This window comes from Streptomyces sp. NEAU-174 (genome assembly GCF_052665095.1).
In genome coordinates, this window is sequence record NZ_JBQTCE010000011.1 from 226,796 (window position 1) to 282,562 (window position 55,767).

Sequence of the window (55,767 nt, forward strand, 5' to 3'; positions counted from 1 at the left end):
GACGCCCCACAGCCCGAACCCGGGCTCGGAGTCGGCCGGCGGGGCGAAGCCCCACAGCGCGTCCGGGTACCAGTGGCCGGGCCCGGAGATCTCGCAGACCAGATCGCCGTCGTGGACCCAGGTGCCCAGCCGCGCGGGGGCACCGCCGTGCCGGATCGCGGTGGTGGACACCTCGCTCACGGCCGCGACCATGTTGCGCAGCGCGTCATGGCCCATGCCGTGCCGGCTCGCCCGCTCGGCCACGAAGGTGCGCACGGCGTCCAGGTCGGTCGAGACGATCGACACGGACTCGGCCGTGCGCGGGGCGGACGGCAGGGGGCGCCGGTCGCAGGTGGCGCTGAACGGACCGGGGTCGGTGTAGGCGTCGCTCTTCTCCGGCCCGTGGCCGTCGATGATCTCGGGGTGGGTCTGGCGCGCGTAGGCGAGGATCTCGGGGTGCAGCAGACGCCGGTCGTAGCAGCAGATGGCGCGGGCGCCGGAGTGGGCGAAGGCCGCGTTGACGATCGACTCGTAGCGCGCCCACTCCACCACCTCGAGCGGGGTGCGGCCCTGCCACACCGGTTCGGCGATCACCCGGACCCGGCGCGGCTTCTCGGCCTTCACGAAGGAGTCATAGGCGGCGATGGTCTTGACCGGGTGCTGGTACCAGCTGAGCGCCTCCTCGAACTGGACCGCCTTGGCGTCCTGCCCGAGCGCGTCCCGCAGCGCGTCGATGTTGGAGGCGGCCGCGACGACGGCCACGGCGTCGTCCGCCGCCAGGCCCTCGCGGAGGAACGGGACGCAGATATCGACCACTTCATCCTCGTCGCGGTAGAGGAATCCGCGATGCATCATCGCATCGCGGTGGTCCGCGACGGGGCTGCTCGGGCTGGTCATCGGGCCTCCCTGGGGCTCGGCCGGCGAAAACACGCGGTGCGTCATCGAATTTCCGGACGGTATAGCGCAGTCTGCCACTTCCCCGGCCCGGTGCGCAGCCCGTTCCGGCCATACATGGACGACATCCTGACGGTGCATTAGCATCCTCGGGCGTGACTGAGCTGAAGAACATCAACGCAAATGGACTTGATTTCGGGTATTTCGAAGCGGGCCCGGCCGACGCCCCATTGGCGCTCTGCTTGCACGGCTTCCCCGACTCCGCGCACTCCTGGCGTCATCTGCTTCCCGCGCTCGCGGACGCGGGCTACCACGCGGTGGCGCCCTTCATGAGGGGCTACGCGCCCAGCGGGATACCCGCCGACGGCGCCTACCAGGCGGGTGCGATCGCCGCGGACGCCAACGCGCTCCACGAGGCGTTCGGCGGCGACGGCGACGCCGTGCTCATCGGCCACGACTGGGGCGCCATCGCCGCGTACGGCGCCACCGGCACCGCCCCCGAGCGCTGGCGGCGCGCGGTCACGATGTCCGTGCCCCCGCTGGGCGGGGTGCTGGCCGACTTCTTCAACTATGACTACGGCCAGTTCAAGCGCTCCTTCTACATCTTCCTGTTCCAGACGCCGCTGGCCGAGGCCGGGGCGGCGGCGCACGACATGGCCCTGATCGACGGCCTGTGGCGCGACTGGTCGCCCGGGTACAAGGACGCCGCCGAGGACATCGCGCACGTCAAGGAGAGCCTGCGGGACCCGGCCCACCTCGCCGCCGCGATCGGCTACTACCGGGCGCTGTTCGACCCGTCGCGGCATGTGGCGGCGTACGCGGCCGAGCAGGAGGCCGTCACCGGGACCGGGGAGGTCCCCATCCTCTATCTGCACGGCACCGACGACGGCTGCATCGGCGCCGATGTCGTCCAGGGGGCCCCGGACCACCTGCCCGTGGGCTCGCGGATGGAACTGGTCGACGGCGCCGGGCACTTCCTCCACCTGGAGCGGCCCGAGCGGATCAACCGGGAGGTCCTGTCCTGGCTCGCCGGGTGACCGGCATGCCCTGGGTGCGTGCCATGCCGCCATACGGCGTGTGACCAGGGACTTTTCCAACGCGGAACGCGATGCGGCCGCGGCGGTACCCCGACCGGGGCGGACCCGGTCGAGCCGCCGCGGCCGTCGCTTTACCGCCGGTATACCGCCGCTGACCCGCCCTCTTCCATGCTGGACGCATCGCTACAGCCGCCCGGTAGGGACGCGTCTGGAGAGGGCCTGTGAACGTCGACCAGCAGCATCAGCCTCATGTCGAGGACGAACCCCTCTACGCCTGGAGCACCTTTCAGCTCTGCGGCGGGGTGGAGGGGTCCGGCCCGAGCGGCACCTGCCGGGCCGAACGCACCGCCCGTGCCTGTCTCGAGGCGGCGCTCCAGGCCACCGCGGCCCACTCCGGGGCGTACTCCTGGGGCCAGCTCAGCCGGGTGTCCGCGGATGTCGACCTGCCCTTCCACCTGTGGGCACGAGATCCGGTCGCCTGGGCCGAACCGGGGCCGAGGAAGACGGTCACGTGGCGTCCGGGCGCGGCTCCGCACCCGCAGTGATCCGGAACCGTCGGGGGTGAGGCGAGGCAGTGCTAGTGGTAAGGGAATCACGATGAAGAGCAGCGGACCCGGCGTCGGGCTCAGGACGAGGGAGTGGCGGCCGGCCGACCACGGACGTCTTGCGGTCAGCGAGGCGAACCCGGCCAGGGTCTACAACTATCTCGTCGGCGGCAAGGACAATTACCTCGCCGATTACGAGCAGGCCCAGCGATTTCTCGGTGTCGCACCGGAAGTCCGTGACACCGCGCTCTCCAATCGGAGATTTCTGCACCGGGCCGTCCGTCATCTCGCCGCCAATGGAATCAGCCAATTCCTGGATATCGGCGCGGGATTGCCGGCCACCCCGAATGTGCATGAAATCGCCCAGGCCGTGAATCCCCGCGCCCGGGTGGTCTACGCCGACAACGACCCCATCGTGGCGAGCCACGGCCAGGCCCGGCTCTCCGTCTCCGGCACCACGATGGTCAAGGCCGACATCCGCTCGCCCGAGGACCTCCTGGGCCATGAGGAGCTGCGGCGGCTGCTCGACCCCGCCCGGCCGGTCGCGATCCTGCTGACACTCGTCCTCGACTACATCGAGGACCTGGCGAACCCCGTCGGGATCGTCCGCAAGCTCATGGACTGGGCCGCGCCGGGCAGCTGTCTGGTCCTCTCCCACGCCACCGGTGACTTCACCCTCGACACCGACCGGGACTGGGAGGTCATCAGCTTCGAGGGCCCGGTGTCCCTGGTCGCCCGCGACCGGGCCGGGATCATGGAGTTCTTCACCGGGCTCGAACTGCTCGCCCCCGGCCTGGTGCAACTGCCCTCCTGGCGCCCGGTCATCGGCGCCGAGCCCGACCCGAGCCGGGTGTGGGCCTACGGCGGGGTGGCCCGCAAACCGTAGCCCCGGCCGCCCCGTCAACCGTAGGCCCGGCCGCCCCCTCGGCCGTAGCCCCGGCGGCCCCTTCAGGGCCGCCTTCGCCCGACAACCGCCCCGGACCCTGCCTCAGCGCGGGCCGGGGCCGATTTGCAGGGTCATACAGGCGGGGAAGAGCCCGCTCCAGGTGTGCCCGCGCCAACTCTCGTACGTCCCGGGGCGCTTCCACACGGGCAGCGCCTGGTCCATATGGGCCCGGCCCTCGGGGAACCTGCCCTGCTCCATATAGGTGATCCCGATCTCGTAGAGGGCGAAGCCCTCATGGTGGATGTTGCCCGTGCGGCGGGCGTACTCCAGGCTCTCCTTGAAACAGGTCAGGGCGTCCTCGGGGCGGCCCAGGCCCCGGTGGGCCCGGCCGAGGTTGCCCAGGCCGATCACCTCGGCCGACAGGTCCCCGGCCTCCCGGGCGAGGGCGAGCTGCCGCTCCTGCACCGTGATGGCCTCCTCGTACAGGCCCAGTTCGCACAGCGCGTCCGCGAGATTGCACGCGGTGCGCAACTCGCCCTCCCGGTGGTCCAGTTCGCGCCAGATCTCCAGCGCCGACTCCAGGGTGGTGCGTACCTCGTCATAGCTGTGCTGGAGCCAGTACGCGGCGGAGAGGCCGTCCAGCCCCCACGCCTCGCTCTCCGGGTCGCCCAGGCGGCGGGCGGTCTCGACGGCCAGCTCGTTGACCGTCTGGAGATCCTGGGCGTGGGCCCGGGGGAAGAGGAACCACTGGAGCGCCCGCGCCAGCCGCAGCCCCAGGCGCGCGATCGCCTCGGGCTGGGCGGGCTCGGCCGCCTGGGCGACGCCGGCCAGCAGATTGGGCAGCTCGTCCTTCAGCCAGCTCTCCGCCTCGTCCTGGCCGCTCAGCGGCACCGCGGGGCCCTCGACCGGGTGCCGGGGCCAGGGGCGGAGCGGGTCGAGCAGGGTGACCGCCCGCTGGGTGGTGGCCGCGTAAGCGGACAGCGCCCGCTCCAGCGCCGCCAGGCGCTCCGCCTCGGTCTCCTCCTGCTCCGCCTGCTCCGACGCGAACAGCCGCAGCAGATCGTGCATGTGGTAGCGGACGGAGTCCCGGCTCTCCAGGAGCTGGGCGTCGACCAGCCGCTCCAGCGCGTTCTCGGTGCGGTCGGCGGGCAGGTCCAGCAGCGCGGCGGCCACCGGCAGGCTCACATCGTGCCCGTGCACCACGCTGAGCAGCCGGAAGGCGCGGACCGCGTCCAGGTCGTCGGAGCGGCGGCCGAGCCGGAAGCCCTCGTAGCTCACCTGGAAGCTGACGCGGACGGCCAGATCCCCGAAGCGCAGTTCGTCCAGCCGGCCCCGGGCGTCGGTCAGCTTGGTCACGAGGGTGCGCAGCGGCCACGCGGGGCGGGCGGCCAGCCGGGCACCGGCGATCCGCAGCGCCAGCGGCAGCCAGCCGCACAGCCGGGTGATCTCCTGCGCCTCGGCGGGCTCGGCCCGTACCCGCTCCGCGCCCACGACCCGCTCCAGCAGTGCCACCGCCTGGTCCTGCGGGAGCACGTCCAGGTGCAGATGGGTGGCGCCCTCCAGGGTGGTCAGCATCTCGCGGCTGGTGACCAGCGCGGCACAGCCCGGCCCGGCGGGGATCAGCGGCCGCACCTGGTCCACACTGGCGGCGTTGTCGAGGATCACCAGCAGTCTCCGGCCCGCCGCCAGCGAACGGAACTGCGCGGACGCCTCGTCGGTGTCGCTCGGCACATTGGAGCCGTCCACGCCGAGGGCGCGCAGAAACCGGCCGAGCACCTCACCGGGGTCGAGGGCCGACTGCCCGGCGGTCGCCCCGTACAGGTCCACATAGAGCTGGCCGTCGGGGAAGCGGTCGGCGAGCTGGTGCGCGGCGTGGATCGCCAGGGTCGACTTGCCGACCCCGCCGGTGCCGTCGATGGCCGCGAGCACCACCGACCGTCCGCCTTCGCCCGCCTCTTGGTCCCCGGCCGCGTCCATCAGGGCCTGGATCACTGCGACCTCGCCGTGGCGGCCGGTGAACGCGGGGCTGGCGGGCGGCAGTTGGCGCGGGCCCCGGTGGGCCTTGCGGGCGGCGGGGCCGGGCCGGTCCGCCTCCGGGGCGGGCGCGGCCGTCAGGGAGGCGTCGGCGTTCAGGATCCGCTCGTGGAGGTCGCGCAGCGGCGGGGTCGGCTCGACCCCCAGCTCCTCGCCGAGCAGCCGGTGCAGATCGCGGTAGGCGGCCAGGGCGTCGGCCTGCCGACCGGACCGGTACAGCGCCAGCATCAGACGGCCGCGCAGCTCCTCGCGGAACGGATGCTCGGCGGTCAGCGCCTCCAGCTCGCCCAGGACGGCCGTATGGCGCCCGCACCGCAGGTCCGCGTCGATCCGGGCGTCCACGGCTTGGAGCCGGCACTCCTCGAGCCGGGTGGCCTCCGCCGTCACCGCCGGGGTCGGGGGCACATCGGCGAACGGGGTGCCGCGCCACATCGCCAGCGCCTCGCGCAGCCGCTCCGCCGCGCTCTCGGGCGCCTCCCGGTCGAGCGCCCGCCGCCCCTCCTCGACCAGCTGCTCGAAGCGGTGGGCGTCGAATTCGGCGGCCTCCACCGCCAGTCGGTAGCCCTGCGCCTTGTAGCCCTGTTTCTCGGTGATCAGGGTCTGCCCGGTCTCGTCGCCCATGGTCTGGCGGAGCCGGGAGACATAGGTCTGAAGCAGCTTGGTGGCGCTCTGGGGCGCCCGGTCCTCGCCCCAGAGCTCGTCCAGGAGGCGTTCGGTGGAGACGGTCTGGTTGGCGTGGCACAGCAGCACCGCGAGCAGCGTCCGCCACTTGGCCGGCCCCAGGGAGGCCCACCCCTCGCCGGTGCGCAGCTCAAGCGCCCCCAGGACCCGGTATCGCACCCGTCCCCTTCCATCGGCTCGTCAACTGACCACTCCGCAATGGTTATACCTCCGATGTGGCCACTGCGGTGCATCGTTCCATCCGCCGGGAACAAGCCCGCGCCGGGTACGGGCTCGCGCGGATGGCCGAAAATCGCCGCACCAGGGGTCGTGGCGGAGCGGCCAGGGGCCGTGGCGGAGCGGCCGGGGTCAGAACGGCCGGTCGCCCTCGATGGCGACGCGCTCGGCGACCCTGCGGTGCGGGGCGTAGTCGTTGACCGCGTAGTGCTGGGTGGCGCGGTTGTCCCAGAACGCGATGTCGCCCGGCTGCCAGTGGAAGCGCACCTGGTACTCCGGGACATGCGCCTGCCGGCACAGGAAGCTCAGCAGCCGGTCGCTCTCCTCCCGCTCCATCCCGGTGATCCGGGTGGTGAAGGAGGTGTTGACGAACAGCATCCGCCGGCCGGTCTCCGGATGGGTGCGCACCACCGGGTGCTCCACCGGCGGGAACATCTCCTGGAACGGGGCCAGCCGCTCCGGTCCGTAGAAGCGGACGAAGCCGGGGATGACGTCGTGGACCGCGGTGGCGCCGTCGACGCGCTCCTTCACCTCCGCCGGGAGGTTGTCGTACGCCGCCGCCATGTCGGCCCACATGGTGTCCCCGCCCACCGGCGGCACCTCGCGCAGCTGGAGCACGGCGCCGAGCGCGGGCCGGGTGCGGAAGGTGACGTCGGTGTGCCAGATGTTCTCGAAGGTCGGCGTGGCACCGGAGGCCTTGTCGAAGCGGACCACATCCTCGCTGGACCCGGCGGCGAGCAGGGGGTTGGTCTCCAACTCGCCCCAGTTGCGGGCGAATCCGCGCTGCTGTTCCGAGGTGAGGTGCTGAGCCCGGAAGAAGAGCACCTTCCACTCCAGCAGGGCGCGGTTCAGCTCCTCGCGCAGCGCGGGCTCCAGCGGCCGGGAGAGGTCCAGGCCGCGGATCTCGGCGCCGATGACGCGGCCGAGGGGCACGATCTCGAACCGCTCGTACGGACGCTCCTCCCACCCCTCGGGCAGCCGCCGCAGCACGCGCGCGCCCTCGTACATGCCGTCCGGCGGGATGGTGGCTTCGCGAAGGGTCGTGGGTGGGGTGTCGACGACGGTCATGGCGTCTCCTCATGCGTGACGGCGGGCAAGGGCAGGCGGGGGTGGGGAGGTGCCCTCGTGCCGCGGGGATGACCACGGGAGTGTCGTCCTGAGCGTCGCGGTGTCCGGATCGTCAGGGCTGACCGGCGATCGCGAGAGGAATGACCGGCGTGGCTTCGGGGGCGCGGGGGCGGTGGCCGCGGGATGCGGAGAATCCCGATTAGAGGCCCGAGCGCTCACACCCGGTCCGGTCCGGGGCGCGTAGATGTCCCGTCGCGTCGAACCGATGCCTGATCATGAGCGCAATTGTGGGATCCGCCCTGGTGAGCTGTCAACGGGGAGTGCCGTGTGTGCGCGGAAGCCGAGTGCTCACCCGGCGGCGCGCTCAGGGGCCGAGGCGGCCGCCAGGGCGGTACGGGCGCGCTCGACCAGGGCCCGGCCGGCCGGGCCGCTCGGGCCGTCCGCCCGCCAGGCGAAGGCCAGCCGCCCCCGCAGGGCCGGCCGGTCGATGCGGACCGACCGCAGCCGGTCCGACCGTGCCTCGGCGAACGCGCCGGGCAGGATCGCCGCGCCGAGACCCCGCTCGGCGAGCTGCGCCAGCACCTCAGGATCGCTGGCCTCGAAGGCGATGTGCGGGGTGAAACCGGCGGCCGCGCACGCCTCGTCGATCCGGGTGCGCAGCCCCGTGCCGCGCGGCAGGCTGATCAGCGCACGGCCCCGGAGGGTGTCCAGCGAGATGGCCGAGTGCACGGCGAGCTCATGGTCGGGGCCGACCGCGGCCACGATCGGCTGATCGGTGATCACCTCCAGCTCGACCCCGGCCGGGGTCGTGGCGCCCACGCTGACGATCGCCGCGTCGAGCCGTCCCGTGCGCAGACCCTCCAGCAGCTCGTCCGACGTGGCCTCGGTGAGGGTGATCTCCACGGCCGGATGGGCGTCGTGGAACTCCGCCAGCAGCCCCGGCAGATCCACGCTGTGCGAGGTGACCGTCCCGACCGCCACATGCCCGCGCAGCAGCCCGGTCAGCTCGTCCACCGCGAGCCGGGCGCCCGCCACCGCCGCGAGCGCGGCCCGCGCGTACGGGAGCACCGCAGCGCCCGCCTCGGTCAGCCGCACCGAGCGGCCCGAGCGGTCCAGCAGCCGCTCGCCCAGCTCGCGCTCCAGCCGGCGGATCTGTGCGCTGACCCCCGGCTGGGCCACATGCACCTTCTCCGCGGCCCGGGTGAAGTTCCGCTCCTCGGCCACCGCCACGAAGTACTCAAGCTGCCGCAGCTCCATAAGCGATGATTCTAGCAACCAGACCAACCATCTCTTGGACTTCTGGTTGCGCCCGCCGGAGGGTGGAGGCGGAGACAAGGAAAGGAGTCGACCATGACCGAGACCCGTGCCCGCGCCACCACCCCCGAGGATCTGGCCCGGCTGTTCGTGGAGCGTGCCAACGCCGGGGACGCCGAGGGGCTGGCCCAGCTCTACGAGCCCGACGCGGTGCTGGCCTACCCGCCGGGTGCCACGACCGTCGGCCGCGAGGCGATCCGCGCCGTCTGTGAGCGGATGCTGGCGCACGCCCCGCGCCCCTTCCGGGTGGAGGAGGCGCTGCCGACCGTCCGCTACGGCGATCTGGCCCTCACCTCGACCCGCCCCGCCGACAACACCGGCGGCCGGGTGCAGGTGGCCCGTCGCCAGCCGGACGGCAGCTGGCTGCGCATCATCGACCGCCCCGAGATCCGCTCCGAGGACCGCCCCGAGGACCGTCCTGAGAGCCCCTCCGAGACCCGTCCCGAGGCCGGGGCCGAGTGATGAGTGTGCTCATCGCCGGGGGCGGGATCGGCGGGCTGGCCACCGCCCTGAGCCTCCACGCGGCCGGGGTCGGGACGGCGGTCGTCGAGAGCGCCCGCGAGATCCGGCCGCTCGGCGTCGGGATCAATCTGCTGCCGCACGCCGTGCGCGAGCTCGTCGAACTCGGCCTCGGCGACGAGCTCGCCGCCATCGGCGTGGCCACCGCCGAGAACGTGTACTGCGACCGGTTCGGCAGGCGGATCTTCACCGAACCGAGGGGCCTGGCCCAGGGCTACCGCTGGCCGCAGTACTCGGTGCACCGCGGGGAGCTCCAGCGGCTGCTCCTCGCGGCGGTCCGCGAGCGCCTGGGCGCGGACGCGGTCCGCACCGGGGCGCGCGTGGTGGGATTCGACGACTCGGGGCAGCGGGACAGCGTGCGCGTCCACATCCTCGACCGGGCGACGGGGACGGTCGAGAAGACGGCCGCGCGGGCGCTGATCGGCGCCGATGGGCTGCACTCCGCGGTCCGCGCCGCGCTGCACCCGCAGGACGGCCCCTTGCTGTGGTCGGGCATCCGGATGTGGCGGGGCACCACACCGGCCGAGTCGTTCCTCACCGGGCGCTCGATGGTGATCGTGCACGACGGGGACGCCGAACTGGTCGCGTATCCGATCGGCGGCGGCCGGGTCAACTGGGTCTGCCAGGTGCGGATGTCCGAGCCCGGGCCGCTCACCGGGGACGCGGCCTGGAACCGGGCGGGGCGGCTCGCCGATGTGCTGCCGTACTTCGAGGACTGGCGGCTCGGCTGGCTCGATGTGCCGGGTCTGCTGACCGGCGGCACCGAGATCCTCGAATATCCGATGGTCGACCGGGAGCCGCTGCCGTGGTGGGGGAGCGGCCGGGTGACCCTGCTCGGCGACGCCGCCCATCCGATGTATCCGGTGGGGGCCAACGGCGCCTCCCAGGCCGTCGTGGACGCCCGCGTCCTGGCCCGCGAACTCGCGCGGACCGACGATGTGCCCACCGCGCTCGCCCACTACGAGACCGAGCGCCGCGAGGCGACGGCGGCCGTCGTACGGGCGAACCGGGCCATGAACCGGGCCGGTGCAAGGACCCCCGAGGAGCTCGCCCGCGTCACCGACACCTACCGGGACACCACGGGAAGCGATGTGCGCACGCTCAACGCCCGCCCCTCCCTGAGCTGCCGGTGAGACCTGAGCCGCCGGTGAGCGCTCCGGCCGGCGGGGCGGCATCGGAGCCGGGCGGAGCCGTGTGCCACGGCGCCGACCCGGCCCGGCCGTTGGGACGGGCGCCAGCGTTGGCGCCCGTCTGACACCGCGCTTAGCGTGGACATCAGACAGCGGTCTTCACACGAGACGGTCCGACGCGATCGATGTGCCGGGCCACTCCTGGTGCGGGAGGTCGGGAATGGACTCCGTCTCCTTCCTTCTGGTGGCCGTCATCCTCACGGCACTGGCCTTCGACTTCACCAACGGCTTCCACGACACGGCCAATTCGATGGCCACGTCCATCGCCACGGGGGCGCTGTCGCCCCGGCTCGCCGTCCTCGTCGCCGCGGTGCTCAATCTGGCCGGGGCCTTTCTCTCCACCGAAGTGGCCAAGACGATCTCCAACGGCATCGTCGACGACGCCAAGGTCTCCCCGGTCATGATTTTCGCGGGGCTGATCGGGGCGATCCTGTGGAATATGATCACCTGGCTCGCCGGGCTGCCGTCGAGCTCCTCGCACGCCCTGTTCGGCGGGCTGATCGGCGCGGTGTGGGTGGGCGCCGGGGAATCCGCGGTGCGCTTCACCGCGATCGTCGAGAAGATCGTGATTCCGGCGGTCGCCTCACCGGTGGTGGCCTGTGTGGTGGCCATGCTGGCCACCTACCTCGCGTATGTGATCACCCACCGGGCGGCCGCCCCCGTGGCGCGGAGGGGTTTCCGCGCGGGCCAGGTGGGATCCGCGTCCCTGGTGGCGCTCGCCCACGGCACCAACGACGCGCAGAAGACGATGGGGGTCATCACCCTCACCCTCATCGCCGGTGGCGTGCTCGCCCATGGCGCCGGGCCACCGTGGTGGGTGGTGCTCAGCGCCGGTCTGGCGATCTCACTCGGCACCTATGTCGGCGGGTGGCGGATCATCCGGACCATGGGCAGGGGGCTGACCGACATCCAGCCCCCTCAGGGCTTCGCCGCCGAGACCAGCGCCACCGCGGTGATCCTGGCCTCCTCGCACCTGGGCTTCCCGCTGTCCACCACCCAGGTGTGCACGGGCAGCATCCTGGGCGCCGGGCTCGGCCGCAGGCTGGCCCAGGTGCGCTGGGGGATCGCCGGACGGATCGCGGTGTCCTGGCTGCTGACCCTGCCCGCGGCGGCGGCCGTGGGAGGCGTCGCGGCCTGGGTGGCGGACCAGGGCAACGCCGGGGTGGGCCTGGTGGCGTGCGTCGCCGTCGCGGCGGCGGTGGGCTTCTACGCGCTCTCGCGCCGGCGCCCGGTGAACCCGGACAACGTCAACGAGCCGCGCCTCCCCGAGCCCGCCGAGCGCACCCTGGACACGACCGTCTGACCGAACCGCGACCCCCGTCGAGGAGCTGATCCGTATGGGCACCACCTGGGGCACGATCGGCGGGGTCTTCGGGGTCAGCCTCGGGGTCACCGTCCTGGTGGTGGTGATGTTCTCCCTCGGCGTCGCCGCCTGGGCCCGTGCCGGTGGCGGCACCCCGCGCCACGGGGCGCGCCGCGGCCGTCTCGACACGGTGTCGGCGGCCGCGGCGGTGGTGTGCTTCGCCGCGTGCCTGGCGATCGCCGCCTATGGAATCGAGCTGATCATTCCCGGCTGAGCCCGCTTGAGACAATGGAACGCCACCGAGCACCGCCCCGCACCGCGGTGCTCCCGTCCACGCGGGAGACCACGCACTTGTCAGATACGACCGAGACCCCCTCCGCCGGCCCGGCCGCCGCGGACCGCCCCGCCCTGCGGGCCGACTGCGCCAACTGCTTCGGGCTGTGCTGTGTCGCCCTGCCCTTCGCGGCCTCCACGGACTTCGCGATCAGCAAGGACGCGGGGAAGCCCTGCCACAACCTCCGGGCCGACTTCCGCTGCGGGATCCACTCCCGGCTGCGCGAGGAGGGCTTCCCGGGCTGCACGGTCTACGACTGCTTCGGCGCCGGGCAGAAGGTCTCCCGGCTCACCTTCGAGGGCCGGGACTGGCGGCGGCACCCCGGAACGGCCTCCGAGATGTTCGCCGTCTTCCCCGTCATGCGCCATCTGCACGAGCTGCTCTGGTACCTCACCGAGGCGCTGGCCCTGCCGCCCGCCCGGCCCGTCCACGGCGCCCTGCGTGAGGCGCTGCGGGAGACCGAGCGCCTCACCCTCGGCAGCGCCTCCGAGCTGAGGGAGCTCGATGTGGCGGCCCACCGCGACCGCGTCAATCAGCTGCTGCTGCGCACGAGCGAGCTGGTACGGGCCAGGATCCCGGGCAAGAAGAAGAACCGCAGGGGAGCGGATCTCATCGGCGCCGACCTGAGGGGAGCCGATCTGCGGGGCGCCAACCTGCGCGGCGCCCGTCTCATCGCGGCGAACCTCACCCGGGCCGATCTGACGGCGGCCGATCTGATCGGGGCCGACTTCCGCGACGCCGAGCTGGGCACGGCCGACCTGCGGGGAGCCGTCTTCCTCACCCAGGCCCAGCTGAACGCGGCCAAGGGCGACGCCGCCACCCGGCTGCCCCCGTCCCTCACCCGCCCCGCGCACTGGTGACCCCGCCGCGCCACCCCGCGGTGTGCGACCCTGGCTGCCATGTCCGACACCGTCGACGCGCCCGTGATCCGCAGCGATGAGCCCGGATCCTTCGCCCGGAGTGTGCTGGCCGAGCGCCATCCCGCACTGATCGAGAAGGTGCGCGACGCCTTCCCATACGGCCCCGGGCAGCACCGCGCCCTCGACGCGCTGCGCGACAACGCCGCCGAGGGCACCATCGCCCCGCTCCCGCCCACCGCGTACGACCACGACCGGTGGGCGGTGTGGGGCCGGGAGCACTTCGGCCGGTCCTGGTTCGATGTGCCGTTCCTGTGGGCGGAGAGCTATTTCTACCGCCGGCTCCTGGAGGCGGTGGGCTACTTCGCGGACGGCCCCTGGCGGGGCGTCGACCCGTTCCGCCCCTTCAAACAGGCCGAGCTGGACACCCCCGAGACCGAGGCCGAACTGGCCACGCTCGACGACATCCTGCGCGGGCCCGCCGGGGAGCAGGCGGACGCGCTGGTGCACGGCTCACTCTGGGGCAACCGCGCGGACCTGGGCTTCCGCATCTCCTCATCGGCCGCGGACACGCACGGCGGCGACACCCCGCCGCTGGTCGCGGACGACTCGGCGGCGCTGTGGTCGCTGCTGCCCGCCGGCTCCCCGGCCACGCTGTGCGTGGTGGCGGACAACGCCGGGCGGGAGCTGCTCCCCGACCTTGTCCTCATCGACCATGTGCTCCACCACGGGCGCGCCGAGCGGGTGGTGCTCCAGGTCAAGCCGTATCCGTACTACGTCTCCGACGCCACCACCGAGGATGTCGTCGACTGTCTGCGCCGTCTGGTGCGGGCGGAGGGCGCCGCGTCCGCCACCGGCGGACGGCTGTGGGCCGCCATGGGCGACGGGCGGCTCACGGTGCGGGCGCACGACTTCTTCCGCGCCCCGCTGCCGTACGAGGAGATGCCAGGCGACCTGCGGAGCGAGTTCGCCGCGGCCACGCTCACCGTCATGAAGGGCGATCTGAACTACCGCCGCCTCGTCGGCGACCGGCTGTGGCCCCCGACCACCCCCTTCGCCGACCGCACCGGGTACTTCCCCGGCCCGGTGGCCGCGCTGCGCACCCTGAAGTCGGATGTCATCGTCGGGCTCGACGGGCGGACCGTGTCCGCGCTGGACGCGCACGAGGACCACTGGCGCACCAGCGGCGCCCATGCGCTGATCCAGGTACGGCGGTGAGGCACGCGCTCCCCTCGCCCCGGAGGGTCGAGGGGAGCGCATGGGGCCGGCGACCGTGGTAGCCGGCCCCTGCCTCCGCATCAGCCGCCGATGTAGTTGATGCAGCTGCTGCCGATGTTGATGTCACCGCTCGGGGCGGCGCCGCCGGTGGAGGTGGTGGTGCCGGTGGCGGTGTCGCAGTCGTTGCTCTGGAAGATGAAGCTGGACAGGTTGACGGTGGTGGGAATGTCGGAGCCGCCGTTGGCGGCCGCGGTGCCGGTGCCGAGGAGCGCGAGGGCGCCTGCGGTCGCGGCCACCAGGGCGGCCTTCTTCGCGATCTGCATGGATTCCTCCGTGTCGGGTCGCAGAACGAATAAATCTGACGGTCCGATTTAACGAAGGAAGTCCGGGAGAAGTCGGGTAAGCGCACCGGAGAGTGGCCCGTTCGGCGTACCAGGCCATTGGGCCGGAACGGGCGCGCTCCCCCCGACCCGGAGGGCCGAGGGGAGCGCGGTGGGCCGGTGACCGTGGTCGTCGGCCGCTGTCCCTGCGTCAGCCGCCGATGATGTTGGCGCAGGTGCTGCCGATCTTGATCTCGCCCGTCGGGCCGGCGGTGGCGGTGGAGAGGGTGGTGCCGGTGGCGGTGTCGCAGTCGTTGCTCTGGAAGATGAAGCTGCTGACGTCGAAGCTGGTGGGGGCGGTGGTGCTTCTGTCGGAGCCGCCGTAGCCGCCGTAGCCGTTGGCGGCCGCGGTGCCGGTGCCGAGGAGCGCGAGGGCGCCTGCGGTCGCGGCCACCAGGGCGGCCTTCTTCGCGATCTGCATGGATTCCTCCGTGTCGGGTCGCAGAACGAATAAATCTGACGGTCCGATTTAACGGAGAGGGTCCCGGGGAAATGCGCTCAGCACACCGGAGAGTGGGCCATCCGGCGCACGTAATCGCCCTCTGGTGTCAGTTGAGGCGGATACCCACGGCGTAGGCCGTGATCGTGCTCGGGTCGGACACATGGTGGTCCTTGGCGGCCGCGCTGTAGCTCGGCGTCTGGGTGGTGGCCGGTTCGAGCTTCCAGAGCAGACTGCCGCTGCCCCGGTAGTGCACCTCCGCGCCGCCACCGGTGAGCGCGAAACCGGGCTCCACGGATGCCACGGCGGCCGGGTGCGGAGATTGGCCGGAGTCGGCCCGGGTGAAGCTGTTGGACACGAGGCCCACCGGGAGGAAGCGCCGGAGGCCGATGGCGAACACCCGGATGTTGGCGGGATCGGAGACCAGATGGTCCTTCGACCGGGCCTTCCAGGAGGTCTCGGTCGAGGGGAAGGAGGCGGTGGCGAGATTGCCGCCGCCGTGCCAGTCCACCCGGAACCCGCCGCCCACGAGGACGTACTCGTCCGACGACGGAAGACCCGCCTCGGCCTCCGGATGCGGGGCCAGTCCGCTGTCCGCACGCGCCACGTGCACCGACCGCAGCAGCTGGTCCCGGCTCATCCCGGCGATCTTCAGACCGATGACATACGAGACCAGCTCATGCGCCTGCGCGTCGATGTGGTCCTTCGAGCTGACGGTCCAGCCCGACAGGTCGTCCGTGGGATAGGACGCCGTCAGCAACGCCCCGTTGGGGTATTCCGCCGCGGTGGCCCCGCCGCCGATGGCGATCATGTCGCCGTCGCCGACCAGGACCGTCTCATCGACCCAGTGCTGCTGAGCGGGATTTCCCCGGTGCGAGAACACCGAGACGGTCACCAGCCCCGAAGCGTCCTTGAAGGTGTTGAGCCGCGTCCCCACCGAGCTCAGCACCCTTCTGGGCTGCCGCACCCCTCTCGGCCGCCGCGCCGCCGGCGCGGCCGCGGCGGCGGTCGTGACCCCGCCGCCCACCGCTCCCACGGCGGCCGCGCCCGCCACGGCCGTAGCCGCCCTCAGCATGTCCCTTCGGCTGCGCATCACCCGCGTCGACCTGCCTTCCGTCCTCCATGCGCCTGACCCGGCGTCAGGGCGAGCAGAAAGCTAACCCGGTCATCGAACACAGGGATATTCCCCGAAATGACGGATTGACAGTGCATTGCGCCGTGGGCTAGTGGATCGTGGCCGACTTCCGGCTCGGCCGCTACCTGGAAGAAACCCCTCCGGTGCGGGTGGCGCCCCGGGCCCGGAGACCGCTCCCGGGGCGGTCGAGGCGGGTGGCAGGGCGGCAGGTTGTCCTGTTCGGTGCGGTTGAACGACATGCCACTCGGCCAATCTTCGGTTCACGGCGGTCGGTGGTGGCCTCTGCCACGGTCTCGGCGGGGTTGTCGGTCCCGGATGGCAGTATCGGCCTCGTACGCCGCCCGCCCCCGGAAAGTGAGCCCTCGCATGGTGCCGTCCCCCCGTGAACTCGCCGATCTGCCCTTCGCGGACCATCTGCGGCCGTTCGACGGGGACTTGGCGGAAGGAGGCGACTACGACAGCGTTCATCTGGACGGCGACGCCTTCGACGGGGCCGTGTGCGACCACGCCCGGTTCCTCGAGTCCGCGTTCTCCTCGGTGACCTTCACCGGGGGCCGTGGCCGCGGGGCCCGGTTCAATGAGGTGTGGCTGGACGGGGTGCGGTGGGTGGGCACCGACCTGGCGGACACCGACTGGCTGGACGGCGAGCTGGGCGGCTGTGTGCTGGCCGGGCTCGAGATGTTCTCCGCGCGGCTGCACCGGGTGACCTTCCACCGGTGCAAGCTGGAGTCGGTGAACCTCCGCACCGCCACGCTGCGGAACGTCATCTTCGTGGACTGTCTGCTGCGCGATGTGGACCTCGGCGGCGCGGGGCTGACGGAGGTGGCGTTCCCGGGGACGGCGCTGGAGGATGTGCGGTTCGGCAAGGCGCGGATGGCCAAGGTGGATCTGCGAGGGGCCACCCGGCTGGAGATCGCCGACGGCTATGACGCGCTGGGCGGCGCCACCATCGGCAGCGGTCAGCTGATGGAGCTCGCGCCGATGCTCGCCGACGCCCTGGGGATCGCGGTACGGGACGGTGGGGCCGCGCGGTGAGGCACGGTGAGCCCCCGCCTCCCACGGCGACCGAGGCTCACTGGGGGATCAGCCAGGGCCGCTGCGGCAGCGGACTCCCCGTCTCGAGCAGTGACTTCAGATTGGACAGCACCGCGGCCCAGCCGCCGGCCGCCGCGGTCCGCTCGGCCTCGTCGGCCAGGTTCTCATGGGTCACGGTCAGCCGGACGATGTCGCCGTGCGGCTGGATGTCGAAGGTGACCCGGGAGGGCTCGGCGGTGGCATCGGCGTCGGGCGCGGCCCAGGTGGTCACCAGCCGGGTGGGCGGTGAGCTCTCCACCACCGTGCCGACGACATCGGCGGTGCCGGAGCCGTCCGTCCGCCGATGCTCCCATGGGGAGCCCACCTGCCAGTCCGACACATTGCTGTGGCCCCAGTACTCGGCCGTGAGGTCGGCGTCGGTCAGCGCGTGCCAGACCTTCTCCGGTGTGCTCTCGATGTAGATGACGTACACGAACGCCGGCTTGTCGGCCATCGCTTCCTCCGCTTGTCGCTTCACCAGGCTCAGCGCGCGCAGCCGCGGGCGCTCGAACTTGTCGATCCAGCGCTCCTGGATCTCATTGAGGGGGACGGGGTTGAGGTAGTGGAGTTTTTCGCGGCCCCGCCGCACCGTGCTGACCAGATTGGCCGCCTCGAGCACGGCCAGATGCTGGGTGGCCGACTGGCGGGTCATCTCCAGCCGCCGGCACAGCTCGCCCAGCGTCTGGCCGTTGTGCTCATGCAGCCGGTCCAGCAGATACCGCCGGGTCTGGTCGGCCAGCGCCTTGAAGACCTTGTCCATCTCTGAGCTCACACCGAACGTTATGCAGGTGATTGCCTGCATGTCAATGCGAGCGATGCGACGGGCCCCGCTCAGGGTGATTTCGCGCTATCGCCTGCGGACCGCGCCGCGGATGAACGCCGCCTGTCCGGCGTGCTGTAGATCGTCCGAGACCACGCTGACCAGCCGGACGCCGAGGGTCACCGCCGGGGTCCACCGCTCGTCCACGATCCGGTCGAGATCGGAGTCGCGCAGGCCGCGCACGAACGCCAGGGTGTTCTCGTGGACGGCGTCGTAGTACCCGGTGAGCAGCTCGGCGTCCACCCGCACCGCCGCCACGTCCTTGGCCCGGTGGCCGTAGCCGGTGGCCTCGGGCGGGAACGGCAGGCCGAACCGCTCGGCCCAGCCCTCGGACGTCCACAGCTGCTCGGTGCCCGCGGCGTCGGCGATGTGGTCGTCCTGGACCCGGGTCAGATGCCACACCAGCCAGGCGATCGAATTGGCCCCGCTGTCGAGCCGTACGGCCAACTCGTCCTCCGAGAGCCCGTCCACGGCCGACTGCACCTCCTCGCGCACCCGCTCGAAGGCGTCGGCCAGCAGATCGGCGCTGTTCATTCGCGGCTCCCTCGCTCGTGGGTCGGCTCCCGGCCATGGTCGCACCCCGCGGCCCCGGCCGCGGGGTGCCGACTCGCCGGAGCGGTTCACACGGGCGGGACGAGGGTGAAGTAGCGGTCGAGCACCGCCTGGTCGCCGGTCACCTTGTCGAGCCGGTCGGCGGGAAGCCGCTGCCACAGGAACAGCATCAGGTCCGACGCGGTCCCGGCCAGCTCGACATCGTGGGACGCCCCGGCGGTGTCCTCGTCCGCGGCGCCGGTGGTCAGCCGTACCTCGGCGCCGTCGAAGCGGACCGTCCACAGGTCCGGACCGTCGGTCCGGCGGAACCGGAAGCGCTCGCCCGCCCCGGGCGGGGCCTCCCGCCACGCCCGCCGGGCCGGGGCCATCACCTCGAAGGTCTGGGCCACGGCGTCCACCGCGAGGTCGGGCTCGATCGGCCGGGCCCGCCCGACGGCCGCCCGCTCGGCGTCCCAGCGGTGCAGGGCCGCCTCGATGGTCTGCATCCGCAGCCAGAAGCCCGCGGTCCGCTCCGCCGACCACGTCCACACCGCCAGCCCCGGATCCTCGCTCCGGAACAGCGCCTCGAGCCGCGCGGCCCCCTCGGCGAACCAGTCGACGAGGCTCACCGGCACCGGCCCGTGATGCGGCCCGCCGGTGGGCGCCGGCCAGCCCTCGCGGTCCTCGGGAAGCTCGAAGAGGGTGGCGTCCGTGATGTCCGGCTGCCGGTCGAGCCGCTCCCGGATGACGCGGGCGACCAGACGATGCACCCCGCCCAGGTGCAGCACCAGATCCGACATCGTCCAGTCGGGGCAGGAGGGGATCAGTGGCGCGTCCGCCCCGTCGGTGGCGCCACGGGCCGCCTGCTCGAACGCCACGATCTCACGGTGGAAATGGGCCGAATAGTCCATGGCCCGCACTCTGCCAGGTGGCGACCGCCGCTGCCATACACCGCCCGGCCACTCGGTAGCGGCGCCCTGCACGGCTTCACCCACCCCGGCCTCGAACCCGACCCCGTGGCCTGCCCGGGGATCGGCTGTCACCGGCCCTCGGCCGAACGGGCCTGGCGGGCCATGCTCGACCTGTTCGACGAGGTCTTCCCGACCATGGTGTGAACAGCGCACGGCCCCTATCGTGAAATGCCATGGGAGACCAACCGCGCTTATCCCCGGCAAAGTTGGCCGCGGCCGCCACGGTCACCGCCGTGCTGCTCGCCGGATGCGGCGGCTCCGGCGAGGACTCGGGCGGCGGGGGCGGGCCGGAGAAGAAGACCGTCACGGTGGCCGGACTGCCGCTCGCCGATGTGGCCGCCCTGCACATCGCCATGGACCGCGGACTCTTCGCGAAGGAGGGGCTGAACGTCCGCGTCCAGCCGGTCCAGCAGAGCGTCCAGGCGCTGCCCGCGCTCGCCCACGGCCAGGTGGACGTCATCGGCGGCGCCAACTTCGTGACGTTCCTCCAGGCCCGCGAGAAGGGCACCCTGGCCACTCGGGTGCTGGCCGAGGGCGCGCGCAACGCCCCGCACATGATGGATGTGCTGGTGCCCGCCGACTCAAAGATCAAGGAGCCGCGGGACCTCGCGGGCAAGAAGGTCGCGGTCAACATCCTCAACAACATCCAGTCGCTCACCCTCAACGCCACCCTCAGCAAGGCCGGGGTCGGTCGGCCCGAGTACCGGCAGGTGCCGTTCCCGCAGATGGGCTCGGTGCTGGAGCGGGGCCAGGTGGACGCCGTGCACGCCGCCGAGCCCTTCGCCACGGCGCTCAAGCGCGAGCTGAAGGCCCGTACGGTGGTCGACGGCAACGCGGCACCCGTCGCCGGACTGCCGCTCAGCGGCTATGTCACCACCGACACCTTCGTCGAGAAGTACCCCAAGACCGCCGCCGCCTTCCAGCGCGCCATCTCCGCCGCCCAGGCCGTGGCCGCCAAGGACCGCGGCGCCGTGGAGAAGGCGCTGCCCGGCTATACGAAGATCAAGCCGGCGGAGGCCACCGCCATCGGCCTGCCCGACTACCCGGCCACCTCCAGCGCCGCCCAGCTGAAGCGGCTCATCTCGCTGATGCGGACGCAGAAGCTGCTCACCAAGGACCTCGACCCCGCCGCCGTCCTGTACCAGCCCACCGGATGAGCCCCGCGACGGCCGGGCGGAAGCGCACCGGGCGGGCCAGGAACGCGCTGCTCGGCGTCGTCGGCGTGCTCGTGGCCTTCGCCGCCTGCGAGGCCCTGGGCCGCTCCGGGATGGTGCGGAGGACCTATCTGCCGCCCGCCTCCGAGGTGCTGGTACGGGCCGTCGAACTCGGCGGCGACACCACCTTCCTGAACGGCGTCGGCGCCACCCTCGAGGCATGGGCCACCGGGCTCGCCCTCGCCTGCGCCCTCGCGATCCCCCTCGGGCTGCTGCTGGGCAGTGTGCCGACGGCCGCGCGGGCCACGCGGGTGCTGATCGAATTCCTGCGCCCGGTGCCGTCGGTGGCCCTGATCCCCCTGGTGTCGCTGCTGCTCGGCGCCGGAAGCGAGACCACGGTCGCCCTCGTCACCTACGCGTGTGTCTGGCCGGTGCTGTTCAACACGGTCTACGGGCTCGGCGAGACCGATCCGCTGGCCAAGGACACGCTGCGCGCCTTCGGCTTCGGGCGGCTCGCCGTCCTGCTGATGGCCGGTCTGCCCTCGGCCGCCCCGTTCATCGCCGCCGGGGTGCGCATCGCGGCGGCCACCGCCCTGATCCTCGCCGTGGCCAGCGAGATCCTCGCCGGATTCGGCGAGGGTCTCGGCACCTTCATCGCCCAGGCGGGCATGGCCACCGACGGCACCCGCGACGTACTGGCCGGAGTGGTGTGGGCGGGCGCGCTCGGCCTCGTCATCAACCTGGCGCTCACCGCGGTCGAACGGCGGCTGTTCCCCTGGGCGCCCGAGCACCGCGGGAGCCGCGCATGACCGCGCCGGCCACCCCGCTCGGCGCCGCACGGCGGCTGCCCCGGGCCCTCGCGCTGCGGCTCGGCGTCCCGTTGGTGGCGGTGGCGCTGTGGCAACTCGCCGCGCGGGCCCGCGGCAGCGTCTTCTTCCCGACCCCCGCCCGGATCGCCGAGCACGGCTATCACCTGTGGTTCTCCGGCCCCGCCGAACGGGCGTTCCTCACCGACGCGGCGGTCCGCGATCTGCTGCCCAGCCTCGGCCGGGTGCTCGCCGGATTCGCCCTCGCCGCCGCCGGTGGCATCGTGCTGGGGCTCGCCCTGGGCCGCTCGCGCACCGTGTACGCGCTGTGCGATCCGGTGCTCCAGTTCGCCCGCGCCGTGCCCCCGCCCGCGCTGGTGCCCGTCTTCGTCGTGGTCTTCGACCTCGGCACGCCGATGCAGCTCGCCTCCATCGTCTTCGGCGCCATCTGGCCCGTACTGATCAACACGGCCGAGGGGGTGCGCGGCATCGACCCGCTGCGGCTGGACGTCGCCGCCACCGTACGGATGCGCCCCGCCGAGCGGATCGTGCTGCTGTATCTGCCCGCCGCGCTCCCGCGCGTCTTCGCCGGGCTGCGGCTGAGCCTGTCGCTCTCGCTCATCCTGATGGTGTTCTCGGAGCTGCTGCCCGGCACCGCCGACGGCATAGGCTTCTCGCTCACCGACGCGCAGACCCGCTCCGATCTGCTCACGGTGTGGGCGGTGATGGTGCTGCTCGGCGCGCTCGGGCATCTGCTCAACAGCGCGCTGCTCGCCGTCGAGCGGCTGGCCCTCGGCAGACACCGCGCGGCGCACCGCACCTGACCACCCGTAGCACCCGTACGCAGGACACGCCCCCCACACCCAGCAGAGGAGGTGGCCCATGGCCGAGCCCACCGCCCATCCCCCGACCACCACGGTCCGCGAGGCGGTGCTGGCACTGTGCCGCGCCACCGGGATGACGACCGTCTTCGGCAACCCCGGCTCCACCGAACTGCGGATGTTCCGCGACTGGCCCGAGGACTTCCGCTATGTGCTCGGCCTGCACGAGTCCACCGCCGTGGCCATGGCCGCGGGCCACGCCCTGGGCACCGGGCGGGCGGCGCTGGTCAGCCTGCACTCCGCCGGGGGAGTGGGCCACTCCCTGGGAGCGGTGTTCAACGCCTACCGGGACCGGGTGCCGGTGGTGATCATCGCGGGGCAGCAGTCCCGTGCGCTGCTGCCGCTGCGGCCCTTCCTCGGAGCCGACGAACCGGCCCTGTTCCCGCGCCCGTATGTGAAGTTCAGCAGGCAGCCGGAGCGGGCCGCCGATGTGCCGGCCGCGCTCGCCGAGGCCCACCGCGTCGCCATGAGCCACCCCCGGGGCCCGGTCTTCCTCTCCGTACCGGAGGACGACTGGGACCGCCCCGCGAAGCCGGTCGCCCCGCGCACCGTCCACGGCGGCTACACCGCCGACCCCGCCGCGCTCACCGGCCTCGCCCGAGCGCTCGACGCCTCGGCGCGCCCCGCGCTGGTCGTCGGGCCGGGCGTGGACGACGAGCGCGCCGTACGGGAAGTGGCCGAACTGGCCGAGCGGCTGCGGGCCGCGGTGTGGATCAGCCCGCTCTCCGCACGCTCCGGCTTCGACGAACGCCACCCGCTCTTCCAGGGCTTTCTGCCGCCCGTCACCGACCAGCTGGCGGAGCGGCTGGCCGCCCACGACGTGGTGGTCGCGCTCGGCGCCCCGCTGTTCACCTACCATGTGCACAGCGAGGCCCCGCCGCTCGCCGACGGCACCGAGCTGTACCACCTCGACTGCGACCCCGCGCAGGCCGCGTGGCTCCCGGTGGGCACCAGCATCGTCACCACCCTCGGGCCCGCCCTGCGCGCCCTCACCGAACTCGTCCGGCCCGCCGACCGGGCCGCGCCACCGCAGCGGCCCGCCCCCGGACCGCTTCCGGCCACGTCGGCGGAGGAGATCTCCCCCGAGCTGGTGATGGACCTGCTGCGCGAGCGGCTGCCCCGGGACACCGTGCTGGTCGAGGAGACTCCCAGCCACCGCGACGCCCTCCACGCCCGCCTCCCCATCAGCGGCGAGGGCCGCTTCCTCACCACCGGCAGCGGCGCGCTGGGCTGGGGGCTGCCGCTCGCGGTCGGCCGCGCCCTCGCGGACGGCGAACGGGTGGTGTGCGTCGTCGGCGACGGCTCGGCGCTCTACTCGGTGCAGGCCCTGTGGACCGCGGCCCGGCACCGCGCCCCGGTGAGCTTCGTCCTGCTCGACAACGGCGGCTACGGCGCGGTCAAGGCGCTGGGCCACCGCATCGGCATCGCACCCGTGCCGGGCACCGACATCGGCGGCATCGACTTCGCCGCGCTCGCCGGGTCCTTCGGCTGCCCGGCCGAACGGGTGGAGCACCCCGACCACCTGCCCAAGGCCCTCGAACGAGCCCTGGCCCTCGGCCGTGACGACGGCCCCCTGCTGCTCCAGGTCCGGGTCCCCGCCGACGACTCCCCGGCGTACGAGCCCTGGGCCCGGTGAGGCGGACATGCTGCGGATCGACCGGCTCAGCCATCGCTACGGCGACGGCCCCGATGTGCTCCAGGACCTCGAACTCACCGTCCCCGATGGGCAGTTGCTCACCCTCGTCGGCCCGTCCGGCTGTGGCAAGTCCACTCTGCTGCGCTGTGTCGCGGGCCTCCTCCGCCCCTCCGCCGGGCGGATCGCCCTGGACGGGGAGGTGGTGGACGGCGTGCCCGACCGGCTCGGAGTGGTCTTCCAGGACTACAGCCGCTCGCTCTTCCCCTGGCTCACGGTGCGGGAGAACGTCGCCCTTCCGCTGCGGCGGCGCGGACTGCCCCGCGCGGAACGCCACGCCGCGGCGGTGGCCATGCTGGAACAGGTGGGCCTGGCCGACGCCGCCCGCCGCCACCCCTGGCAGCTGTCGGGCGGCATGCAGCAGCGTGTCGCGCTCGCCCGCGCCCTGGCCGCCCGGCCCGCGCTGCTGCTGATGGACGAGCCGTTCGGCGCGCTGGACGCCCAGACCCGGGAGGACCTGGAGGATCTGCTGCTGCGGCTGCACCGGGCCGAGGGAATGACGATTCTGCTGGTCACCCATGACATCGACGAGAGCGTCTATGTGGCGGACCGGGTGGTGGTGCTGGCCGCGGGGCCGGGCCGGGTGCGGGCTGACCTGCCGGTGACGCTGCCCGCCGAACGCGATCAGATCGCCACCCGCGGGCTGTCGGAGTTCATCGCGCTGCGGACGGAGGTGGGGCGCGCGGTCCGCCAGGGAGCGGCCGCGCCCCCACCTCCTCGCGCCTAACGCAACGTCAGCCAGTCCACGGCGGCCACCCGGTGGCCGCCCGTGGCGACGAGATAGACGTCATGGGAGCCGGTCACCGTACGGGCGAGCCGCACCGAGCGCTCCCGCCACTCGTCCGTGCCACCGGTCCCGCGCACCGGAAGCGTGGCCGCCACCGGCCCTTCGGGTGAGTCCAGGCGCAGCCGCAGGGCGCAGTCCCCGCAGCCGCCGGACGCCAGCCGCACCGTCAGCGTGTCCGCGCCCGCGCCGAACCGCACGCCCCGGAAGCCGATCGCGTCCCCATTGCCGAGGACCGAGGTGGCCGCCTCGCCACGCTCGACGCCCCGGACCACCTCGGCGCGCTCCGCCTGAAGGGTGGCGGCCGCGTCGGGACCGTCGGCGTAGAGCCGGATCTCGTTCACCGCCCAGGGGTTCTCGCCCGGCCGCGTCAGCTCGATCCGCAGATAGCGGGCGGTGCGCTGCTCGAAGACCGCGTCCTGGGTGAAGGAGCGGCCGCTGACCCGGGCCACCGGCGTCCCCCAGTGCTCACCGTCGCGGCTGACCGAGACGGTGAAGCCATAGGGGTGTCCGGTGGCGTCAAGACCCGCGTCGATCGCCAGCCGGCCGAAGGTCTTCGCGGCGCCCAGATCCACGGTGAGGGACTGACCGGCGGCCTGCGGAGCGTCCCCCTTCCACTGGGTGGTCTGCACCCCGTCCACGGCGGCCGAGGCATCGGCGCCACCGGAGGCGGTCGCCTTCCAGCCGTCGTTGCGGACCCGGGTCTCACAGCCCGCCAGCCGGCAGCCGGACGACCAGATGGGCTCGCCGTACTCGTACGCGCCCTGGTCCGGCCCGTCGCCCCGGACCTCGCCGGTCACCCCGTCGACCTTTTCGCCCGCGTCGATGGCGGGGGAGTCCGCGCGCGGCCAGAGTTCGCCGTTGCGCGCGTCGGTGTAGCGCGGATCGGTGGGCGGCAGCAGGTTGCTCCGTACGACGGGGGCGGGGTCGCCGGGACCGGAGATCTCCATCGGGGTGAGCGCCACGTCGTTGCTGACGTACGTCCCGGTGGCGTCGGTGGCCCCGCTCAGCCGGACGGCGGCGGTGGAAATGCCCGTGCCGTACGAGGAGTGGTGATCGCGGTTGCCGAGGCTGACACTGCTGTGGCCGTTGAAGAAGGTGCCGCGGGTGCCGGTGTTGTACGCCACGTTGTGGTGCAGGAGGAAGTTGCCGGAGGAGTTGTCGATGTAGTAGCCGACCTGGCCGTCCGCGTCATGCACGGTGTTGTGGTCGACGCTGGTGCCCGTGGCGTCCAGGTTGCAGCACACATAGAACGGGCTGCCGTCGCGTGAGGTGCGCATCGCCTCGGAGAGGTCGTTGTAGGCGATCCGGTTGTCGTGGAAGGGAACACCGTTGAGCTGCCAGGCGGTGTCGATGCTCGCCCGGCCGGTGCGCCGGACGGTGTTGTGGGTGACGGTCTGGCCGCTGCCGTTGATCTCGATACCGGGGGTGTAGCTGCCCATCCAGCCCACGTCGTGGATGTAGTTGCCGGTGACGGTGTTGCCACTGCCGCGCAGCAGCACACCCGTGCCCGCGGAGTAGCCGATGTCGCTGTCGCGCAGGGTGTTGCCCCGGCCGAGGATCTGGACACCGGAGTTCAGCACCCGCGAGGCGACGATGTGGCCCTCGCCGGGCGGGATGGCCAGTTCGTCGTCGCGTGGCATGGGGAGCGTGGAGAACTCCGAGATGTAGCGCGCCCGGACCCCTTCGACCAGCACACCGGTGCTGTCGGCGCCGGTGCGCAGCGAGGTGCCCCACAGATCGAGACCGCGCACGGTGACATGGGAGCTGCGCGAGAGGTCCACGCCCCAGCTCTCGTACTTCGCGGTGACGGTGTGGCCCGCGACACCGCCCTTGGGCGGGACCAGATAGAGGCGGCGCGCTTCCTTGTCGTAGTACCACTCACCGGGCTGGTCCAGCGTGGCCTTGGCGCCGACCAGGTAGTAGTTGCGGTAGTTCTGGTGGCCCATGCACAGCGGGGTGCAGCGGTAGTTGCCGCCCTTGAAGTCGAGGGCGCCGTCCGAGGTGGCGGTCACCGTGCCGGTCTGCTGGCTCCATGGGTTGGAACCGGCCCACAGATGGACGGTGGCGCCGGTGAAGTCGCCGTCCGGCAGATCCGGGTCGTCGATGTGCTGATCGGTGGAGGAGCGCTCGGCCACCGCCCAGGACGGATTGAGCGGATCGGAGCCGGAGTTGGGCCAGCGGCCCTCCATGGCGCGCTCGCCGTCCAGGAACAGCGCGTTCTCGCTGCGGTCGAGCGGGAGGTCCACATCGGCGGCCACCAGACCGCCGCCCGCGTCCTTCCACCCGGTCACCGCCCGCGTCCCGTCGACGGTGACCGGCCCGTCCCCGTACGCCGCCAGGGTGATCGGGGCGTCGGCGCGGCCCGAGGGCGGGGCGACCCGCTCGCGGTAGGTCCCCCGGTGGATCAGACAGGTGTCGCCGGGCCCGACCTGCTCGGTGCAGCGGCCGATGGTGCGGAACGGATGGCGCGAGCTGCCGCTGTCGTGGTCGGTGCCCCAGGTGGCGACGTGGTACGTATGCCCCTGCCCGCCCTGCGCCGTCGCGGTGCCCGGTAATGCCGCGGTGAAGACGGCCATCGCCGCGGCGACGGCCAGGGATATGCGCCTGAGCGTGGGTCTCATCTACCGCCTCCAGTGTTCAGGGTCGACCGAAACCTAGGAGAAACATCGGATGAGGTCAACGGCTGGAGGCGAATTCAAGGTCAGGATTGCGAGGATTCCAGGAGACAGGTCCGATGTCTCTTTCCCTAAGTCGACTTATTGACAAGGGGGACCGCATTCCGCACGCGGGCCAGGCCGGGGGCGTCCCTTCTGCAACGGGACGGCCTGGTTCCTGCCGTTCGCCGGGGCGTACTACAAGGCCAAGGACCGGCTCATGTGAGTCACCGTGTGGTGTCAGCCGTCCTCGGGGAGGTACGGGCCGGCGAGCGTGACGCCGGCCCGTTCCAGGGCGTGGGCCAGCTCATCGCCCGGGGGCCGCTCGCTGACCAGCACGTCGACACGGCTGAGCGGGCAGATCAGGGCCAGTGCCCGGCGCTCGAATTTGGCCGAGTCCGCCAGCACCACGACCCGGGACGCGGAGTCCATCATCTCCTGGATCATCTGGGCCTCCGGGATGTTGGACACCGAAAGTCCCGAGGCGCTGACCCCGCCCACCGCGATGAGGGCGGTGTCCGCGCTCACCCCGGCGGTGTCGGGGAAGCGGATCGGGCCGATGGTGACCAGCGCGGTGGTCCGGCAGCCGCCGCCGAGGACGAACAGATCGCGCAGGGCCTGAACCGGGACCATCCCCGGCACCCGCAGATTGTTGGTGACGATCGTCAGCCCCCGGTGGCCGCCGAGCGCGGCCACCGCCGAGAGCACCGTGGTGCCGCCGTTGACGAGCAGCGTCTCATTGTCCCGCACCAGACGGGCGGCGGCGGTTCCGATGGCCTCCTTGGCCTCCCGGCGCTCGTTCATCCGGTCCGTCATCGGGCTGTCCGCCGTGGCCAGTTCGCCCCCGGGCACGGCCCCGCCATGGGTGCGCGCCACCAGCCCGCGCGCCGCCAGATGGTCCAGGTCCCGCCGTACGGTGTCGACCGAGACGGCGAACTCCTTCGCCAGCTCCGCGATGGTGGCCTGGCCGCGCTGCTGAATGAAGGCGGTGAGGTCGGCGCGGCGGCGCGCGGGCAGGTTCGCCGCCCGGGTGCCCTCTGCTGACGTCATCGTGTGGTCCCCCTTCTCGACGCTGCGTAACACCGCAGATTCTTGCATCTTACCGCAAGAAGCCGCAGCACGACCCTTGACCGTGGGGTGCTGCCGCCGTAGCTTGCAGCAAAGAGCCGCATAAATCAGCGCAGCTTTGTACGCCTTTCTGCGCGTCAATGGAGTCGCCGTGGAGCCGCACCACCCACCCATACGCCCCGAGCCGCCCTGGACCCGCCGCCGGGTCGCCGCCACCGCCGCCACCGCCCTCGGCGGCCTCGCCGCCGCCCCCGCGCTCACCGCCTGCGGGGGCGATGAGCCCGGCCGCAGCGTCGGCGGAGGCGGCGGCCGCAGAAGAGAACTCACCTTCGCCTGCGCGGCGTTCACCGGAGGCGCGGCCGGAATGCAGTCGTTCGCCGACCGCTACAACGCCACCCAGACCCGCTATCGGGTCACCGTGCGCAACCTGCCGCCGCCCAGCTCGAGCACCGAATGCCATCAGCAGCTCACCCAGCTGCTGGCCCGCAAGGACGGCACGGTCGACGTCTTCGCCCAGGACGTGGTGTGGATCGCCGAACTGGCCGAGGCGGGCTGGGTGCACCCGCTGGACGGGGACGTCTCCGCGGCGCTGCGGCGCTCCTTCTTCCCCGGCGTGGTCGAGGCGTGCACCTATCGGGGCCGTCTCGTCGCGCTGCCCTGGTACGTGGACGCGGGCGGCCTCTACTACCGCACCGACCTGATGCGGGCGCTCGGCCGCAAGCCGCCGACCGACTGGCACGAACTGGCCGACCTCGCGGCCGAGATGCAACACCGCCGGGTGCCCATGGGCTATCTGTGGCAGGCCAAGCAGGCCGAGATCCTCCTGTGCGACCTGGTCGAGTTCATCGCCTCCAACCGCGGCCACATCATCGACCCCTCGGGCGCGGTGCGCGTGGACGGCGCCGCATGCGTCGAGGCCGTCCAGTTCATGCGCGACCTGGTGTACCGCTACAAGGTCAGCCCGTCGGAGGTGTTCTCGTGGGACGAGGAGCCCAGCCGCCGCCCCTTCACCGCGGGCCGGGTCGGGATGATGCGGCACTGGAGCTATGTCTACGGCGTCTCCCAGAACCCGGACCAGTCCAAGGTCGTCGGCAAGGTCGACGTCGCCCCGCTGCCTAGTTTCCCCGGCGGCACGTCCTCCTCCTGCCTCGGCGGCTACCAGCTCGGCGTCGCGGCGGGATCCCGCAACAAGGAAGGCGCCATGGACTTCCTGCACTGGCTCGCCGGCACCGAGGCACAGCTCGCCTTCGCGCTCGACTTCGGCAACGCCCCCTCCCGCGTCTCGGTCTACGACGAGAAGAAGCTGGCCGAGGGCCAGCCCGCGATGGTCAAGCTGAAGGAGGCGTTCGGCAACGGCGTGCCCCGCCCCGTCACCCCGCACTACTCCCGGGTCAGCCTCGCCCTCCAGTCCGCGGTCTCCCGCGCCCTGGTCTACGGCGATGTGCGCGGCACGCTCCGCTCCGCCCGGCGCGACCTGGAGGCGATCGTCTGATGGGCCACCTCGCCTTCTTCCACAGAACGTCCGGACACACCCCGCTGCGCGGCAAGCACACCCCCTCCCTGGAGCAGCCGCAGCTCACGCCCGATCCCGACGCCCCGCGCCGCCGTCTCCCGCTGCGCGAGTCCTCGTCCGCGGGCCCGCGCCTGGTGGGCATCGTCCTGCTGGCCCCCGCGCTCGCCGCCGTCCTTGCCGTCTCCCTCTATCCGGTGCTGCGCAGCCTGTGGCTGTCCCTGCACGACGCGGGGTTCTCCACCGGATCGCACTTCACCGGAACCGCCAATCTGTCCCGGCTGCTCGGCGACGATCTGTTCTGGAACGCCTGGTGGCGCACCGTGGCCTTCGCCTTCGGCACCACGCTCGTGGAGACCGCGCTCGGCATCGGCTTCGCGCTCGTGCTGCACCAGTCCTTCCGAGGGCGCGGATGGGCCCGCGCGGCCGTGCTCATCCCGTGGGCCATCCCCACCGTCGTCACCTCGCGCATGTTCGGCTGGATCTTCGACGGGCAGTCCGGTGTCGCCAACTACCTGCTGACCCGGCTCCAGCTGACCGACGGCTACATCAACTTCCTCGGCGATCCGCACACCGCGCTGCCCACCATCGGGCTCGCCGACGTATGGAAGACCACCCCGTTCATGGCGCTGCTGGTGCTCGCCGCGCTCCAGACCGTGCCCAGGGAGCTGGGTGAGTCCGCGAAGATCGACGGCGCCTCGCCCTGGTGCACCTTCCGCTGCGTCACCCTGCCCGTGATCGCGCCCGCTCTGCTGATCGCCGCGCTCATCCGGGTCCTCGACGCCTTCCGCGTCTTCGACCTGCCGTACGTCCTCACCGGTGGCGGCCCCGCGGACTCCACCGAGACGCTGTCCACCTTCGGCTACAAGACCCTCTTCTCCGGCCTCGAACTGGGCTACGGCTCGATGATCGCCACCGCCGCCTTCATCACCGAAGTGCTCATCGCCGCGGGCTTCGCCTACTACCTGAGCCGGCGCTACCGCGCCCTGGAGGGCTGAGCCATGACCGCCATCCCCGCGCCCGTCCCCGCCGCGCCCGCCGCCATCCGGGCCCGCCGCCGGGCCCTGACCCGCCGGGTGCTGTTCCGGGCCGCCGTCGGCGCCGTCGTACTCTGGTCCGTCGCACCGTTCCTGTGGCAGCTCAGCACCTCGTTCCAGCGGGACCGCGATCTGTCCTCGGTGACCCCGCACTGGCTGCCCATCCCGGGCACGCTGGAGCACTACCGGGCCGTCTTCAACGACTACGAGTTCAGCAAGTACCTGGTCAACAGCGTCATCGTCACGGTCACCGCGACCGCCGTCGGACTGGTGCTGGCGGCGCTGGCCACCTATGCGCTGGCCCGGCTGCCGGTGCCGGGCAAGGGCGTGGTGCTCGCCGTCGTCCTCGGCCTGTCGATGTTCCCGCAGATCTCGATCGTCGTCCCGCTCTATCTGGTGCTCAACACCCTCGGGCTGCTCGACACCTATACGGGGCTGTCCAGTTCGTACGTCGGGCTCGCCCTACCGCTGATGATCTTCGTGCTGTACGCGCACTTCCGGTCCCTGCCGACGCAGTTGGACGAGGCCGCCGCCATCGACGGGGCGGGGCTGCTGCGCACCCTGCGCAGTGTGATCCTGCCGCTCGCGCTGCCCGGGATCGCGGCCGCCGGAATGCTCGGCTTCATCACCAACTGGAACGAGTTCATGCTCGCGCTGGCCTTCACCTCCTCACCCGAGCACCAGACCGTGCCGGTCGGCATCGCGGGCTTCCAGTCCCAGTACTTCGTGCCCTGGGGCGACATGGCCGCCGCCTCCGTCGTGGTCACCGTGCCGCTGGTGCTGATCGTCATGCTCTTCCAGCGCCGCATCGTCGCGGGCATCACCTCCGGGGCGGTGAAGGAGTGACCCGGCGGGCCACCGCGCGGCCGCTGCGGGCGGTCAGCCGGGACGAGGTCTGGGCGGACCGGTACCGCGCCCTCGCCGCGCGGGTCCGCGCCCGGGCCCGTACGGCCGCACCGGTCCTCGCCGGATTCAGCGCCTGCGTCGACCACGTCTACCGGATGGACCCCGCCCGGATCGCCGCACTCGTCGACTGGACGGGCGCGTCCGGACCGGCGGGCCGGGTGGCCGCCGAGGTCCACCGGCGGATCCGCCAGGGCCGTGGCGGGGAGATCGTCGAGTTGTGGCCGGGCGGCACCGACTGGGTGAGCACACTGCTCGGCGCCCCGGACCAGGTCCAGCTCGGCGGCAGCGGCCCCCAGGCGTCCTGGGCACTGGCCGTGCTCGGCGCGCCCAGCGTCGTTCCGCTGGCCGACCGCGGCGCCGAGCAACTGGCGGTGCTCCACCCCGAGGTGCGTCTGTGCACCCCCACCGGCACCGTCGCGGCCGGACAACTGGCCCACACCGCCACGCGCAGCGGCCGGACCACGGACGGCGCGGACGGTCCTGGCGGACCGGGTGGTCCGGGCGGCCTCGGCGGTCTGGGTGATCCGGGTGGTCCCGGCGGCCTTGGCCGCCCCCGTGTGGCCAAACAGCCGCACGGCGTCCTGGAGTTCGCCGCGGGCACCCCCGTGCCCGGACTGCGGGAGGGGCTGCCTCGCTCCTCCCGGATCATCCTGCGGTTCGTGGACGACGGGATCGAGCGCGACGAGTGGTTCGCCGCCCGCTCCGGCGAACTGGCCCGCACCGCCGCCGCGGGCCTGTTGTCCGGCATGAACGGGCTGCCCGAGGACGGCACCGGGCCCGCCGACCGGGCCTGGCTCACCGAGGTCGTCCGCACCTGGCGGGACGCCGGACTGCCGCTGCTCCACCTCGAACTCGCCGAGTTCGCCACCGTCCGCGCCCTGCGCGCGGGATGCGACGAGTACGCCCCACTGGCCGACTCCGTCGGCATGAGCCTGTCCGAACTCGCCGCGCTCGCCGGGCCCTCCGCCCGCGCCTCGCCCGTCACCGCCGCGGCCCGGTTCGCCACCGCGTACCACCTGGAGCGGGTCTGTGTGCACGCCGACGGCTGGGTGCTCGCCGTCCACCGCGGCGACCCCACCGAGCAGCGGACCGCGCTGATGACCGGCAGTCTGCTGGCCGCCGCGCGGGCCGCCCACGGCGAGCCCACCGCCGACCTCGAACCGCCGTCCGCGGCCGGCTACGCCGAGGACCGCCCGGCCGACGGCTCGCTGGGGGACGGGCTGCGGGCGGACTGCGTACCCGCGCCCCACCTCTGCCGGCCCGCGGCCACCATCGGCCTCGGCGACACCTTCGTGGGCGGGCTGCTGCTCGCCCGCTCGCTCCCGCCGGACGATCCGTCGCACCGGCCACCGACCCCCACCACGACCGACCCTCCCGACCTCCCGCCCCGTTGACCCTCGAAGGTTGCCGGCATCCGCCCGGCGATCCCTTGACGCCCCTTGATGAGAGGACCCTCATGAGCACCTCCGACCTGACCACCGATCCGGGCAAGTTGCGCGGCCTGACCCGGGTGACCAGCGCGGACGGCTTCTTTCTGATCTGCGCCCTGGACCATCTCTCGGACTTCGCCGAGCTGCTGGCCCCGGACCCCGGGACGGTGAGCTTCGCGGATGTGGTCCGGGCGAAGGACGCCGTGATCCGGGCCGTCGCGCCCAGCGTGACCGCCGTACTCCTCGACGCCCACTACGGCATCGGCCATCTGACGGCGAGCGGCGCCCTGCCCCGCGACGTCGGTCTGATGGCCAGCATCGAGGACGAGGACTACAGCATCCCCGAGGGGCCGCGCCGCACCCGGCACCGCGAGGGGTGGTCCACCCGGCAGATCAAGCTGGCCGGTACCGATGTCGCCAAGCTGCTGTGGTGGTACCGCCCGGACGGCGACCCGGCCACCGCTGAACACCAGCGCCAGGTGGTGCGCGACCTGGTCGCCGAATGCGCCGAGCTGAGCCTGCCCCTGGTCGTGGAGCCCATCTGGTATCCGCTGCCCGGGGAGGACCCCGGCTCGGCGGAGTGGAAGGAGCGGCGGGTCGAGGGCATCATCCGCTCCGCCGTGGACGCCGACCGGCTGGGCGTCGACATGCTCAAGGTGGAGTTCCCGGGCTACGTCGACACCGAGCAGGGGCGCGAGCGTGCCGCGGCCGCCTGCAAGGAGCTGGACACCTCGGTACGGGTCCCCTGGGTGATCCTGTCCGCGGGGGTGGGCTACGAGGACTTCCGCACCCAGGTACGGATCTCGGCGCAGGCCGGGGCGTGCGGCTATCTGGCGGGCCGGTCGATCTGGCGGGACGCGGTGTCCACCCACGATCCCGAGGGGCGCGCCAGGGGCATTGAGCAGGCCAGGGGCCGTTTGGACGAACTGAACGCGGTCATCCGTGAGCACGGCAGGCCGTTCCTGCCCGGACGCTCCCTCGACCAGGCGCTGGACCGCCTGCCCGAGGGTTGGTTCCACGACTGGCACCCGGCCGTCTGACGCCCGTCGTGGCCCCGTGGCGGGGGCGGTGGGCGGACCTGACCCGCCCACCGCTCCTCGCCAGCCGTCCACCCATCCCCGCCCGTCCACCCATCCCCGCCCGTTCACCCGCCCCCGCCCGTCCGCCCGCCCCGTCCGATCAGGGAGGACCCCGGATGACCGCCGAGCCGGTCCAGCTGCCACCGAACCAGCCGCGCTCCTTCTACCGCGACTCCGGCGCCATCGCCCGCTTCCGGCGCACCGCCCCGGACGGCGACGGCTATCGCCCCGAGGACTGGGTCGCCTCCACCACCCCGCGGTTCGCCCAGGCCCCCGCCGGGCTGACCACGCTGCCGGACGGCACCCGGCTGGCCGCTGCCGTGGCCGCCGATCCCGGCGCCTGGCTGGGCCCCGAGCACACCGGGGCGTACGGAGCGGACACCGCGCTGCTGGTCAAGCTGCTGGACGCCGGGCAGCGGTTGCCGCTGCACAGCCACCCCGACCGCGCCTTCGCCCGGGCCCATCTGGGCAGCGCCCACGGCAAGACCGAGGCGTGGTTCGTGGTGGACGCGGCCCCGGGCGCCGAGATCCGCATGGGTTTCACCCGCGATGTCACCGCCGATGAGCTGGCGGGCTGGGTGGAGCGCGGCGATACGGAGGCGCTGCACGGCGCCGTGCACCGGGTGCCGGTGGCCGCGGGGGACGCGCTGCTGTGCCCCGCCGGGATGCCCCATGCCATCGGAGCGGGCGTGCTGCTGGTGGAGCTTCAGGAGCCCACCGACTTCTCCGTCCTGCTGGAGTGGGAGGGCTATGCGATCGACGGCGCCACCGAGGGCCATCTGGGACTGGGCTTCGGCCGCGCGCTGGCCGCCGTGGACCGCACCGGTGTGGACGCCGCCGCGCTCGCCCGGCTGCGCGGACCCGGCGCGGGCGTGGCTCCGGCGCCAGTGTGCTGCCACCGGAGGCCGGGAGCTCCTTCCGGGCCGAGCTGTGCCGGGGCGAGCCGACGGCCGCGCTGGACCCGGGCTTCTCGGTACTGGTGGTCCTCGACGGCGCCGGGACGCTCGGCCTTGAGCGGGGCCGTCCACTGGCGGTGAGCGCCGGCCAGACCGTGCTGATTCCGTACGCCGCGGGACGCACCGAGCTGTCCGGTCCGGTGAGCGCCCTGCGCTGCCGCCCGCCCGCGCCCGGTACGGCCGGCTGATCGCCGTTCTCCCAAGGGCCCGGCCTCCCGCCGGGCTCTTCAGTCAGTTGCTTTATTTAATTCACGCGTTTTAGAGTGGCCGCGACAGCTCACAGGAACCACGGAGACTGGAGGCCACGGTGACCGACCCACGCACCGTCCGCTCCGCCGGGACCCGCGAGGCCATCATGGCCGCCGCGGAGCGGCTCTACGCCGAGCACGGCCTGGTCGCGGTGTCGAACCGGCAGATCAGCGAGGCGGCCGGGCAGGGCAATGTCGCCGCGGTCGGCTATCACTTCGGCACCAGGGCGGATCTGGTGCGCGCCATCATGCGCAAGCACTCCGAGGCGATCGAGGAGATCCGGCGGCGGATGGCGGAGGAGACTCGCGGCAGCGAGGAGGTCCGGGACTGGGTCGCCTGCCTGGTGCGCCCCGCCACCGAGCACCTGGCCACCCTGGGCGTCCCCTCCTGGTACGCCCGGTTCGCCGTCCAGGTGATGACCGACCCCGTGCTGCGGGCGATCGTCACCGACGAGGCCCTCACCCGGGAGCCGCTGCGGGAGACCCTCCACGGCCTGGGCGGCTGCCTGGACGCCCTGCCCGCCGAGGTACGGGCCGAACGCGGCGACATGGCCCGCCAGTTGATCACCCATACCTGTGCCGAACGGGAGCGCGCCCTCGCCGAGGGGACCAGTACGCGCCAGCCGTCCTGGGACGAGACGGCCGGTGCCCTCACCGACGCCATCACCGGTCTGCTCCTCGCCCCCGTCACCCGCCGTTCCCCGGCCAAGGAGGCCCGGACATGAAGATCACCGTCGATGAGGAGAAGTGCTGCGGCGCGGGCCAGTGTGTGCTCATCGCGCCCGAGGTGTTCGACCAGCGCGAGGAGGACGGCATCGTCCTGCTGCTCGACGCCGAGCCCGCCGACGGGCAGCACACGGCCGTCCGGGAGGCCGCGAGCGTCTGCCCGGCCGCCGCGATCCAGCTGAGCGAGTCTCGGGACTGAGCAACGGGGCCCACTCCCGACCGACCCTCGGAGGAAGACCATGACCACCTCGCCCGTGGCCGACGACGCGTCGGCCGAGATCCCCGCCTTTCCCCAGCCACGCGCCGCGGTCTGCCCCTTCGACCCATCCCCGGAGCTGCGCGGGCTGGCGGGCCGGGGCCCGCTGACCCGGGTCCGCTCCTGGAACGACAGCACCCCCTGGGTGGTGACCGGCCACGCCGAGCAGAAGACCCTGCTCTCCGACCCCCGGCTCAGCGCCGACTTCTCCCACCCCGGCTTCCCGAGCCCCGTGCCCCACACGGGCGGCGAACGGCAGTCCACCGACCTGAGCTTCGTCGGCATGGACGATCCGGAGCACGTACGGCTGCGCCGCATGGTCAGCGGCGCCTTCACCATCAAGCGGGTCGAGGCGATGCGCCCGGTCGTGCGGGAGATGGTGGACGACTTCATCGGCCGCATGCTGGTCGGGCCCAAACCGGCCGACCTGGTCCGGGCGCTCGCGCTGCCGCTTCCGTCGCTGGTCATCTCGGAGCTGCTGGGCGTCCCGTACGAGGACCACGAGTTCTTCCAGACCAACAGCAAGGTCCTGGTGTCCGCCGTGGCCACGCCCGAGGAGCGGGCCGCCGCGCACGCCAACCTGTCCGGGTATCTGGACGAGTTGGTGGGGGAGAAGCTCGCCCGGCCCGGTGACGATCTGCTCTCCGGGCTCGGCCGGCAGATCACCGCGGGCGAGCTGACCCGCCGTGAGGCCGCGGCGATGGGTGTGCTGCTGCTTCTCGGCGGCCATGAGACCACGGCCAACATGATCACCATGGGGACGCTGCTGCTGCTCCAGCACCCCGAACAGCTCACCCGCGTCCGCGAGGCCGACGACCCCAAGGTGATCGCCGCCGCGGTGGAGGAGCTGCTGCGCTACCTCAGCGTCGTCCACCTCGGACGCCGCCGGACGGCGCTTGAGGACATCGAGATCGCCGGCCGGACCATCCGGGCCGGTGAGGGGGTGATCCTCCTCGGTGAGCTGGCCAACCGGGACCCGGCCGTCTTCCCGGACCCGGACCGGCTGGACATCGGCCGGGACGCCCGCCACCACCAGGCGTTCGGCGTGGGCACCCATCACTGCCTCGGCCAGCCGCTGGCCCGGATGGAGCTCCAGGTGGTCTACCCCACCCTGTTCCGGCGCGTCCCCACCCTGCGGATGGCGGCGGACCTGGCGGACATCCCGTTCAAGTACGACGCGGTGATCTACGGAGTGTACGAACTCCCCGTCACCTGGTAGCCGTTCCGGCCTCGGGCCCTGAGCAGCGGCGGGACGGCCGGGACCTCCGGCGCGGCACCGATGTCCTCGGGCGTCAGCATGAACTCCTCGGGGTAGGCGTCGCGCCGGGTGCGCCGTGCGGGCTCGCTGGTGCGCCACATGCACAGGCACCGCGCGCACTGGAGCACCTCCCAGACGCCGGGGACGGGGGAGCCGGTGATGTGCTCGATCGTCTCGTGGGCACAGCGCGGGCACGGGGAGGCCGGGCGCGGGGGAGTGGTGTCGGACATCCGAAGTCCTTCGGTGAGGTGGGGCGGGGTTGGGTTGGGGTGGGACGGGGTGTCGGTGGTGTGGTCAGCGGGCGGCGGCGAGCTGCCGCAGCCGGGCCAGCCACTCGGCCGTCTCGGGCAGATCGCGCACCTGGGTGCTGTAGTTGCCGCGGTTGTCGGGGGCGACGGGGGTGGTGGCGTCGATGATGAGCTTGTCGGTGATACCGGGCGTGCCGGCCTGCGGGGCCAGCTCCAGCACCGACAGATGGGGGATGCGCACCAGATCGCCCGCCGGGTTCATCTTCGTGGACAGCGCCCACATCACCTGGGGGAGGTCGAACGGGTCCACGTCCTCGTCCACCACGATCACGGTGGCGGCGTAACCGAGGCCGTGCGGAGTGGTCAGCACCCGCATGCCGACGGCCTTGGCGAAGCCGCCGTAGCGCTTCTTGGTGGACACGATGACCACCAGCCCGTCGGCGTATCCGGTCCGGATCCCGGCGAGGGTCTTCATCGAGCACGGCGCGATGATCATGCCGTCGGTGCGGAAGGAGCCGGAGGAGATGGTGGCGCCCTGGTCCTCGGGGGAGTGGGTCACATCGGCGAGCCCGGCCACCTCACGGGCGGACCGGCCGGTCTCCAGCTCGATCGTGGTGCGCGCCCAGCGGCTGAGCACCAGATGGGTCTCCACCCCGGGCAGCTCGGCCAGTGTCTCCAGCAGCCGGACGCCGAACACGGCTCCCGTCGCTCCTGTCATGCCCACGATCAATCGCACGGTGGCGCGCTCCCTCGGCTGCTTCGGGTGGAATGCTCTCGATGGAAGGGGAAGCGGTGACCACGGGGACTCTTTCGGTCACCCGTTCACCACAACGCACTCCACGCTAGATGCGGACCAGGGGACACCAGCCGTACACTGAAGACGCGCTATGGACAGAAACGGACACCGTGATGTCACCGAGGTTCCATTCCGGCCCTCCGTGGGAGCCCCGCCGGGAGCGGCCGTCCTGGACTTCCCCGGACTCGCCGCCCGCGCCCGGAGCCATGGCCTCGATGTCCACGCCCCGATGCGGCTCGGCTTCCACCAGCTGCTCACCGTGCGCTCCGGGACGCTGCGCTGCTCGGTGGACTTCACCGAGTACGAGCTGACCGAGGGCGGCTGGATGTGGGTGCGCCCCGGGCAGATCCACCAGTTCCGGTCCGCCCTCGGCGCGGCGGACGGTGTCGCCGTGCTCTTCCCACCCGGCTATCTCGGCGCCGCCACCGCCGCGGTCGCCCGGCTGGACCGGCCCGCGCCGCGGTCCCCGCTGATGGTGCCCGAGGGCGCCGACGCCGAGGCCGTCCGGGGCGTCCTGGACCTGCTGGAGAGCGAGTACCGGACGGTGTCCGGGCCGCTGGAGGCGCATGTCGAGGTGGTGCGCCACCTCGTCGCCGTCCTCGTGCTGCGGCTGGCCCATCTGCCCGGCGCCCGGAGCGGGGACACGGCGGGCAGCGCGGCGTTCCGCCGCTTCCAGCAGGCCGTGGAGCGCGACTACACCCGCACCCACCGGGTCGAGGACTACGCGGACCGGCTGGGCTACAGCGTCCGCACCCTGACCCGGGCCACCCGCGCCACCGTGGGATGCGGCGCCAAGCGGTTCATCGACGACCGGGTGCTGCTCGAGGCCAAGCGGCTGCTGGTGCACACCGATCTGTCCGCCACGGCCATCGGCGAGCGGCTCGGCTTCCCGGACGCCACCGTCTTCACCAAGTTCTTCCGGCGGCGCTCGGGCGAGACCCCGGCCGGGTTCCGCACCCGCGCCTCGGGCGCGCGGCGCTGACGGCCCGAGCGTCATATCGGAGACTGACGGCCCGAGCGTCATAGGTGCGGGGGAGGAGCACCGCGCGCCCGCCCGGCGGGGAGCCGGACGGGCGCACGACGAGGGAGCGGTGGCGGAGGCTCAGTCCGCCGAAAGCGCGGGGTCGCTCATCCCCGCACGGCCGGTCTCCACATGCCCGGCCAGCCGGCGCAGATAGCCACTGTCGTGGTCGGAGACCACCGACACGTCGTACCACTGGTGGCTGCGCCCGGTGCGGGCGGTGTGCACCACCCGCGCGCCCGGCCGGAGCCGGTAGTTCACCGGCTTCTCCTTGTGGTAGCCGTCCGTGACGGTGAGCCGCACCGTCGCGTCGCCCTGGTTGACGAGGGTCAGCCTGACCTCCCCGGTCGCCCGGTCGTGACGGGCGCTCACCTCGGGGCCCTCGCCGATGGCATGGCCGGTGAAGTGGCGCAGGAAACCGGCCGGACCGTGCACCTGGAGGTCATAGGCGCCGTTGTCCGCCGAGGAGCGCTGCCAACTGCCGGACAGCCGCTTGCCCGCCTCGACGGTGTAGCCCCACGGTCCGCCCTCATGGCTCGTGGAGGTCACGTGGAAGTGCGCGGCGGTGCCCTTGCCGTGGTGGACGAAGTCGACCCGCAGACCGCCGTCGGCGCCGGTCGTGGCGTCGGCCGACAGGTCGTACGGCAGCGGCCTGGCCGGACGCAGCCCGGACTCCTGCCGGGGCAGCGAGGGGTTCGCCGGGAGCGCCGGTACGTAGTCCGGGTGCCGCTCGCTGTCCTTGGGCCGGTAGCCGCTGGTGTCCGGGAGGGCCGGGATCTTCACATCGGTCCGGGAGAAGTCGAAGGCCTCGGTCAGATCGCCGCACACCGCCCGCCGCCACGGCGAGATGTTCGGCTCCTCGACGCCGAAGCGCCGCTCCATGAGCCGGATGACCGAGGTGTGGTCCAGCGTCTGCGAGCACACCCAGCCGCCCTTGCTCCACGGCGACACCACCAGCATCGGCACCCGCTGCCCCAGCCCGTACGGGCCCGCGGGCTGCGAGGAGGAGCCGGCGTACAGCTCCCCGGTGGTGTCCACGGTCGAGGCGCCCCGCTTGGCGGCGGGCGCGTACGGCGGCACCACGTGGTCGAAGAAGCCGTCGTTCTCGTCGTAGGTGATGAGCAGCGCGGTCCTGCTCCACACCTCGGGGTCGGAGGTGAGCGCGTCGAGCACCTGGGCGACGTACCAGGCGCCGTAGTTGGCGGGCCAGTTGGGGTGCTCGGTGAAGGCTTCGGGGGCCGCGATCCAGGAGATCTGCGGCAGCTTCCCGGCCTTCACATCGGCCCGCAGGACGTCGAAGAAGCCGTCGCCGTATCTGGCGTCGGTACCGGTGCGGGCCTTGTCGTACAGCGGGTCGCCGGGCTTGGCATCGCGGTACTGGTTGAAGTACAGCAGCGAGTTGTCGCCGTAGTTGCCGCGGTAGGCGTCGTCGATCCAGCCCCAGCCGCCCTTGGCGTCGAGCCCGTCGCCGATGTCCTGGTAGACCTTCCAGGAGATCCCGGCCTTCTCCAGGCGCTCGGGGTAGGTGGTCCAGCCGTAGCCGGCCTCCGCGTTGTCCAGCACCGGGCCGCCGCCCTTGCCGTCGTTTCCGGTGTAACCGGACCACAGGTAGTAGCGGTTGGGGTCCGTGGAGCCGATGAACGAGCAGTGGTAGGCGTCGCAGATGGTGAAGGCGTCGGCCAGCGCGTAGTGGAACGGAATGTCCTCGCGGGTCAGATACGCCATGGTGGTGGCCGACTTCGAGGGCACCCACTTGTCGTACGCGCCGTCGTTGAACGCCGCATGGCCGTCGCCCCAGCCGTGCGGCAGATCCTGGAGGAACTGGAGCCCGAGGTCGTTCACCTCGGGGCGGAACGGCAGGACCTCCTTGGAGCCGTCGGACTGGTGCCACACCGGCTTGCCGTTGGGCAGCCGCACCGGTCGCGGATCGCCGAATCCCCGTACCCCGCGCAGGCTGCCGAAGTAGTGGTCGAACGAGCGGTTCTCCTGCATCAGCACGACGATGTGCTCGATGTCCCGCAGGCTTCCGGTCCGGCGGTTGGCCGGAATCTCCGCGGCGCGGGCGATGCTGGCGGAGAGGAGGGACATGGCCGTGCCGGTGCCGGCAAGTTGCATGAATCTTCGACGGTCTATGGAGGTCATGACGCTCCGGTCTCCTGTGGCGTTCGAAGGGAAGCGGGGGGAACCGGTGCAGTCTCTTCCGCCAAGCCGGTACGGACAACGGCGCATGGGCGAAACGGCGGGAAAGGCTGCGTAAATCTTGGTCGTGGGCCGAAACCTTGTCGCGACCCCTCCCACATGCCCATACGGGCCGACGCACCGGACCGATGTGACGCATGACGCACCGGACGGACCGGCATCCATGGGGGCGAACTCCGTTTCGCCGTGCCGAGGACGGGCACGCGCACAGTGTGCTTCGGACCGGAGGCACGCCATGGGAGCAGCCCGGCTGCGGAAGGCGTGTTCACGGTTGCCCGAGTTGTCCGGATTGCCAGAGCCCGTGGTGACACCGATACGACAGCCCAAGGGAGACCAGCCGATGACGTCCGCACGAGCACACCCCCGAGCACACCCCAAGCACGCACACGACGACGCCCCCGACACCTCCGCCGACTTCCGCCGGATCGCCGATCTGCCGGACGGTCAGGAGAAGGAGGCCCTGCGGCAGGATGTCGTCCGGGCCTGGATGCCGATGGCCGAGCGCATCGCCTCACAGTTCCGCAACCGCGGTGAAAGCTCCGAGGATCTGCGGCAGGTGGCCATGGTCGGCCTGGTCAAGGCGGTCAAACGCTATGAGCCGGACCGGGGTTCGGCCTTCGAGAGCTACGCCGTCCCGACCGTGGTCGGCGAGGTCAAACGGCACTTCCGCGACCATATGTGGGGCCTGCACGTCCCGCGCCGGGTCCAGGAGCTGCGCAACCGGGTCCGCACCGCCATCCAGGAGCTGACCCGCTCACCGGACGACCGCTCGCCCAGCGTCAAGGACATCGCCCGGCACACCGGCATGACCGAGGAGGACGTCCTCGTCGGCATGGAGGCGATCGACAGCTTCCGCACGCTGTCGCTGGACGCCGCACTGCGCGGCGCGGACGACGGCTACGCGCTGGTGGACACCCTCGGCGCCACCGAGTCCTCCTACGAGCGGGTGGTCCAGCGCGAATCCCTCAAGCCGTGCCTGCGCAGGCTTCCCGAGCGCGAGCGGGAGATTCTCTACCTGCGGTTCTTCTGCGACGAGACCCAGAGCCGGATCGCCGATCGGCTCGGCATCTCCCAGATGCATGTCTCCCGGCTCATCAACCGCACCTGCGCCCGTCTGGGGCAGGAGGTCGGAGCCCGTGCCGCATGACGCTCCGCCCATCCGCCGCACCCCCTGTGCGTCCGCCCCTCCGGGTCCCCGCCCCGGGCACGGTCACTCATGGCGACGCGCGCCTATCGTTGAGGTATGCACGACCCGGCGGTGACGCTGTTCCTCTGCGGCGATGTGATGCTCGCCCGCGGGGTCGACCAGATCCTGCCGCATCCGGGCGATCCGGAGCTCCACGAGCCCTACATCCGGGACTCCCGGGCCTATGTGGAGCTGGCCGAGGAGGCCAACGGCCCGATCCCGCGCCCGGTGGACTTCTCCTGGCCCTGGGGCGACGCCCTGGCGGTGCTGGACGAGGAGGCGCCCGGGGTGCGGGTGATCAACCTGGAGACGAGCGTCACCCGCAGCGATGAGTTCGCCCCGGGGAAGGACGTCCACTACCGGATGAGCCCGGACAACCTCCCCTGTCTGACCGCGATCCGGCCCGATGTCTGCGTCCTGGCCAACAACCATGTGCTCGACGCCGGCAGGCGCGGGCTCGACGAGACGCTCGACTCCCTGGCCGCCGCCGGGCTCCGGGTGGCCGGAGCGGGCCGTGACGCGGCCGCCGCGCGGCGCCCCGCCGCCGTCCCGGCCGGGGACCACCGCCGGGTGCTGGTCTTCTCGTTCGGCGTGGCCTCCAGCGGCATTCCGGGCCGGTGGGCCGCGACGGAGGACCGGTCCGGCGTCGACTTCCTGCCCGAGCTGTCGGACGCCCGCGCGCACGCGATCACCGTCCGCGTACGGCAGCTCAAGCGCCCCGGCGACCTCGCCGTCGCCTCGGTCCACTGGGGCGGCAACTGGGGGTACGGCGTCTCACCGGACCAGGTCCACTTCGCCCACGCCCTGATCGACGGCGGTGTGGACCTCGTCCACGGCCACTCCTCCCACCACCCCCGCCCCCTCGAGGTGTACCGCGGCAAGCTGGTCCTCTACGGCTGTGGCGACATGGTCGACGACTACGAGGGCATCGGCGGCTACGAGCGGTACCGCGACGATCTGCGGCTGCTCTACTTCCCCGAACTGGACCCGGACACGGGCCGGCTGCTGAACCTGCGCATGGTGCCCCTGCGGTCACGGCGGATGCGGCTGGAGCGCACCGGCCACGAGGACGCCGCATGGCTGGGCGGAACCCTCGACCGGGTGGGGGCCTTCCTCGGCTCGCACATCGACGTCCGGCCCGATGACGTCCTCACCCTGCGCGGGCCCTGACCCCGCCGGACCCTGCGCGGCCCTGACCCCGCCGGGTCAGACGATCTTCCAGCGGACCAGTCCGCCCAGCACCAGCGCCCCGGGGATCAGCGGCAGCCACACCGTGATGAAGCGGTACGCCAGCACCGTGGAGGTGGCCGACTCGACCGGCGCCCCCGCCGCCACCAGCGCGATGACCAGCGCCGCGTCGACCGAGCCGATACCACCGGGGGCGGGCACGACGGCGGCCACCGCCGTGGCGGCCAGATACGCGAGCATCACATGGGCCGGCCGCACCTCGAGCTCCAGCGCCAGCGCGACCGCCACCAGCCCCGTCGCCTGGAGCAGCGGAAACGCCAGCGAACCACCCCACAGCGCCAGCGCCCTGGACGGCCGCATGTGCAGCGAACGGGCGTCGGCCAGCGCGGTGCGCAGGAACGTCACCACGAGCCGGCGCACCGGACGGATCAGCGCCACCCCGGCCACCAGCACCCCGGCCGCCGTCACCACCCCGGCCACCACCGTCCCGCTCACCGACTCCGGGAGCAGTGGGCTCAGCCGCAGCGCCTCGGGGAACGCCACCAGCAGCACCAGCAGCAACCCCACCCGGGCCGTGGCCTCCGCCAGGAAGTACAGGGCGAGCGCCGCCGAGGAGCGGGCGGGCGGCAGCCCGCAGCCCGTCATGAACCGGATGTTGACCGCGCTGGCGCCGATCCCCGACGGCAGCAGATGGTTGGCCGCCCCCGCGGCGAACTGGGTGGCGAACAGCCGCCTGGCCGGCAGCCGCTCCAGCACCGTGCCCTGCCGGGCGAACGACACCGCCACCCAGCCGAGCCCGGTCGTCGCCACCGCCGTCAGCAGCCAGTACGGATTGGCGGTGAACATCTGGCGGGCGCCGGAGCCGATCAGCGACCGGTGCTGGACCACCCAGACGGCCACGACGAGCAGCGGCAGCAGACACAGGATCTGGCGCAGCGGCAGCCGCCGGTACAGCGACCGGCGCCCCGCCTGCTCCGCGGGCCGGTCCAGGGGCTGCTCCGCGGGGCGCGGCATCGCTTCAGGCATCGGTCCGGACACTCCTGTCGGTCATGGGATACGTGCCGGATATGGCTCTCGGCCCAGCATCGTCGCGGAACGCGCACCGCGCAGCGGGAGCGCGATCAGCAGGCCGAGGCAGATCCACACATAGGTGTTGCTGCCGAGGAAGCCGTCCACCCCGGTGGAGTCGAACCGCCACAGCCACACCACACTGCTGCACAGCAGCACGTACACCACCGCACCGACCTGGAGCAGCAGCCTGCGCCGGGCCGGTGGCGCGTCCGGCCGCAGGCCGCTGTCGACCAGGACCGCCAGGGCGGGAATCAGCCACACCAGATGGTGCACCCAGGTGATCGGGCTGATCAGACAGGCGGTCACCCCGGTCAGCGCGAACCCGGCCCGCTCGTCCCCGACGGCCACCGCGCAGCGCACCCGGTGCGCCCAGACGGCCAGCACCGCGAGCACCCCGAGCGCCCACACCACCCCGCTCGGCGGCACCGGGTCGAACAGCCGGGCCAGCACCCCTTCCCACGACTGGTTGGAGACGTAGGAGAGCGCCCCGATCCGGTCGGTGTCCCACAGTGCCTCGGTCCAGTAGATCCGTGAGGCCCCGGGCGCCACCGCCAGGGCCAGCAGGGTGGCGGCCGCGGCGGTGCCCGTGGCGGTCGCGGCGGCGCGCCACCGCCGGGTGATCAGCAGATAGCCGATGAAGATCGCCGGGGTGAGCTTGATGGCGGCGGCGAGCCCGATGCCGCAGCCGGCGAACCGGCCACGCCCCGTGGACAGCAGCCAGGCGTCGAAGAACACCAGCACCAGCAGCAGCAGATTGACCTGCCCGAAGCTGAAGGTGTCCCGCACCGGCTCCAGCAGGACGAACAGACAGGCCGCCACCACGAAGGCGAACCACTTGTTCCAGCCGTGCCGCCGGACGATCGGCCCGATCAGCCAGGTGAGCAGGGTGGCCGAGGCGGCCACGTTGAGCACCATGCTCAGGGTGATCGCGGCCGGCCAGGTGAACAGGGCCATCGGCAGCATGCACAGCGCGGCGAAGGGCGGATAGGTGAAGCCGTAGTCCGCCCCGTCCGCGCCGGGGATGGTGAAGTCGTAGATGCGGCCGTCCCGCAGCCAGTGGCCCACGGCGTCGTAGTAGACGTTGAGGTCGAACCAGTGCCGGTGCAGCGGGACGAAGGCCAGGAACAGCGCCACCGCCACGGTCAGGGCGAGCGCCAGGACCAGCCGTCCGCGCGATGTGGTGGGCCCCGTCATGCCGAACGCTCCGATCGGTGGCCGCCGGAGACGGCGGGCAGCGCGTTGCTGGTGGCGAACCCCGGCGTATGCCGTACGCACCACAGCGCGCACACCGCCAGCGCGCCCCCGCACACGGCGTACGTCAGCTGACGCGAATCCGGCGCGAACCCATTGGGCAGCACGGCGAGCGTGAGCACCCCGCTCCCGGCCACCACCGCCTTGCGCACCGTTCCGCCGGGGCCGGCCGCCGCGATCACGAACAGCCCCCACAGCATGTACCAGGGCCGGATCGCCGGGCCCAGCACGGCCACCGCGATCAGGCTCAGCCCCAGCGCGTACACCGGCCGGGGGCGGGGCGGGCGCAGCCAGGCGGCCCCGATGGCCACGGCGGTGGCCAGCAGCCCCAGACCGTGCCACGCGGGCGCGGCCAGCGGCGCCAGTCCGCTGCCGACGGCCTCCAGCAGGGCGCCGGTGGCGCGGCCGAGGGTGCTGGTCAGCGCCCAGTTGTCCGGTGAGGCCGGGATGGTGAGCGCGGAGATCCAGCCGTAGCCGGTGCCGGTGACGGCCGTCGCCACTCCCGTGGTGGCCAGGGACAGCGCGGCGGTGGCCGCCACGGCGCCGACGCGGCGCCTGCGGCCCTCCACCCGGCGCGCCCACAGCGTGGCGACCGCCAGCAGCCCCAGCGCGGCCGGGGCCTTGACCAGGGCGGCGAGCGTGACCAGCACCGCGCCACAGGCCGGCCATCGGCCCGTCGCGGCCACCAGCCCGGCCCCGAGCAGCCCGAGCATCACGGCATCATTGTGCGCCCCACCCACCAGATGCAGCAGCAGGAGCGGGTTGAGGCCGCCCAGCCACAGGGCGGCGCTCGGGTCGGTGCCGCAGCGGCGGGCCAGGACGGGCAGCGCGAGCACCATCAGCGCCACCCCGAGCAGCGCGATCAGGCGCAGCCCGATCACCCCGAGCGACGGCTCGGCGCGCGAGGCATGGGCGATGGCCGATTCGAAGGCCAGCGAGACCGGGCCGTACGGCGTCGGGGTGTGCTGCCACACCGGCGCCACCTCGTCCGCCAGCGGTCCGCCGAGGCGGATGGGGCCGTGGGTGTAGACGTCGATGCGGGCGTGCACCATGGCGCCCTGGGCGAGGTAGCTGTACACATCCCGGCTGAACAGCGGCGGCCCAGGCAGCAGGGGAGCCGCCCAGGTGGCGAGCGTGATCAGCAGGAAGCGGGGGCCGGGCGGCTTTGGCCCGCGCACCTCGCGCCCCAGCAGCCACCACGCCGCGATCAGCAGCACCAGCCCGAAATAGGTGCTGATCAGCCCGAGCGCCTCTCTCCCGGAGTCAGGGGTGAGGGCGTCCCCCACCGGTAGCGCTCCGGCCGTCGCTCCGCCCGCTGCCAGGGCCAGCGACCCGGCGAGCCCGAGGAGCCGGCAGTGGCCGGGAGCGACGGCGACACGTTGAAGGAGAAGACGACGGACCAGCACCCGGCCAGCGTCGCGAGAGCGCATGGCCGGAAATTGACGTCGCGGTCACCGGAGACTGGCCGAGAGGTGTCGGCCGGGCCACACCGCCTGGGGAGCGGGCAGGACCGATGCCCACGGTGCCCGGTCAACCACGAGTTGACGCAGTTTGCGCAGCTCGCAGGGGCTGTTCCAGCCGAGCACCCCGACCACCCGGTCCCGGTGTCCATAGGCGACGACGAAGTGGCCGCCCTCGAGCTCGCCGTGGAGCACGGCGAGTTCGGCGTCGGCGGGGAAGATGCCGTACGCCTGGATATGGGCGTCGTACTGATCGGTCCAGAAGTACGGCACCGGGGCGAACGGCTGGTTCTCGCCGAGCACGTTGTGGGCGACGGCCCGTGCCTGTTCCGTGGCGTTCAGCCGGTGTTCCAGCCGCATCCGGCAGCCGAAGTGGTTGTTGTGCCAGGAGGCGACATCACCGGCCGCGTAGACGCCCGGCGCCGCGCGGCAGGTGGGATCGCACTCGACACCGTTGCGCAGCTCGAGGCCGGATCCGGCCAGCCAGCCGATCGCCGGGACGGAGCCGATGGCGACCACCACGACATCGGCGTCCAGCAGTGTGCCGTCGGTGAGTTCGAGACCGGTCACCCGGCCGCCGGACTCGAAGAACCGCCGTACCCCGGTGCCACAGCGCATGGACACCCCGTTCTTCTTGTGCAACTGCCCGACCAGGGCGGCTATCCGATCGCCGAACTGCCGCCGCATCGGCACCGGCCGGGGGTCGATCATGGTGACGTCCAGCCGCATCCTGCGGGCCGCCGCCGCGGCCTCCGAGCCGAGGAAGCCCGCGCCGACCACCGCCACCCTCACCCCCGGCTTGCGGCGCAGATCGGCGCGCAGGGCGAGGGCGTCGTCGAGGGTGCGCAGCAGATGCACCCCGGCCAGATGGTGGGCGCCGGGCAGGCTGTTGGGGGTGACACCGGTGGCGATGACCAGGGCGTCGTAGGAGACGCTGGCGCCGCCGTCCAGCACCACCCGGCGGGCGGCGGTGTCCAGTCCGGTGGCCGAGCTGCCGAACAGCAGCCGCGCGTCGAGGGCGGACAGCTCCTCGTCGGTGCGCAGCTTGATCCGGTCCGGCTCCCAGGTGCCCGCAAGGATCTGCTTGGACAACGGCGGGCGGTTGTAGGGGGTGTGGGGCTCGTCGCCGATGAGGGTGAGCCTTCCGTCGTACCCTTCGGTGCGCAGTGTGACGGCCGCGGTGAGCCCCGCGACCGAGGCACCCACGATCACGACGTTCCGCGGTGCGCTCACGAGTCGGCCAGGGCGATCGCCAGGGCGGGGCAGACGGCGGCCGCGTGCCGGACGTCGTCGTGCAGCTCCGCCGGCGGACGGTCGTCGAGGAGTACGGCGAGACCGTCCTCGTCCCGCTGGTCGAACACGTCCTGGGCGGCGAGGACGCACTGTCCCGAGGCGACGCATTTGTCCTGATGCAAGGTCACCTGCATGGCGTTCTCCGGCACTGGGGATCAACGGAAGGCGGTTACCAGACGAATGTTCGGTAACGGGCGCAAGGGAGGCTAGTTCTCCCGCGTACCCAGCACAACACGCTCCGCAAGAAGCTGGCCACGGAGCGAGACATATGAGCCTGGCATGTGCACCCCGAACAGGCCGACCGGCCGGTCCGGGAAGACTGTACAAAACACCAGGTCATACCCGGGTCCACGGGCCGGGGGCGGTTTTCGCGCGGGGTGGGGCATCAGCGGCTCACATGGCGGAAATACGCAGGTTACGAAAGTTCCGCATTGCTCACGTACGGTTCGAAGAGCCCCACGATTTCCACCTCACGGAGGATCCTTGCGCGCGCTCCGCACACCGCCCGACTGGCTGACGCACCCCCTGCGCGGAGTGCGGGCCCTGCGGGGGCCCGTGCCCTGGGCGGCCGTGGTCCGCGGGGCCCTCGGCGTGGGACCGGTGGTGGCCGTCGGCGTGGCGTCGGGACACACCTCGTTCGGGATGCTCGCCGGGCTGGGGGCGATGTTCGCCCATATCAACGACCGCCCGGCCACCCGTGCCACCCGCGTCGTGCGCATCGGCCTGCCCGCTCTCGCCGGGGCCCTCGGGCTGCTGACCGGGGCCTGGCTGGGCACGCTGGGCCTCGGCAACTGGATCGCGCTCGCCCTCGCCGCGGTCGGACTGGTCTCCGGTGCGATGAGCGCCATCGGCCCGGTCTGCTCCTCCGCCGGGGTGCAGCTGATGGTGCTCGCCGTCGTCGGGGCGGGCATGCCCCTCCCCGTAGCCCCGCCGGTCCGGGCGGGGCTGCTGCTCATCGGCGCGGCGTGGGTGATCGCCATGGCCGCCCTGCTGCCCCGGGTCATCCCCTCGCGCCAGGCCGCGCCCTCCGGTGAACGGGAGGCGGTGGCCGCCGTGTACGACGCCCTGGCCGGCCTGATGACCGCGGTCGGCACCGACGAGGGCCAGGCCGCCCGGCGCAGGCTGACCGCCGCCTACGACGCGGCGTACGAAGCCCTCTACGCCCACCGTCTCCCCCTGCACCGCGTCGACGAGGAGGAGCGGCGGTCGCGTGACCGGCTGGCGGTGGCCGGAGCGCTGAGCGAGGGCGTCCTGACCCTCCTGTGGGAGGACCAACCCGTACCCGAGCGCATCGCGCGCACCCCCGCCCAACTGGCCCGCTCGGTACGGACCGGACTGCCGCCGGGCCGGCTGCCCGCCCCGGTGCCCGACACCGCGGGCAATGTGGCCATGCACCGGGCCGTGCTGCTCGCCGCGCGGGTGTTCGACGGCGAACCGGCGCCGCCCGTCGGCGCGGTGGTCCCCGGCCACCGGCAGCGGCTGCGCCGCGCGCTCGGTCCGGCGGGCCGGGAGTACGCCGCCCGGGTGGCCCTGTGCGTGGGCGTCAGCACCGCCCTCGCCCAGCAACTGCCGGGCGCGCACTGGTACTGGCTCCCCGCCACGGCCGCCTTCCTGGTCAAGCCCGACATGGGCCCGCTGGTCTCGCGGGCCCTCTCCCGCGCCCTCGGCACCGCCGTGGGCGTGGCCGTCTTCGGCGGCCTCGCCACGCTGCTCGCCCCGGGCGCGGGCGACCCCGGCGTCTGGCCGGTGGCCGTCGCGGCGGTCTGCTCCGCGCTGATCCCCGTCTCCGTACGCCACTTCGCCCTCCAGACCGCCGTGCTCACCCCGCTGCTGCTCTCCCTGGTCTACCTCGGCGGTGACACCGACCCCGGGTTCACCCGGCTCACCGATACGCTCCTGGCCTGTGGCGTGGTTCTGGCCGCCGGGGCGCTGCCCGGGCTCGGCGGCCCGCGCGCCCAGGTGTCGGTGCGGCTGTCGCTCGCGGTCCGCGCCACCCGCGACCACCTCGACCGGGTGCTCACCGCCGAGGCGCCGTACGCCACCCGGCTGCGGCTGCGCCGCGAGGCCTACCGCGCGCTCGCCGACGCCCGCCGCTCGGTGGAGGTGGCCAGTGCCGAACACCCGCCGTTCGGCCGGGACCTGGCGGCCTGGGCGCCGGTGGTGCTGGCCCTGGAGAAGATCGTGGACGCGGTCACGGCCTGCGGCGTACGGCTCGACCAGGGCGCCCCGCAGCCCGATCCCGCCCTCGCGGCCCGGCTGCGGGCCGCGCTGTCCGACCTGGCCGACGCCGTCGCCACCCGCCGGCCCCCGACGGACCTCGTCCTGCCCTCGGGGGCGGCGGTGGGCGACTGCGCGACCATCGCGGATGTCACCGCCGGGCTGCGCACGGTGCGCGACCTGGCGGCCGGCTGACCCCGGTCACCTCCCAGGCGACCGCCGGCTGACCCCGGTCACCTCCCCGGTGGCGGATTGCCCGGCGCGCAGAGTGGCACACCGTCCTGCCACGCACCGCCCTTGAGATAGATGTTGCTGATCCATCCCTGGCGGTCGGAGAGATAGCTCCAGGCGTCGTTGGTGTAGCCCTCGGCCGTCACCTGCTCCGCGTGGACCTGGCACTGGACCCGCACCTGGCTGGGCCTCTGAAGCGTGGTCACGGCCGGTGAGCCCTGTGCGGGGTCCCGGTGGACCCGTACGTCATCGCCCCAGGTGTTACGGAAGTCGACGTTGTCGCCGTAGCCCCCGCCCTGGTCGGTGTCGCATTCGGGAATGCCCTCCAGCCAGGCGCCGCCCCGGACGTAGATGTTGGACACCCACGCGTTGCGGTCCGGCAGATGGGCCCACGCGTTGTTGGTGACACCGTCCGCGGTGACCTCCTCGCCCCGCGCCTGGCAGTCGACGCGTACCGTCGTCGGCTTCGCCAGCGCGTCCGTCGCCTGGGCCTTCGAGGACGGACCACTGCGCAGGGTGACATCGGTGCCCCATGTCTGGCGCTGAGATCCGGCGCCGTCACCGGGCGGTTGGCCCTGACCCGGATCGCCGTCACACGCCGGGACACCCGGAATCCACTCCGGCCCCTTCACATAGATGTTGCTGACCCAACTGCCGCCGTCGTCCGGCAGATGCGACCACACATCGCTGGAGTAGCCCTCGGAGGTGACCCGCTCGGCACGCCGCTGGCAGTCGACGCGGATCCCCGTCGGCCCGGGGAAGGTGGAGTGCACCGCGGAGCCGATGGACGGCTCGGTGTGGGTGCGCACATTGGTGCCCCAGGTGGACTGGGGCGCGTCACCACCGCCGCCACCACCCGCGCCACTGATCCGCACGGCACCGGTGTAGTCGTCATGGCTGCGCAGCGGGGCCACCCGGATCTTCTCATCGGACTGCGGGGCCTCGGCGATCTGCCCGTTGCCCAGATAGATCGCGGTGTGGTGGATATTGCCCTCGGTGCCGAAGAACACCAGATCGCCGGGGCGCAGCGCGCCCTCGCCCTGCCCCGCCGTCATCCGCACCGGCCACGAGGCGTTGTACATCTGCTCCGCCGTGCGATCGCCCAGCACGTCATAGCCGGTGGCCTTGTAGAACGCGTAGCGGACGAACCCCGAGCAGTCGAAGCCCTTGCGGTCCGGGTCGTTTCTGCTCCGTTCCGGGTCCGAGGAGTCCACATGGCCGAAGGTGGCCCCCGGCGGATTCACCCCGTGGCCGCCGCCCCAGGTGTACCAGGTGTCCGCGCCGACCACCGCGCACGCCTCCTTGATGGCCGCGGCGCCCGTCGCGTCGGTGTCACCGTGCGGTGCGCACGACTTGTCGTTCGGGTCGTTCGGCGGCGCCGGAGGGTCGTCCGGCCGCCCCTGCGGGGGCGGTGGAAGGTCCGGCGGGTTGGTGTCACCGGTTCCGGGGGCCGGTGGCGGCCCCGGAGGCACGGTGTTCCGTTCCGCCTGGTGCGTCAGCGCCGATTCCACCGCCTGGGCGCCGGTGGAATCGGCGCCACGGGCGTAGTCGCCGTGCGGTCCCTCGCTGTCCGCGGCCCGTTTGGCGATGTCGACCCAGTCCCCGGGCAGGGTCTGACCGGGGCGGTTGCAGAACTGGTCGTCCGCGCGGCAGATGTCGTGGTACCGGCCGTCGCCGAGGAAACCGGAGAAGGTCTCCGGCACGGTGGCCCGCTGGAGCAGCCCGCCGTCGGCCGGCTGGGCCTCGGCCGGGGCGAAGTCAGGCGTCACCGTCCGCATCTGACCGCTCTGCGCCATCCCTGCCTGGCCGTTGCTCCGGCTGGGATCGGCCACGTTCACCACGGCGGCCACGGCCTCCTGGTTGGCCTGGAGCAGCGGATCCTGCATCGCCTGCTTCATCAGATGGGCACCCATGGAGTATCCGAGCAGGATGAGGTTGGTGCCCTTGCCGCAGTTCGTGTTGTACCAGCTCACCTCCTGGGCGAGCTTCTCCTTCCCCAGCCTCAGCGACTCGTTGTAGCCCGGCTCCCAGGGCCAGTACTGCAACGCGTTCGCGGGGTAGGAGAGATTGCGGATGTCCACGGCGTCGTCCGCCTGCGGATTGCCGTCCGGATCACGGGCGGCGGTGCCGATGCCCTTCGCCTTCAGGGCCTTGGTGATCCCGCCGATGTACTGGCTGTTGACGGGGCTCCCCCAGGGAGCCCCCGGCCCGGCCGAGGCGTCCGCGCCGTAGGCGGAGATGACCACCCACGGCTTGCAGACGGTCGGCTGAGGCGGCGCGGGATCGGCGTGGGCCTGTTGCGGGATCCCGAGCAGCGCACCCAGCAGGGCCCCCACACCGAGGATCCCCTGGACGACGCGCCCTCTTCTGCGTCCCATTGACGATCTCCCCCAGTTCACGCTCGTCGAGAGTGCTCGCTGCGCACGCTCTCAGCGGCAAAAAGGGGTCGTAAAGCGGCGGCGGACCGGGGTTTCAGAATGGGTCGGCGTTCTTCACGCCGGGGTCATCGATCTCACCGTGCTGTCATCGGGACGGTCGCGTCGAGGAGTTGGCGGACGCGGTGGCTCTCGGGGGCGTCTCCCAGCGGGTGTCTCCAGGCGGGTGTCTCCAGGCGGGTCCCGACCCGGCGGGGTCACGCGGGCCGGGGCCGCGGGGCGTTCCAGAGATGGTGCATGGCGTACGAGCGCCAGGGCCGCCAGCCCTCGGAGTCCTCGAGATGGGCTCCGGCGCCCCGGGCCCCGGCCCGTACGGCGACATCCGACTCCAGCAGCACATCGGGGTCGCTCAGCGCCCGCATCCTGATGTAACCGGACGTCCAGGGGCCGATGCCGCGCAGCCCCAGCAGCTCCTTCTCGGTCCGGTCGCGGTCGGCGCCCGCGTCCAGCCGCACGGTGCCGTCCGCGAGCGCGGTGGCGAGCGTGCGCAGCGTGGCGCGCCGGCTCTCCACCATGCCGAGCTCGGCGAACGGCGCCTCGGCGAGATCCTCCACGCGCGGGAAGAGATGGGTCAGCCCGCCGTCCGGCCGCTCCAGGGGGTTGCCGTACGCGGCGATCAGCCCATTGCCCAGCACCCGCCCGGCGGCCACCGAGACCTGCTGGCCGAGCACGGCGCGGAGGGCGAGCTCATGCGGGTCGGCGGCGCCCGGCGAACGCAGCCCCGGCCGCGCGGCCACCAGGGGCGCGAGCGCGGCATCGGCGCCGAGGCGCTCGGCGACCGCGTACGGATCGGCGTCCAGGTCGAACAGGCGCCGGATCCGCTGGATGGCGGTGGTCAGATCGCGCAGCTCGGTCAGGCGCAGCCGGCACTCCAGCCAGCCGTCGCCGGGCCGTTCGTCGACCTCGACGATGGCGCACGCGTGCGGCAGCCGCAGCGTGCGGCGGTAGGTACGGGCGCCCGGCGCGCCCACCATCTCCTCCAGGCCGGTGAGGGCCCGCCGGGCGAGGTAGTCGAAGACCTGGGTGGTGTCGTACGGACCGCGGTAGGCGAGCCGCAGCGGCACTCCGGCCGTTCCGCCGTTCGTCCCACCGTTGGTCCCCAGCACCCCGCCGGGCGCCCCCGTGGGCCCGGACAGGGCGACCTTCTCCGGCCGGGCGGCGCGCAGCTCGGTGGGGGTGGCGGCGTAGATCTCGCGCAGGGTGTCATTGAACTGCCGGACGCTGGAGAACCCGGCCGCGAACGCGATCTCCGAGGCCCGCAGCGCGGTGGTCTGGAGCAGGATCCGCGCGGTGTGGG

At 72.6% G+C, this 55,767-nt stretch carries 51 protein-coding genes and 1 pseudogene (2 of these 52 only partly in view); 29 read left to right on the forward strand and 23 right to left on the reverse strand.

The annotated features are described in order from the left end of the window. A protein-coding gene (locus tag ACT2CW_RS29860) for a sensor histidine kinase (protein WP_164423603.1) crosses the window boundary here: on the reverse strand, positions 1-876 show its 5' portion. 75 nt of this gene lie to the left of the window's left edge; only the first 876 of its 951 coding nucleotides appear in the window; its start codon is at positions 874-876; its stop codon lies off the left edge, out of view. Positions 877-1,028: 152 nt separating this feature from the next. Here ACT2CW_RS29860 and ACT2CW_RS29865 point away from each other — a divergent pair, with 152 nt between their 5' ends. The 3 genes from ACT2CW_RS29865 (at position 1,029) to ACT2CW_RS29875 (ending at position 3,341) form a co-directional block, all read left to right on the forward strand. After that, positions 1,029-1,910: an alpha/beta fold hydrolase gene (locus ACT2CW_RS29865; RefSeq protein ID WP_445518861.1), complete on the forward strand. Its 882-nt coding sequence runs from the start codon at positions 1,029-1,031 to the stop codon at positions 1,908-1,910. A 221-nt stretch (positions 1,911-2,131) separates the two neighbouring features. Then, positions 2,132-2,455, forward strand: a complete 324-nt coding sequence (locus ACT2CW_RS29870; protein ID WP_086881829.1) for a hypothetical protein — start codon at positions 2,132-2,134, stop codon at positions 2,453-2,455. A 52-nt stretch (positions 2,456-2,507) separates the two neighbouring features. Further along, positions 2,508-3,341 (forward strand): SAM-dependent methyltransferase, encoded by an 834-nt coding sequence (locus ACT2CW_RS29875; protein WP_182472752.1) that lies wholly within the window; start codon positions 2,508-2,510, stop codon positions 3,339-3,341. A 102-nt stretch (positions 3,342-3,443) separates the two neighbouring features. Here the strand turns inward: ACT2CW_RS29875 and ACT2CW_RS29880 are convergent, their stop codons facing one another. The 3 genes from ACT2CW_RS29880 to ACT2CW_RS29890 form a co-directional block, all read right to left on the reverse strand. Further along, on the reverse strand, positions 3,444-6,215 hold the full coding sequence (locus ACT2CW_RS29880) for an AfsR/SARP family transcriptional regulator (protein ID WP_445518862.1): 2,772 nt from the start codon (positions 6,213-6,215) through the stop codon (positions 3,444-3,446). Positions 6,216-6,404: 189 nt separating this feature from the next. After that, positions 6,405-7,340, reverse strand: coding sequence for a TauD/TfdA dioxygenase family protein (locus ACT2CW_RS29885; RefSeq protein ID WP_138912971.1), 936 nt, complete (start codon positions 7,338-7,340; stop codon positions 6,405-6,407). Positions 7,341-7,688: 348 nt separating this feature from the next. After that, positions 7,689-8,597 (reverse strand): LysR family transcriptional regulator, encoded by a 909-nt coding sequence (locus ACT2CW_RS29890; protein ID WP_432044975.1) that lies wholly within the window; start codon positions 8,595-8,597, stop codon positions 7,689-7,691. Between the two features lie 93 nt (positions 8,598-8,690). Here ACT2CW_RS29890 and ACT2CW_RS29895 point away from each other — a divergent pair, with 93 nt between their 5' ends. From ACT2CW_RS29895 to ACT2CW_RS29920, 6 genes are all read left to right on the forward strand, one after another. Continuing rightward, entirely contained in the window at positions 8,691-9,116 is a 426-nt protein-coding gene (locus ACT2CW_RS29895) for a YybH family protein (protein WP_182472755.1), read from the forward strand. Next, complete coding sequence (locus ACT2CW_RS29900) at positions 9,116-10,306, forward strand: flavin-dependent oxidoreductase (RefSeq protein ID WP_445518863.1); 1,191 nt, start codon at positions 9,116-9,118, stop codon at positions 10,304-10,306. Before ACT2CW_RS29895 ends, ACT2CW_RS29900 begins: the two co-directional genes overlap by 1 nt. Before the next feature lie 217 nt (positions 10,307-10,523). Continuing rightward, a complete protein-coding gene (locus tag ACT2CW_RS29905) occupies positions 10,524-11,666 on the forward strand; it encodes an anion permease (protein ID WP_445518864.1) in 1,143 nt (380 codons plus the stop codon). Between the two features lie 34 nt (positions 11,667-11,700). Next, on the forward strand, positions 11,701-11,940 hold the full coding sequence (locus ACT2CW_RS29910) for a hypothetical protein (RefSeq protein ID WP_445518865.1): 240 nt from the start codon (positions 11,701-11,703) through the stop codon (positions 11,938-11,940). Positions 11,941-12,017: 77 nt separating this feature from the next. Next, complete coding sequence (locus tag ACT2CW_RS29915) at positions 12,018-12,860, forward strand: pentapeptide repeat-containing protein (RefSeq protein WP_445518866.1); 843 nt, start codon at positions 12,018-12,020, stop codon at positions 12,858-12,860. A 39-nt stretch (positions 12,861-12,899) separates the two neighbouring features. After that, entirely contained in the window at positions 12,900-14,075 is a 1,176-nt protein-coding gene (locus ACT2CW_RS29920) for a damage-control phosphatase ARMT1 family protein (protein ID WP_445518867.1), read from the forward strand. A gap of 80 nt (positions 14,076-14,155) precedes the next feature. Here the strand turns inward: ACT2CW_RS29920 and ACT2CW_RS29925 are convergent, their stop codons facing one another. From ACT2CW_RS29925 to ACT2CW_RS29935, 3 genes are all read right to left on the reverse strand, one after another. Then, positions 14,156-14,398 carry a hypothetical protein gene (locus tag ACT2CW_RS29925; RefSeq protein ID WP_164423623.1) on the reverse strand — a complete coding sequence of 81 codons (243 nt, stop codon included), beginning with the start codon at positions 14,396-14,398 and terminating at the stop codon, positions 14,156-14,158. Positions 14,399-14,606: 208 nt separating this feature from the next. Further along, positions 14,607-14,876: a hypothetical protein gene (locus tag ACT2CW_RS29930; protein WP_445518868.1), complete on the reverse strand. Its 270-nt coding sequence runs from the start codon at positions 14,874-14,876 to the stop codon at positions 14,607-14,609. A 127-nt stretch (positions 14,877-15,003) separates the two neighbouring features. Then, positions 15,004-15,987 (reverse strand): hypothetical protein, encoded by a 984-nt coding sequence (locus tag ACT2CW_RS29935; protein ID WP_445518869.1) that lies wholly within the window; start codon positions 15,985-15,987, stop codon positions 15,004-15,006. Between the two features lie 408 nt (positions 15,988-16,395). On the opposite strand from ACT2CW_RS29935, the gene ACT2CW_RS29940 reads away from it, so the two are divergent. Continuing rightward, positions 16,396-17,064, forward strand: coding sequence for a pentapeptide repeat-containing protein (locus tag ACT2CW_RS29940; RefSeq protein ID WP_445518870.1), 669 nt, complete (start codon positions 16,396-16,398; stop codon positions 17,062-17,064). Between the two features lie 37 nt (positions 17,065-17,101). Here ACT2CW_RS29940 and ACT2CW_RS29945 read toward each other — a convergent pair whose 3' ends face one another. The 3 genes from ACT2CW_RS29945 to ACT2CW_RS29955 all read right to left on the reverse strand — a co-directional run bounded on the left by ACT2CW_RS29945 (position 17,102) and on the right by ACT2CW_RS29955 (position 19,365). Continuing rightward, positions 17,102-17,863 (reverse strand): ArsR/SmtB family transcription factor, encoded by a 762-nt coding sequence (locus tag ACT2CW_RS29945; protein WP_164423846.1) that lies wholly within the window; start codon positions 17,861-17,863, stop codon positions 17,102-17,104. An 87-nt stretch (positions 17,864-17,950) separates the two neighbouring features. Continuing rightward, on the reverse strand, positions 17,951-18,457 hold the full coding sequence (locus ACT2CW_RS29950; RefSeq protein WP_445518871.1) for a mycothiol transferase: 507 nt from the start codon (positions 18,455-18,457) through the stop codon (positions 17,951-17,953). Between the two features lie 86 nt (positions 18,458-18,543). Beyond that, the gene (locus ACT2CW_RS29955; protein WP_445518872.1) at positions 18,544-19,365 is read right to left on the reverse strand and encodes a maleylpyruvate isomerase family mycothiol-dependent enzyme; all 822 of its coding nucleotides are present in this window, start codon (positions 19,363-19,365) and stop codon (positions 18,544-18,546) included. On the opposite strand from ACT2CW_RS29955, the gene ACT2CW_RS29960 reads away from it, so the two are divergent. The 6 genes from ACT2CW_RS29960 to ACT2CW_RS29985 all read left to right on the forward strand — a co-directional run bounded on the left by ACT2CW_RS29960 (position 19,348) and on the right by ACT2CW_RS29985 (position 24,686). After that, complete coding sequence (locus ACT2CW_RS29960; protein ID WP_445518873.1) at positions 19,348-19,569, forward strand: hypothetical protein; 222 nt, start codon at positions 19,348-19,350, stop codon at positions 19,567-19,569. The two genes, ACT2CW_RS29955 and ACT2CW_RS29960, sit on opposite strands and share 18 nt — an antisense overlap. Before the next feature lie 62 nt (positions 19,570-19,631). Further along, positions 19,632-20,582, forward strand: a complete 951-nt coding sequence (locus ACT2CW_RS29965; protein ID WP_445518874.1) for an ABC transporter substrate-binding protein — start codon at positions 19,632-19,634, stop codon at positions 20,580-20,582. Further along, on the forward strand, positions 20,579-21,388 hold the full coding sequence (locus ACT2CW_RS29970) for an ABC transporter permease (RefSeq protein ID WP_445518875.1): 810 nt from the start codon (positions 20,579-20,581) through the stop codon (positions 21,386-21,388). Before ACT2CW_RS29965 ends, ACT2CW_RS29970 begins: the two co-directional genes overlap by 4 nt. Next, positions 21,385-22,209: an ABC transporter permease gene (locus ACT2CW_RS29975; RefSeq protein ID WP_445518876.1), complete on the forward strand. Its 825-nt coding sequence runs from the start codon at positions 21,385-21,387 to the stop codon at positions 22,207-22,209. The genes ACT2CW_RS29970 and ACT2CW_RS29975 overlap by 4 nt, the downstream gene beginning before the upstream one ends. A gap of 58 nt (positions 22,210-22,267) precedes the next feature. After that, complete coding sequence (gene mdlC / locus ACT2CW_RS29980; RefSeq protein ID WP_445518877.1) at positions 22,268-23,902, forward strand: benzoylformate decarboxylase; 1,635 nt, start codon at positions 22,268-22,270, stop codon at positions 23,900-23,902. A gap of 7 nt (positions 23,903-23,909) precedes the next feature. Then, positions 23,910-24,686: an ABC transporter ATP-binding protein gene (locus tag ACT2CW_RS29985; RefSeq protein ID WP_445518878.1), complete on the forward strand. Its 777-nt coding sequence runs from the start codon at positions 23,910-23,912 to the stop codon at positions 24,684-24,686. Here ACT2CW_RS29985 and ACT2CW_RS29990 read toward each other — a convergent pair. Both ACT2CW_RS29990 and ACT2CW_RS29995 read right to left on the reverse strand, forming a co-directional pair. Continuing rightward, complete coding sequence (locus tag ACT2CW_RS29990) at positions 24,683-27,367, reverse strand: carbohydrate-binding protein (RefSeq protein WP_445518879.1); 2,685 nt, start codon at positions 27,365-27,367, stop codon at positions 24,683-24,685. The genes ACT2CW_RS29985 and ACT2CW_RS29990 overlap by 4 nt on opposite strands. A 273-nt stretch (positions 27,368-27,640) precedes the next feature. Then, entirely contained in the window at positions 27,641-28,450 is an 810-nt protein-coding gene (locus ACT2CW_RS29995) for a DeoR/GlpR family DNA-binding transcription regulator (protein ID WP_182472771.1), read from the reverse strand. 169 nt (positions 28,451-28,619) lie between these two features. Between ACT2CW_RS29995 and ACT2CW_RS30000 the strand changes: the two genes are divergently transcribed. The 9 genes from ACT2CW_RS30000 (at position 28,620) to ACT2CW_RS30040 (ending at position 37,835) form a co-directional block, all read left to right on the forward strand. Next, positions 28,620-29,960, forward strand: a complete 1,341-nt coding sequence (locus tag ACT2CW_RS30000) for an ABC transporter substrate-binding protein (RefSeq protein ID WP_445518880.1) — start codon at positions 28,620-28,622, stop codon at positions 29,958-29,960. Then, positions 29,960-30,976 (forward strand): carbohydrate ABC transporter permease, encoded by a 1,017-nt coding sequence (locus tag ACT2CW_RS30005; protein ID WP_233362071.1) that lies wholly within the window; start codon positions 29,960-29,962, stop codon positions 30,974-30,976. Before ACT2CW_RS30000 ends, ACT2CW_RS30005 begins: the two co-directional genes overlap by 1 nt. Positions 30,977-30,979: 3 nt before the next feature. Further along, positions 30,980-31,861, forward strand: a complete 882-nt coding sequence (locus ACT2CW_RS30010) for a carbohydrate ABC transporter permease (protein WP_164423646.1) — start codon at positions 30,980-30,982, stop codon at positions 31,859-31,861. Beyond that, complete coding sequence (locus ACT2CW_RS30015) at positions 31,858-33,315, forward strand: hypothetical protein (protein WP_445518881.1); 1,458 nt, start codon at positions 31,858-31,860, stop codon at positions 33,313-33,315. The genes ACT2CW_RS30010 and ACT2CW_RS30015 overlap by 4 nt, the downstream gene beginning before the upstream one ends. A gap of 62 nt (positions 33,316-33,377) precedes the next feature. Continuing rightward, complete coding sequence (locus ACT2CW_RS30020; RefSeq protein WP_164423648.1) at positions 33,378-34,391, forward strand: tagatose 1,6-diphosphate aldolase; 1,014 nt, start codon at positions 33,378-33,380, stop codon at positions 34,389-34,391. Between the two features lie 155 nt (positions 34,392-34,546). Beyond that, complete coding sequence (locus ACT2CW_RS30025; RefSeq protein WP_445518882.1) at positions 34,547-35,467, forward strand: class I mannose-6-phosphate isomerase; 921 nt, start codon at positions 34,547-34,549, stop codon at positions 35,465-35,467. Between the two features lie 274 nt (positions 35,468-35,741). Then, positions 35,742-36,359 carry a TetR/AcrR family transcriptional regulator gene (locus ACT2CW_RS30030; RefSeq protein ID WP_445519004.1) on the forward strand — a complete coding sequence of 206 codons (618 nt, stop codon included), beginning with the start codon at positions 35,742-35,744 and terminating at the stop codon, positions 36,357-36,359. After that, complete coding sequence (locus tag ACT2CW_RS30035; protein ID WP_182472775.1) at positions 36,356-36,559, forward strand: ferredoxin; 204 nt, start codon at positions 36,356-36,358, stop codon at positions 36,557-36,559. Before ACT2CW_RS30030 ends, ACT2CW_RS30035 begins: the two co-directional genes overlap by 4 nt. A gap of 40 nt (positions 36,560-36,599) precedes the next feature. Further along, on the forward strand, positions 36,600-37,835 hold the full coding sequence (locus ACT2CW_RS30040; RefSeq protein WP_445518883.1) for a cytochrome P450: 1,236 nt from the start codon (positions 36,600-36,602) through the stop codon (positions 37,833-37,835). Here ACT2CW_RS30040 and ACT2CW_RS30045 read toward each other — a convergent pair. The 3 genes and pseudogenes from ACT2CW_RS30045 to ACT2CW_RS30055 all read right to left on the reverse strand — a co-directional run. Beyond that, positions 37,802-38,104, reverse strand: coding sequence for a non-oxidative hydroxyarylic acid decarboxylases subunit D (locus ACT2CW_RS30045; RefSeq protein WP_445518884.1), 303 nt, complete (start codon positions 38,102-38,104; stop codon positions 37,802-37,804). The genes ACT2CW_RS30040 and ACT2CW_RS30045 overlap by 34 nt on opposite strands. Positions 38,105-38,168: 64 nt before the next feature. Then, complete coding sequence (locus ACT2CW_RS30050) at positions 38,169-38,552, reverse strand: hypothetical protein (RefSeq protein ID WP_445519005.1); 384 nt, start codon at positions 38,550-38,552, stop codon at positions 38,169-38,171. Beyond that, a pseudogene (locus ACT2CW_RS30055) lies at positions 38,550-38,858 on the reverse strand (UbiX family flavin prenyltransferase); the annotation flags it as partial. The gene ACT2CW_RS30050 and the pseudogene ACT2CW_RS30055, both read right to left, overlap by 3 nt. Positions 38,859-39,009: 151 nt before the next feature. Between ACT2CW_RS30055 and ACT2CW_RS30060 the strand changes: the two are divergent. After that, entirely contained in the window at positions 39,010-39,900 is an 891-nt protein-coding gene (locus ACT2CW_RS30060) for an AraC family transcriptional regulator (protein WP_445518885.1), read from the forward strand. A 120-nt stretch (positions 39,901-40,020) separates the two neighbouring features. On the opposite strand, the gene ACT2CW_RS30065 is transcribed toward ACT2CW_RS30060, so the two are convergent. After that, the gene (locus tag ACT2CW_RS30065) at positions 40,021-42,081 is read right to left on the reverse strand and encodes a phosphocholine-specific phospholipase C (RefSeq protein WP_445518886.1); all 2,061 of its coding nucleotides are present in this window, start codon (positions 42,079-42,081) and stop codon (positions 40,021-40,023) included. A 397-nt stretch (positions 42,082-42,478) separates the two neighbouring features. Between ACT2CW_RS30065 and ACT2CW_RS30070 the strand changes: the two genes are divergently transcribed. Both ACT2CW_RS30070 and ACT2CW_RS30075 read left to right on the forward strand, forming a co-directional pair. Then, entirely contained in the window at positions 42,479-43,285 is an 807-nt protein-coding gene (locus ACT2CW_RS30070; RefSeq protein WP_445518887.1) for a SigB/SigF/SigG family RNA polymerase sigma factor, read from the forward strand. 96 nt (positions 43,286-43,381) lie between these two features. Next, positions 43,382-44,494 carry a CapA family protein gene (locus ACT2CW_RS30075; RefSeq protein WP_445518888.1) on the forward strand — a complete coding sequence of 371 codons (1,113 nt, stop codon included), beginning with the start codon at positions 43,382-43,384 and terminating at the stop codon, positions 44,492-44,494. A 36-nt stretch (positions 44,495-44,530) separates the two neighbouring features. On the opposite strand, the gene ACT2CW_RS30080 is transcribed toward ACT2CW_RS30075, so the two are convergent. From ACT2CW_RS30080 to ACT2CW_RS30100, 5 genes are read right to left on the reverse strand one after another with little or no spacing between them, the layout of a single operon-like run. Further along, entirely contained in the window at positions 44,531-45,538 is a 1,008-nt protein-coding gene (locus ACT2CW_RS30080) for a lysylphosphatidylglycerol synthase transmembrane domain-containing protein (RefSeq protein ID WP_445518889.1), read from the reverse strand. Between the two features lie 21 nt (positions 45,539-45,559). Continuing rightward, the gene (locus ACT2CW_RS30085; protein WP_445518890.1) at positions 45,560-46,777 is read right to left on the reverse strand and encodes a glycosyltransferase 87 family protein; all 1,218 of its coding nucleotides are present in this window, start codon (positions 46,775-46,777) and stop codon (positions 45,560-45,562) included. Continuing rightward, on the reverse strand, positions 46,774-48,264 hold the full coding sequence (gene mptB / locus ACT2CW_RS30090; protein ID WP_445518891.1) for a polyprenol phosphomannose-dependent alpha 1,6 mannosyltransferase MptB: 1,491 nt from the start codon (positions 48,262-48,264) through the stop codon (positions 46,774-46,776). Before mptB ends, ACT2CW_RS30085 begins: the two co-directional genes overlap by 4 nt. A 21-nt stretch (positions 48,265-48,285) precedes the next feature. Further along, on the reverse strand, positions 48,286-49,527 hold the full coding sequence (locus ACT2CW_RS30095; RefSeq protein ID WP_445518892.1) for an NAD(P)/FAD-dependent oxidoreductase: 1,242 nt from the start codon (positions 49,525-49,527) through the stop codon (positions 48,286-48,288). Continuing rightward, positions 49,524-49,721: a ferredoxin gene (locus ACT2CW_RS30100; RefSeq protein WP_037957742.1), complete on the reverse strand. Its 198-nt coding sequence runs from the start codon at positions 49,719-49,721 to the stop codon at positions 49,524-49,526. Before ACT2CW_RS30100 ends, ACT2CW_RS30095 begins: the two co-directional genes overlap by 4 nt. 349 nt (positions 49,722-50,070) lie before the next feature. Between ACT2CW_RS30100 and ACT2CW_RS30105 the strand changes: the two genes are divergently transcribed. Continuing rightward, positions 50,071-51,999, forward strand: coding sequence for an FUSC family protein (locus tag ACT2CW_RS30105; protein WP_445518893.1), 1,929 nt, complete (start codon positions 50,071-50,073; stop codon positions 51,997-51,999). Between the two features lie 38 nt (positions 52,000-52,037). Here the strand turns inward: ACT2CW_RS30105 and ACT2CW_RS30110 are convergent, their stop codons facing one another. Then, a complete protein-coding gene (locus tag ACT2CW_RS30110) occupies positions 52,038-54,413 on the reverse strand; it encodes an NlpC/P60 family protein (protein ID WP_445518894.1) in 2,376 nt (791 codons plus the stop codon). 254 nt (positions 54,414-54,667) lie between these two features. After that, positions 54,668-55,767, reverse strand: the 3' portion of a protein-coding gene (locus ACT2CW_RS30115; protein WP_445518895.1) for an AlkA N-terminal domain-containing protein. The gene runs 406 nt beyond the window's last position; 1,100 of the gene's 1,506 nt are visible here — the last part of the coding sequence; its start codon lies beyond the right edge, outside the window — the gene reads right to left on this strand; the stop codon is at positions 54,668-54,670.

What these genes read in the sequence shown, in the direction of transcription:
- ACT2CW_RS29900 (WP_445518863.1), top strand. Translation starts at nt 9,116, where the DNA reads ATGAGTGTGCTCATCGCCGGGGGCGGGATCGGCGGGCTGGCCACCGCC.
- ACT2CW_RS29895 (WP_182472755.1), top strand. Translation starts at nt 8,691, where the DNA reads ATGACCGAGACCCGTGCCCGCGCCACCACCCCCGAGGATCTGGCCCGG.
- ACT2CW_RS29890 (WP_432044975.1), bottom strand. Translation starts at nt 8,597, where the DNA reads ATGGAGCTGCGGCAGCTTGAGTACTTCGTGGCGGTGGCCGAGGAGCGG.
- ACT2CW_RS29940 (WP_445518870.1), top strand. Translation starts at nt 16,396, where the DNA reads ATGGTGCCGTCCCCCCGTGAACTCGCCGATCTGCCCTTCGCGGACCAT.
- ACT2CW_RS29955 (WP_445518872.1), bottom strand. Translation starts at nt 19,365, where the DNA reads ATGGACTATTCGGCCCATTTCCACCGTGAGATCGTGGCGTTCGAGCAG.
- ACT2CW_RS30085 (WP_445518890.1), bottom strand. Translation starts at nt 46,777, where the DNA reads ATGACGGGGCCCACCACATCGCGCGGACGGCTGGTCCTGGCGCTCGCC.
- ACT2CW_RS29935 (WP_445518869.1), bottom strand. Translation starts at nt 15,987, where the DNA reads ATGCGCAGCCGAAGGGACATGCTGAGGGCGGCTACGGCCGTGGCGGGC.
- ACT2CW_RS30065 (WP_445518886.1), bottom strand. Translation starts at nt 42,081, where the DNA reads ATGACCTCCATAGACCGTCGAAGATTCATGCAACTTGCCGGCACCGGC.
- ACT2CW_RS29945 (WP_164423846.1), bottom strand. Translation starts at nt 17,863, where the DNA reads ATGGACAAGGTCTTCAAGGCGCTGGCCGACCAGACCCGGCGGTATCTG.
- ACT2CW_RS29960 (WP_445518873.1), top strand. Translation starts at nt 19,348, where the DNA reads ATGGGCCGAATAGTCCATGGCCCGCACTCTGCCAGGTGGCGACCGCCG.
- ACT2CW_RS30010 (WP_164423646.1), top strand. Translation starts at nt 30,980, where the DNA reads ATGACCGCCATCCCCGCGCCCGTCCCCGCCGCGCCCGCCGCCATCCGG.
- ACT2CW_RS30045 (WP_445518884.1), bottom strand. Translation starts at nt 38,104, where the DNA reads ATGTCCGACACCACTCCCCCGCGCCCGGCCTCCCCGTGCCCGCGCTGT.
- ACT2CW_RS30060 (WP_445518885.1), top strand. Translation starts at nt 39,010, where the DNA reads ATGGACAGAAACGGACACCGTGATGTCACCGAGGTTCCATTCCGGCCC.
- mptB (WP_445518891.1), bottom strand. Translation starts at nt 48,264, where the DNA reads ATGCGCTCTCGCGACGCTGGCCGGGTGCTGGTCCGTCGTCTTCTCCTT.
- ACT2CW_RS30080 (WP_445518889.1), bottom strand. Translation starts at nt 45,538, where the DNA reads ATGCCTGAAGCGATGCCGCGCCCCGCGGAGCAGCCCCTGGACCGGCCC.
- ACT2CW_RS29920 (WP_445518867.1), top strand. Translation starts at nt 12,900, where the DNA reads ATGTCCGACACCGTCGACGCGCCCGTGATCCGCAGCGATGAGCCCGGA.
- ACT2CW_RS30075 (WP_445518888.1), top strand. Translation starts at nt 43,382, where the DNA reads ATGCACGACCCGGCGGTGACGCTGTTCCTCTGCGGCGATGTGATGCTC.
- ACT2CW_RS30030 (WP_445519004.1), top strand. Translation starts at nt 35,742, where the DNA reads ATGGCCGCCGCGGAGCGGCTCTACGCCGAGCACGGCCTGGTCGCGGTG.
- ACT2CW_RS30100 (WP_037957742.1), bottom strand. Translation starts at nt 49,721, where the DNA reads ATGCAGGTGACCTTGCATCAGGACAAATGCGTCGCCTCGGGACAGTGC.
- mdlC (WP_445518877.1), top strand. Translation starts at nt 22,268, where the DNA reads ATGGCCGAGCCCACCGCCCATCCCCCGACCACCACGGTCCGCGAGGCG.
- ACT2CW_RS29930 (WP_445518868.1), bottom strand. Translation starts at nt 14,876, where the DNA reads ATGCAGATCGCGAAGAAGGCCGCCCTGGTGGCCGCGACCGCAGGCGCC.
- ACT2CW_RS30070 (WP_445518887.1), top strand. Translation starts at nt 42,479, where the DNA reads ATGACGTCCGCACGAGCACACCCCCGAGCACACCCCAAGCACGCACAC.
- ACT2CW_RS29990 (WP_445518879.1), bottom strand. Translation starts at nt 27,367, where the DNA reads ATGAGACCCACGCTCAGGCGCATATCCCTGGCCGTCGCCGCGGCGATG.
- ACT2CW_RS30040 (WP_445518883.1), top strand. Translation starts at nt 36,600, where the DNA reads ATGACCACCTCGCCCGTGGCCGACGACGCGTCGGCCGAGATCCCCGCC.
- ACT2CW_RS29905 (WP_445518864.1), top strand. Translation starts at nt 10,524, where the DNA reads ATGGACTCCGTCTCCTTCCTTCTGGTGGCCGTCATCCTCACGGCACTG.
- ACT2CW_RS29950 (WP_445518871.1), bottom strand. Translation starts at nt 18,457, where the DNA reads ATGAACAGCGCCGATCTGCTGGCCGACGCCTTCGAGCGGGTGCGCGAG.
- ACT2CW_RS30110 (WP_445518894.1), bottom strand. Translation starts at nt 54,413, where the DNA reads ATGGGACGCAGAAGAGGGCGCGTCGTCCAGGGGATCCTCGGTGTGGGG.
- ACT2CW_RS29985 (WP_445518878.1), top strand. Translation starts at nt 23,910, where the DNA reads ATGCTGCGGATCGACCGGCTCAGCCATCGCTACGGCGACGGCCCCGAT.
- ACT2CW_RS30035 (WP_182472775.1), top strand. Translation starts at nt 36,356, where the DNA reads ATGAAGATCACCGTCGATGAGGAGAAGTGCTGCGGCGCGGGCCAGTGT.
- ACT2CW_RS29875 (WP_182472752.1), top strand. Translation starts at nt 2,508, where the DNA reads ATGAAGAGCAGCGGACCCGGCGTCGGGCTCAGGACGAGGGAGTGGCGG.
- ACT2CW_RS29995 (WP_182472771.1), bottom strand. Translation starts at nt 28,450, where the DNA reads ATGACGTCAGCAGAGGGCACCCGGGCGGCGAACCTGCCCGCGCGCCGC.
- ACT2CW_RS29885 (WP_138912971.1), bottom strand. Translation starts at nt 7,340, where the DNA reads ATGACCGTCGTCGACACCCCACCCACGACCCTTCGCGAAGCCACCATC.
- ACT2CW_RS30005 (WP_233362071.1), top strand. Translation starts at nt 29,960, where the DNA reads ATGGGCCACCTCGCCTTCTTCCACAGAACGTCCGGACACACCCCGCTG.
- ACT2CW_RS30020 (WP_164423648.1), top strand. Translation starts at nt 33,378, where the DNA reads ATGAGCACCTCCGACCTGACCACCGATCCGGGCAAGTTGCGCGGCCTG.
- ACT2CW_RS29925 (WP_164423623.1), bottom strand. Translation starts at nt 14,398, where the DNA reads ATGCAGATCGCGAAGAAGGCCGCCCTGGTGGCCGCGACCGCAGGCGCC.
- ACT2CW_RS30025 (WP_445518882.1), top strand. Translation starts at nt 34,547, where the DNA reads ATGACCGCCGAGCCGGTCCAGCTGCCACCGAACCAGCCGCGCTCCTTC.
- ACT2CW_RS29970 (WP_445518875.1), top strand. Translation starts at nt 20,579, where the DNA reads ATGAGCCCCGCGACGGCCGGGCGGAAGCGCACCGGGCGGGCCAGGAAC.
- ACT2CW_RS29910 (WP_445518865.1), top strand. Translation starts at nt 11,701, where the DNA reads ATGGGCACCACCTGGGGCACGATCGGCGGGGTCTTCGGGGTCAGCCTC.
- ACT2CW_RS29975 (WP_445518876.1), top strand. Translation starts at nt 21,385, where the DNA reads ATGACCGCGCCGGCCACCCCGCTCGGCGCCGCACGGCGGCTGCCCCGG.